Here is a 57130-nt window from a genome sequence, read left to right on the forward strand (position 1 = left end):
AACACCTCGTGGACGGGTCAATGCCGGATCCATACGTGTGGGGAAATAGAGTGGCGAGGTGGCTACCTGCGGGTAGCGCTGACGATAGTACGCCAGATCACCCAGAGTGGCGAAGAGATGCCCCACCCGTCCCTGCGCCAGGCGACGCATGCGATAGAATAGACGATACTTCCAACCGGCGGCATCTTCATACAGATCGGCGCCCCACACATGCCACAACACCTGCTGTGCCTGCAGTCCCCCGGTCAATAACGCCAGCCACAACCAAGGATTGAACTGGCCATGCAAGAAGAAACGCTGCATACGATCAGCGCGCGCGCACGCCACCAGCGCCCGCGCCAACGCGCGCTTATCAGGCCAGACCTCAATCGACAGATGCGTCAACCCCGCGAACGGCGTGGCATCGCGGGCCACCACCATAAAGTGTCGGCGAGGGGCATCCCCCGCTGTTGTGGCCAACACCTCGTCAAAGAAACGCAACAGCGTCAGGTTATGGTGGGGAATATCCGCACCCAATACGTGAATCAATGTCGTCATGCGCGCTTACGATAAATCCAGAATACGCTGCCACACAGCAGGAAATAAATAATATAGGTCGCCATATACGCCTGTGCGGCGCCCTGCGCCCCATGTAGCGGGATCAGCAGACGCGAGAATAGCGTCAACAACAGGAACTGACTGAGCTCACACAGTAGGTAAAAGCGTAGCGAAGCCTTGGCGATCACCAGATAGCCGAAGACATAAGCACCGACCTTAAACACGTCACCGACTAGCTGCCAGGCGAACAAATCGCGCATTGCGCTGAACTGGCCGGATAACAACAGCCAGATCACCAGATCACGCAGCAACCAGACGGTAAAGCTGACCGCGGCGACGGCCGGCAAGACGAAGCGTAGCGCGCGCCCGATCTCGCGTCCGATGGCCTGGCGGCTGTGTAGGCCGGCCAAGGTCGGCAACAGATAGACGCTAAACGACGCGGTGATGAACTGGAGGTAAGCATCGGAGATCCCGCTCACGCCCTGCCACAACCCAACCGCTTGCCAGCCATACAGCGTCGCCAGCTGGTTACGCATCATGACATAGGCCACCGGCATGGTCACCGCCGTCATTAACGCCATCAGGGTAAACTTACCCAGACTCGTCGCCAACGCACGATCCCAAGCAGGACGGAAATAGTGCCAGGGGATATGGCGTCGTCGCCACAGCACCCATAGGGCTGGCAGCATGGCGACGGCAGGGACCAAGGCTAACCCGGCCAGCGCTCCACGATACCCCCCCAGCAGGTAGCTCAGCGCGTAAGCGGCGACGCCGAGTAGGCTGCCGCCCGCCACCGCCAGGGCATTACCACGCGCATCGCGATACCCTTTGATCACCGCCAAGCCGTAGTTACTGCAAGCGATACCCATCTGTAGCAGAGCCAGCAGACGGATCACCGCCTGATAACGTCCATCGCCGAACAGCGCCTCGCTGATCGGCCGGGCTGCCGCCACGAAGATCAAGGCCAGCAGCAAGGAGAACGCGAGGATCATCGTCGAGGCCGTACCCAGCAGCGGCTGGAGCTTCTCGGGCTGCTGACGATACTCCGCCACATACTTGGTGATACCGTTGAAGATACCGGCGCCGGACAAGACCCCCAGTACGGTGATCACTTGACGAAAGTTCGCCGCCTGCCCGACCCCAACCGGACCGAAGGCCACGGCCAACAGCTTCACCACCACCAGCCCGGCACCGATCTTGATCAGCGTCGAACCGGCAGTCCACAACGATGCGCGTGCCAGAGACATCAGCGGAAGAAGCTCAAAATACTGTTGATCACGGTACGCTGGTTAACCTCCGGCAGGTTATAAAACAGCGGCAGACGCACCAGGCGCTCGCTCTCACGCGTAGTGTAACGATCCTCACCGGTGAAACGGCCAAAGCGCGCCCCACCAGGGCTGCTATGCAAGGGGATATAGTGGAATACCGCCATGATCTCCGCCTCTTTCAGGAAGTCGATCAGTGCGCCACGTTGCGCCTCGTCGCGCAGCTTGAGATAGAACATATGGGCGTTATGCTGACACTCCGCCGGGATGGTCGGCAGGGTTAAGCGCCCCGCGGCAGCCAACGGCGCCAAGGCATCATGATAGTTCTGCCAGAGTTGCAAGCGCCGCTGATTAATACGCTCGGCGACCTCCAGTTGCGCCCACAGATAGGCGGCCTGTAAATCGGACATCAGGTAACTGGAACCGATATCGCGCCAAGTGTACTTATCGACCTGACCACGAAAGAACTGACTACGGTTGGTGCCCTTCTCACGAATGATCTCCGCCCGCTCGATCAGCGTCGCATCGTTGATCAGCGTCGCCCCACCTTCGCCGCCAGCGGTGTAGTTCTTGGTCTCGTGGAAACTATAACAGCCGATATGGCCGATGGTACCCAACGCCCGGCCCTTATAGGTCGCCATCACCCCTTGCGCCGCATCCTCGACCACATACAGGCCGTACTGCTGCGCCAGCGCCATGATGGTATCCATCTCGCAAGCGACGCCGGCGTAATGTACCGGCACGATGGCACGGGTTTTCTCCGTGATCGCCGCCTCGATCAGCGTCTCATCGATGTTCATCGTATCGGGGCGTATGTCGACGAAGACGATACGCGCGCCACGCAATACGAAGGCATTCGCCGTCGAGACGAAGGTGAAGCTCGGCATGATCACCTCATCGCCGGGTTGGATATCCAACAGCAGCGCCGCCATCTCCAATGACGCGGTGCAGGAGGGCGTCAACAACACCTTAGCGCTCGCGAAGCGCTGTTCCATCCACTGCTGGCAACGCCGCGTAAAACCACCGTCGCCGCACAACTTGCCGCTGGCCATCGCCGCCTGCATATAATCGGACTCGCTACCGGTGACCGGAGGCGCATTAAATGGGATCATTGTGTTCACCTAGAGAAAGTTATCGGTACAACCAATAGGCGGTCGCGTCCACGCGCGCACCGCAACCAAGGTAGAGACGTTGCGCCGCGAGGTTGCCGACCTGGGTGGCAACAGACAACCGCGACAACTGCTGTGCATGGCACCAAGCCTGCGCCTGCGCCACCAGGCGTCGCCCAACGCCACGCCGTGATGCCGCGCGATCGACCGCCAGTAAACCGATGCGAGCCTCGCCCGCGTCCAGTGCCCGTAACGTCACGAAACCCTGCGGGGCACCCGTATCATCTAATGCCAATAGGCATGCGTGGTCAAAGGTGCCATACACCGCCTTCTCCACCCATTCGGCATAGAAGCGGCCGCTATCCTGTGGTTGATACCAAGGGGTGCGAAAGCGGCTCAAGGCAAAGGCCTCGCGCGCCAAGGCGCGCAGCCACAGGCAATCGTCGGCTTGCGCCGGACGCTGCCGGCCGGACGGTGCTGCCGCCTGCGGCGACAACACAAAATCCACCTCGCCCTCCGCGAGGCGAAACCCCAGGGCATACAGTGCATCGCAACACGCCAGATCGTCGGCAGGCACCTTAGCCTGTACCAACTGGTAGGCATCGCACGCCGCCGCCTGTAACGGGGGCGCCTGATCACAGAAACTCAGCCGCCCGGTGTGTAGGGCGAAGAAGGCGCTTTCCCACGCCAACGGCTCAATATTGGCGTGGACGGACATGCAACAACTCCCGTAGATAGGTGCCATAGGCGGTCTTAGCCAAGGCGTCGGCGGCGCGCGCCACCCCCTGATCATCCAGCCAACCGTTACGCCAGGCGATCTCCTCGAGGCAGGCAATCTTGAACCCCTGACGCTTCTCTACCGTCTGGACGAAGGCGCTGGCCTCCAGCAAGCTATCGTGAGTCCCCGTATCCAGCCAGGCGAAGCCTCGCCCTAACAACTCGACGCTGAGCGCATCGCGTTGCAGATACATCTGGTTAATGCTGGTGATCTCCAGCTCGCCACGCGGTGATGGCGTCACCTGACGCGCGAACTCCACCACCTGAGCATCGTAGAAATACAGCCCGGTCACGGCCCAGTTAGAGCGTGGCTGAACCGGCTTCTCCTCGATGGAGCGCGCACGGAAATCCTCGTCAAACTCGACCACACCGAAACGCTCTGGATCCATCACCTGGTAACCGAATACCGTCGCTCCCTGTTGACGCTGCGCCACCTGGCGCAGCTTGGGGCTGAAGCCCTGCCCAAAGAAGATATTGTCTCCCAACACCAGGCAACAGCTGTCTCCGGCCAGAAACGACTCACCGATTAAGAAGGCCTGAGCCAACCCTTCGGGGCGTGGCTGCTCGGCATACTGCAAGTGAATACCGAAATCGCGACCGTCCCCCAACAAACGTTGAAATGCCGGCAGATCCTGAGGGGTACTGATCAGCAGGATCTCCCGGATCCCCGCCAACATCAGCACCGACAGCGGATAATAGATCATCGGTTTATCGTAGATCGGCAGCAGCTGCTTAGAGACGCCGCGCGTTATGGGATAGAGGCGGGTACCCGATCCTCCCGCCAGAATAATGCCTTTCATGCCTGATCCTTCTCTTCGCGTGCGACCGCGCGCCATCACGGCGACGACGCGCGGGAGTCTTAGAGCCTATCCCAGTAGGCGTATAGTGTTGCCGCCAGTTTAGACACGGACAGCGCGCAACAACCGGAGCGTACACGCAGTACGTGAGGATTATTCGCTTCGCTCACCCATCACGCCGCCCTGAAGGGCGTTCAACACGTTGTTACGTTTTAGGTGAGCACGGCCCAAGACCAAAATGGCAAATAAAATAGCCTAATGGCACAGGCTATTAGACCAGCCCCAGCCGCTCTCCGGCATAGGAGCCATCCATCACCGCGCGCCACCAGGGGACGTTCGCCAGATACCAGGCCACCGTCTTGCGAATGCCGCTCTCAAAGGTCTCCTCGGGGCGCCAGCCTAACTCGCGCTCGATCTTACTGGCATCGATCGCATAACGCAGATCATGCCCGGGACGATCCGTCACATAGGTGATCAGATCGGCGTAACGCGCCACACCGGCAGGCGTCTGCGGCACCATCTCTTGTAATAACGCGCATAACGTCGTCACCACATCAATATTGCGTCGCTCGTTATGCCCACCGATGTTGTAAGTCTCGCCCACCTTGCCTGCCGTCACCACACGGTAGAGGGCGCGAGCGTGATCCTCGACATACAGCCAGTCGCGCACCTGTAACCCATTGCCATATACCGGCAGAGGCTTACCCGCCAAGGCGTTGATAATGGTCAATGGGATCAGCTTCTCGGGGAAATGGTAGGGACCGTAATTGTTGGAGCAGTTGGTGACCAGCACCGGTAACCCATAGGTACGCAGCCAGGCTCGCACCAGATGATCGCTGGATGCCTTCGAGGCAGAGTAGGGACTGCTCGGCGCATAAGGGGTATCCTCACGAAACAGATCCTGCGGCCCCTGCAGATCGCCGTACACCTCGTCGGTCGAGATATGGTGAAAGCGGAAAGCTGCGCGCCGTGTCGCCGGCAGGGTGATCCAGTAGGCCCGTGCCGCCTCCAATAGGGTATAAGTACCCACGATATTGGTCTGGATGAACGCGGCCGGCCCATCGATTGAACGATCGACATGGCTCTCCGCGGCCAGGTGCATGATCGCGTCCGGCTGATACTGCGCCAAGATCCGATCCATCGCCGCGCGATCGCCAATGTCGGCCCGCTCGAATGCATAACGATCGCTCTGTGCCACCGGTGCCAACGAGGCCAGATTACCGGCGTAGGTCAGCTTATCGACCACCACCACGCTGTCGCTCGTCTGCGCGATGATATGACGAACCACGGCAGAGCCGATGAAACCGGCACCACCGGTAACCAGAATGCGTCTCACCGCCATACCCCCTTGGTATCGACCACGAAGCGTTGGCTCGCCGCCTGCGGCGCCAACGCACGGAACGGCTGATGATCTACCAACAACACCACGACGTCCGCCTGGGCTAACGCCGTGCTGCCATCGACTAACTGCGCCAGACCGGCCAGACGCGCCGGTAACTGCTGAATGTTAGGCTCGACCACCAGGGTGCGGCCGCTGTGCCATTGCGCCACCATCTCGGCGATCTCCATCGCCGGACTCTCTCGCAGATCATCGATGTCGGGCTTGAAGGCCAGACCGAAGCAGGCGATGGTCACCTCCGAGGCTCGCTTGTCCTCGGTCGCCAGGCAATCGGCCAACGCCGCCTTGACCCGATCGACCACCCACAGGGGTTTACCGTCATTCACCAGACGCGCCGTATGGATTAGCCGCGCCAACTGCGGATTTTGCGCCACGATAAACCACGGGTCGACGGCGATACAGTGGCCACCGACGCCCGGCCCCGGTTGCAGAATGTTGACGCGCGGATGGCGGTTCGCCAAGGCAATCAATTGCCAGACATCGATCCCTTGGGCATCACAGATCAGGGACAGTTCATTAGCGAAGGCGATATTGACGTCGCGAAAGCTGTTTTCGGTCAGTTTGCACATCTCGGCGGTACGGGCATTCGTCTCCACGCATTCGCCTTCGAGAAACAGCTTATATAGCTCGCTGGCCTGTGTCGAACAGGCGGGCGTCATGCCACCGATCACCCGATCATTACGCAGCAACTCCAGCATGATCTTCCCCGGCAGCACACGCTCGGGGCAGTAGGCAACACGGATATCCGCCTGTTCACCCGCCTGATGAGGAAAGCGCAGATCTGGTCGGCATTCGGCCAACCACGTACACATTTGCTCGGTGGTACCTACCGGTGACGTCGACTCGAGGATCACCAGATCGCCAGGCTTCAATACCGGTGCAATCGAGCGCACCGCCGCCTCGACATAACACAGATCCGGCTCATGCTCGCCCTTAAACGGCGTCGGGACAGCAATCAGAAAGGCATCGGCGGGCTCGGGACGCAGCACTGCGCGCAGGAAGCCTCCCTCCACCGCCCGTTTCACCGCCCGATCCAGATCGGGCTCGACGATATGGATCTCGCCGCGATTGATGGTCTCGACCGCGTGCTGATTGACGTCGACGCCGATAACCTGCTTTTGGCAGCCGGCGAATGCCACCGCCGTCGGTAAACCGATATAACCCAGGCCAATAACGGAGATAGTATTAAAACTCATAATGTTGCCCGATAATTTTTCAATACGTCCAAAATACGCTGGCAGGCGTGTCCATCGCCGTAAGGATTGGTGGCATGGCTCATCGCCCGATATTGCTGCTCATCATTCAGCAGTTGACCCACCTGTGTGACGATCGTTGCCGCATCCGTCCCTACCAGGCGTACCGTTCCCGCCTCCACTGCCTCCGGCCGTTCGGTGGTATCGCGCATCACCAGCACCGGCTTACCTAGCGAAGGCGCCTCCTCCTGAATGCCACCCGAGTCCGTGAGGATCAGCCGGGCACGCTCCATCAGATAGACAAACGGCAGATAATCTTGCGGCGGAATCAAGAAGACGTTCGCGATATCACGCAGAATGCGATTAACCGGCTCGCTGACATTGGGATTCAGGTGCACGGGATAGACCACCTGTAACTGCGGGTGACGATGCGCAATCTGCGCTAAGGCCGTACAGATACGTTCAAATCCCCCACCGAAACTCTCCCGACGATGGCCAGTCACTAATAGCAAGGGACGATCCGCCTGCAGAAAGGGGTAATTCGCCGCCAGGCGCGCCTGTAAGACGGCATCGCTTTGGATCTTGTCGCGCACCCATAGCAAGGCGTCTACCACACTGTTTCCCGTCAGATAGATATGCTGTGCATCGACCCCTTCACGCAATAGGTTCGCGCGAGCCGTCGAGGTCGGTGCAAAATGAAACCGAGCTAAATGGCCGGTCAGCGTGCGATTAGCCTCCTCAGGCCAGGGAGAATAGAGGTTACCCGTACGTAATCCTGCCTCCACATGGGCGACAGGGATACGTTGGTAAAAGGCGGCCAAGCTGGCCGCCAGAGTCGTAGTGGTATCACCATGGACCATCACCAGGTCAGGGCGAAAATCGGCCAGTACCGGCTTAAGGCCACTGAGAATACGGCAGGTAATATCGCTCAAATCCTGCCCCGGCTGCATGATATTCAGATCATAGTCGGGGGTAATGTGGAACAAGCCAAGCACCTGATCCAGCATTTCCCGATGCTGGGCGGTGACACAGACGCGCGCCTCGAACGCCGCATCGGCGGCAAGGGCTTGCACCAACGGCGCCATTTTGATGGCCTCGGGGCGCGTGCCAAAAACAGTTAACACTTTCACTGTATCATTCTTCTTTCGTTACCGCCGCGCCCCACACGCAGCATGGAGGCGGCGCATTCCCTGTTAAGCGCTAACATCGATCATCCGTGACGCGGACGACGAACCAACGCAACGCCAGCACCGACCAACGCCCCGATGACACCCCACATCACCAGAATAAAGATCCGCCGTGGGCTATCACGCTTCACCGGCTCCTCCGGCGTGCGCAGATAACGGTAAGGTTGGAAGGCCGCATCGACAACCGGCCCGACATTCAACGTATTGAGCATCGCACGATTACGATCATAGTCGATATCATAAGAGGGACCGACGGCGCGCAATGCCGTAAGCCGAGCGCGTAGCATCGGCTCACCCAGCATAAACAGTTCGGAGTCAGGCAAGTCAGCCTGCGTAGCCTGGCGCTGATTCCGGGTGATCCCCTGCTGGGCCGCGATCTTCAATCCCTGCTCCAGGCCAGCCAACTCGCGTTGATAGATCGCCTGCGCTACCTCTTCCTGGCGCTTCACTTGTGCCTTCATGGAGACGGTACGCGCCGCCCAAGCCCCTTGTAACCCGGCATCCAAATTGGCGCGGGCACGCTTGGCGGCAAACGCCACATATTGGCGTAACAACTGGTTAGCCTGCGCGGCGCTATCGGCGGTGAGGCGAATACTATCCGAGGTTTTCTTCGCCGCCTCACCCGGTAGAAAAACAATCTGATTAATCAGTTCATCTAGGAGAGCCGCATCGGCACGCGCACTCCCCTCTTTATTGTCCTGATAATATGAGCTGCGTAGCCAGAACTCACGCCGGGTATCGTAGGATGCCAGTTGAGTAATAAACTCCGCATAGGCCTCGTCGGCGATACTCCCCTCGGCCAGCGTGCCATTCGGCGCGCTCAGTTGAGCCAGATTACGTAAAAACTGCTGCTGCGAATAGTATCCGCCCAGCGTATTGATCGTCGGACTCGCAGTAATCGCCGTCGCACTCCACTTCTGCGGCATCAATAACGATACCCCAAAGGCTAACGCGGCGCATAACACCGCCATCCCCACGATCCATGACTTACCGCGCCATAACACGCGACACAATCCCCGAATATCCAGTTCGTTCTCTACGGGCATCGGACTTTGACTCACCATCGATTTTCCCTTTATAACCAGCGCGGGCCGTTACACATGCAGACTTGCCGACTTACGGCGCCAGCGACGCTTTATTCGTTTCACCAGTCGTGCCACACGCCAGGCGCGTTTGATACAGTAGCCGTACAGGAAAAAAGCAAGCAAGAAGAGTGCCATCATGACATATTCCGGCAACCAATATTCCCCCATCACCCCGATGGCTGCCAATAGGGCAGCCGCCAGGGTGATTAAGACGAATGCCTGACGCGAGGTGAATCCCGCCCGCATGATCAGATGGTGGATATGTTGCCGATCCGGTGCGAAGGGACTCATGCCCTTACGTAAACGCCGATACATGATGGCGATCATATCCATCAAGGGAATAGCGATCACCCACAACGCCGTTACCGGATTCATCGGATGACTGTGCTCCTGGGTGCTCTGCAATAAGATCCAGATCACCGTAAAACCGATCAAGGTACTCCCCGCATCCCCCATAAACACTTTGAAACGTCGCCCAAAAGCGCCTAAATTCAAGAGGATATAGGGTAATATCGCCGCGATGATAGCGAAACACCACAGCGCTAAATCACGCTGCCCATCCCACAGTAACAGGATACCCATGGCTGCAAAGGTCACGCAGGAGAGGCCGCCGAGCAGGCCATCAATACCATCCACCATATTGAAGGCGTTGATCGCCGCCCACACCGCGAATAGCGTCACCAGGTAGCCGAATGGCCCGAGAATTAACTCCCACGGTCCTAGTACCCCACCCAGGCTACGTAGATAGAGCCCCGCGCCAACTATCATGGCGATAGCGATCAACGCCTGTACCGTGGCGCGAAACTTCACGCTGATATCGAAACGATCATCCAACGCGCCGACAAATACCAATATCCCGGCACAGATCAGATAGAGATTGGCATGGGGAATATAGGGCCGGAAGACCAAGAAGGTAAAACAGATCCCGGCATACACCGAGATTCCCCCAACCAACGGGATCAACCCTTGATGTCGCTTACGGTAATTGGGTTTATCCACCAGACCTATCCGCTTCGCCACCTTGCGAGCAAGGAATAAAAAAACCATGGAGAAGAGGAAGATAAGAAAAAGTTTACTACTCAGAGTGAGTAAATTCACGGTTAACTGCTCTCTGTCTGATCACCACAACAACGCCCCGCGGTGATATCCCTGTAACAACACCAGTAACTCAACACCCACTGTGATCAACGTCATCACCAAGACGCGACCATGCCACCGAGCTGAACATTATCGGTACTCTATCGGTATAGCCTCACCGCACGCATCATTTTCACACATTTTGTGCCACAACCTATTTGACTAATCCTATCCGCTCAATGAAAAAAACGCCACGTTATTACTAACGTGGCGTCTGCTTCCCGCGCTGATGGCGCAATAATTAAGAGCGTTTCATCATATCGAAGAATTCATCGTTGGTTTTCGTCATTGCCAACTTATTAATGAGAAACTCCATCGCATCGATTTCCCCCATCGGGTGAATAATCTTGCGCAGGATCCACATTTTCTGCAGTTCTTCTGGTGTGGTCAGCAGCTCTTCCTTACGGGTACCGGAGCGGTTGTAATCGATCGCCGGGAAGACACGTTTTTCCGCGATCTTACGGGACAGATGTAACTCCATGTTACCGGTGCCCTTAAACTCTTCGTAGATCACTTCGTCCATCTTAGAACCGGTATCGATCAGCGCCGTAGCGATAATGGTCAGGCTCCCGCCCTCTTCCACGTTACGAGCCGCGCCAAAGAAACGCTTCGGACGATGCAACGCATTGGCATCCACACCACCGGTCAAGACCTTACCTGAGGCCGGAACCACGGTGTTATAGGCACGCGCCAGACGGGTGATGGAGTCCAATAGAATGATAACGTCTTTCTTGTGCTCGACTAAGCGCTTCGCCTTTTCGATCACCATCTCGGCAACCTGCACGTGACGCGAAGCCGGCTCATCGAAGGTAGAGGCGACCACTTCGCCCTTCACCAGACGCTGCATCTCCGTCACCTCTTCCGGGCGTTCGTCGATCAACAGCACCATCAGCACGCAGTCTGGATGGTTGTAAGCGATGCTCTGGGCGATGTTTTGCAGCAACATGGTCTTACCGGCTTTCGGCGGCGCCACGATCAAGCCACGCTGACCACGACCGATCGGCGAGGCCAGATCCAGCACGCGTGCGGTCAAGTCTTCGGTAGAGCCGTTACCACGCTCCATGCGCAGACGAGAGTTGGCATGCAACGGAGTCAAGTTTTCAAACAGGATCTTGCTGCGAGCATTCTCCGGCTTATCGTAGTTAACTTCGTTAACCTTCAACAACGCAAAATAACGCTCACCCTCTTTCGGCGGACGAATTTTACCGGAAATGGTATCGCCTGTACGGAGGTTAAAACGACGGATTTGGCTAGGAGAAACGTAGATATCATCGGGACCGGCGAGGTAGGAACTGTCTGCGGAGCGGAGGAAACCAAATCCATCCTGGAGGATCTCCAGCACACCATCGCCAAAAATATCTTCGCCACTTTTGGCATGCTGCTTAAGGATGGCAAAGATAATATCCTGCTTCCGCATGCGCGCCAGGTTTTCCAGCCCCATGCTCTCGCCAAGCGTAATCAACTCAGAAACTGGCGTATTCTTTAATTCGGTAAGATTCATAGTGGTGGGTTCTTTAAACTCGGGGTATATCTCGAACTGTATAGTGAATGGTGTGACGGGGTCACCCATGCCTGTTTGCGAACTTTCCCTCCCCTGCCCCATGACGACTAACGGTGCAATAGATCCAGCGGACGATTCTCGCTGATGGGACGAAAAGAGGCGTTAACGATTTAAAACCTATGTTTTAACTTGCTGATTTACGTGTTTATCCCGCTAGAGCAGTCTCACCAACAGGAAAAACGCTTGTGATACAGAGGTTTCAAACAGAGTAAAACTTAGATTCTAACTTTTGGTTCAAACCAGATGATTCAAACTACAGGTAAGCACTGACTGGCAGCGTGGTTAAACTTAACACGCTTATGGGCAGACGTCTAGCGGTCAACAGCAAGAATCCATTAACCGCCGGACGCCATCACAAATGACGGCCAACCTTACAGGTTAGCGTCCAGGAACTCTTTCAGTTGAGTCTTGGACAGGGCGCCCACTTTAGTGGCGGCAACCGCTCCATCTTTGAACAACAGCAGGGTCGGAATACCGCGAATGCCATACTTCGGCGCAGTCGCCGGGTTCTCATCGATATTCAGCTTAGCAATGGTCAACTTGCCCGCGTACTCGGCGGCGATTTCATCCAGGATCGGAGCAATCATCTTGCACGGACCGCACCATTCAGCCCAAAAATCAACCAGAATCGGACCTTCTGCCTTCAGTACATCAGCTTCGAAGCCACTGTCGCTCAGGTGAACAATTTTATCGCTCATGTTCTACTCCACAGGATTAAGTCTGCCTTGTTGGTTTATAGTAATAGCCTACTTCCCCCAACAAAGGGTTGACTTTATTTCAACGGATACGCTTTCGTAAAGCAATACTTTCGTGAAGATGAGGTTAACTGTTATCCTACGCCATTATGAGCAAAACACACTTGACTGAACAGAAGTTTGCCGACTTCGCCCTGCACCCGATGGTGATTAAAGCCCTTGAATCTAAAGGCTTTCACAGCTGCACGCCCATTCAAGCACTGGCATTGCCCCTGGCGATCGCCGGGCGTGATGTCGCGGGACAGGCGCAAACCGGCACCGGCAAGACGCTAGCATTTTTAGCGTCTACTTTTCATTATCTCCTAACACATCCAGCCATTGCCGAGCGCAAAACCAATCAGCCACGCGCGCTGATCATGGCACCGACACGTGAGTTGGCCGTCCAGATCCACTCCGATGCCGAGCCGTTAGCCCGCGAGACCGGCCTCCGTCTGGGGCTAGCCTACGGTGGTGATGGTTATGACAAGCAGCTAAAGGTGCTCGAGCAGGGTGTCGATATCCTGATCGGAACGACGGGGCGTCTGATCGACTATGCCAAACAGGGTCATGTCGATCTCGGAGCCATTCAGGTTGTGGTGCTTGATGAGGCCGACCGGATGTTCGATCTGGGCTTCATTAAAGATATTCGTTGGCTGTTCCGCCGCATGCCACCGGTCGCCCAGCGTCTGAATATGCTGTTCTCGGCAACGCTCTCTTACCGAGTTCGTGAGCTGGCGTTCGAGCACATGAATAATGCCGAATACGTCGAGGTCGAACCGGAGCAGAAGACCGGCCATCGTATTAAAGAAGAGCTGTTCTACCCCTCCAACGAAGAGAAGATGCGTCTGCTGCAAACGCTGTTGGAGGAGGAGTGGCCGGATCGTTGCATCATTTTCGCCAACACCAAACACCGTTGTGAAGATATTTGGGGCCATCTGGCCGCCGACGGTCACCGTGTCGGCCTGTTGACCGGCGATGTGCCACAGAAGAAGCGCCTGCGTATTCTGGATGACTTCACCAAAGGGCACATCGATATTCTGGTCGCAACCGATGTCGCCGCGCGTGGTCTCCATATTCCAGCCGTGACTCATGTGTTTAACTACGATCTACCGGACGATTGCGAGGACTATGTACATCGCATTGGCCGTACGGGTCGCGCAGGCGCCAGCGGTAACTCCATCAGCCTGGCCTGCGAAGAGTATGTTTTGAATCTGCCGGCTATCGAGAACTATATCGGTCACTCGATCCCCGTCAGCAAATACAACAGCGAAGCCCTGCTCACGGATCTGCCAGCGCCGAAACGCCTGAGCCGTAGCCGTAACGCTGGCGGCGCTCGTCGCCCTGGTGCGCCGCGTCGTGGCAATGGCGCTCCGCGCCCTAACCGTAAACGCACGGGTTAATCCAGATGGGCAACTGCGCCTCGTTGTACGCCGCCATCGACTTAGGATCCAACAGCTTCCACATGCTGGTGGTACGGGAGATGGCGGGCGGTATCCAGACACTGGCACGCATCAAGCGTAAGGTACGTCTGGCCGCCGGGTTAAACGCCGACAATGATCTATCGCTCGAGGCCATGCAGCGGGGCTGGCAATGCCTCCGTCTGTTCGCCGAACGCCTACAGGATATTCCGGTCGACCATATTCGTGTGGTCGCGACGGCCACGCTACGCATCGCACGCAATGCCGACGTCTTCGTCGAACAGGCGCAGGCAATCCTCGGCAGGCCGGTGCGCATCATCAGTGGTGAGGAAGAGGCCCGACTGATCTATCAGGGGGTCGCTCATACCACCGGTGGGGCTCGGCAACGTCTGGTAGTCGATATCGGTGGCGGTAGCACCGAGCTGGCTTGTGGCGAAGGCGCCAAGGCCGATGTGCTATTCAGCCTACCGATGGGCTGTGTTACCTGGCTGGAACGTTACTTTAGCGATCGCCATCTGACGCGGGAGAACTTCGCCCGTGCCGGCGAGGCGGCACACGCCATGATCGCCCCGGTACGCGATACGCTATTGCGCCATGGCTGGCAGGCGTGTGTCGGGGCCTCCGGTACGGTACAGGCATTGCAAGAGATCATGGTCGCTCAGGGAATGGATGAGCGCATTACCCTAAGCAAACTGTGCCAACTGCGTGATCGCGCCATTGAGTGCGGCAAGCTGGAGGAGCTGGAGATCGAGGGGCTAACCTTAGAGCGTGCCCTGGTTTTCCCCAGCGGGCTCGCTATCTTGATTGCCCTATTCGAGGCGCTGAACATCGACAGCATGACCCTCTCCGGTGGCGCGCTGCGCGAAGGGTTGGTCTATGGCATGCTGGCCCTGCCGGTCGACAGTGATGTGCGCACCCGGACGCTGCATAACATCCAACGCCGCTTTCAGGTCGACGAGCGCCAAGCCGATCGGGTCTGGCAGTTAGCCGAGCGCCTGGCTCAACCGCTGAGTCAGGCATGGCCTCTGGATAGCTGCGCCAAGACGCTGCTACACGCGGCCTGTCTGCTACATGAGTTAGGACTTAGCGTCGATGTGCGTCAGGCGGCACAGCATGCCGCCTACCTGGTGCGTCATCTGGATCTCCCCGGTTTCACGCCGGCGCAGAAGAAGCTCCTGTCTACGCTGCTGGCTAACCAAAGCGGCCCGCTCAACCTGGCCCTATTCGGCCAGCAGAATGCCGTCCCCCTCCCCACCGCCCAGCGACTGTGCCGCCTGTTACGTCTAGCGATTATCTTCGCCAGTCAGCGTAACGATGGCACACTCCCCTCTCCCCAGATCGATCTGGAGGCGGATGAGGCGTTACGACTCACTCTGCCCGTAGGCTGGCTGGCCGAGCATCCGCTACGCGCCGAGAGCTTACAGCAGGAGAGTCTGTGGCAGGGGTATGTCCACTGGTCGCTAACGATCGCGGAAGCACCACACCACTAAGCCATGGGCGCCCGATGGGCGCCCTGATTCTTTGCAGCTTAGGATGACTTCGCTCGCGCCAACTGCGCTTTCAGATTGGCTAAATGCGACTTCCCTCGCTGCATTCGCTCCTCGGGGCTCACCACCTTACGTGCGCTCTCCCACAGCAGATCATCCTGCGGCAGCTCCAGTAGGAAGCGGCTCGGCTCTGGACGCACCAACTCGCCATACTGGCGCCGTTCGCGACACAACGTGAATACCAGCTCCCTCTGCGCCCGAGTGATGCCGACGTAGGCCAGACGCCGCTCTTCATCGACATTCTCCTCATCGATGCTACTCTGATGCGGTAGTATCCCTTCCTCCATGCCAACCAGGTAGACGTAGGGAAACTCCAATCCCTTAGAGGCGTGCAGTGTCATCAATTGCACCTGATCGGCCTCCTCTTCAGACTCCCCCCGCTCCATCATGTCACGCAAGGTAAAGCGGTTGACGACTTGCGTCAGGGTCATCGGCTCATCCAGATCGTTGCCTTGCAACATCTCGGTCATCCAACTGAATAACTGATTGACGTTCTTCATCCGCATCTCGGCCGCCCGCGGGCTAGCCGAGGTCTCAAACAGCCAGCTTTCGTAGTCAATGCCATGGATCAGATCGCGTACCGCCGCCGTCGCGTCGCGTTCGCACAACGTGGCAATCTCCGCCAACCAATGGGTGAAGTGTTGCAACGATGCCAACCGCGGCCCCTTCAACGTCTGCTCCAGCCCGACATCGAAGCTGGCACGAAACAAGCTGATACCACGCTGATTCGCCCACTCGCCCAGCTTTTGTAGGGTTGCCGGACCGATCTCACGCCGAGGCGTATTGACGATGCGCAGGAAGGCGCTGTCATCGTCTGGGTTGGTGAGCACCCGCAGATAGGAGAGCAGATCCTTAATCTCTGCCCGGGAGAAGAAGGAGGTACCGCCGGAAATCTTGTAAGGGATGCGGTTTTGCATCAGCATCTTTTCAAACACCCGCGACTGATGGTTACCACGGTAAAGGATGGCGTAGTCGCTATAGGCGGTCTTATTAATAAAGTGGTGAGCGATCAGCTCGCCGACGACCCGCTCCGCCTCGTGCTCCTCGTTGTTGGCCGTGATCACCTTAAGCGGTTCCCCATAACCAAGCTCGGAAAAAAGCCTTTTCTCAAACACATGCGGGTTATTGGCGATCAAAATATTGGCCGCCTTGAGGATGCGTTGCGAGGAGCGATAGTTCTGCTCCAGCTTGACCACCCGCAACGCCGGGAAGTCCTCCTTCAGCAACACCAGATTCTGTGGCCGGGCGCCGCGCCAGGAGTAGATAGATTGGTCGTCGTCACCGACCACAGTAAAGCGGGCGCGGCTGCCGACCAACAGCTTGACCAACTCATATTGACTGGTGTTCGTATCCTGATATTCATCAACCAGCAGGTAGCGGATACGCTGCTGCCAACGCTCCCGCACCGTCTGGTCACGCCGTAATAGCAGCGTCGGCAACAGGATCAGGTCATCGAAGTCGAGCACATTGCAAGACTTCAGTTGCGCGTCATACAACGCATAGCAGTCGGCGAATAGGCGATCTCGCGGTGAACGCGCCAGTGCGGCCGCCTGACTCGGGTCGATCAGATCATTCTTCCAGTTGGAGATCGTGGCGATCAGTTGTTGTAGCTGGGTCTTATCCTTCTCCAGCCAACGCTCGGTCAAATCGGTCAACAGCGCCAGTTGGTCCTGATCGTCGAAGAGCGAGAAGTTGGGCTTCATCGCCAGCGCCTTATATTCACGCTTGATGATCTCCAGCCCCAGGGTATGGAAGGTCGAGATCATCAGACCGCGCGCCTCTTTGCGCCCCAGAGTCTGCGCCACACGCTCCTTCATCTCGCGCGCCGCCTTATTGGTAAAGGTAACGGCGGCGATCTGGCGGGCGGGATAGCCACACACCCGGATCAGATGAGCGATCTTATTGGTGATCACTCGCGTCTTACCGGATCCGGCACCGGCGAGGACCAGACAGGGGCCTGTAACATATTCGACGGCCTGCTGCTGACCGGGATTTAAACGCATGACGGTATACCTGCTAATGATGACATCGAGGAGCGGGGCGATTGTAGCAGAAAGCGACTGGGGAAAAAAAACGCGGCTCATCGCGGGAGGGGGCACATTGCCTGATGACGCACGCCACCGTACACTAGCGCTTCCATCGCCCGGCACACACACGGCCAGGCGCATCGCCAAGCATAGAGTAAAGAGTAAGGAGTTACCATGGCCCGAAGCGCCGCCGCCCTGCACATCCTGGTCGATAGCCAGACCGAGGCCGAGGCCCTGCTGCAAAAATTACGGCGAGGAGCGAACTTCCAGGCGCTGGCACGCCGTCATTCGCGCTGCCCCTCGAAGCGCCAGGGGGCGATCTCGGTGAATTTCGTCGGGGGAGCATGGTGCCCGAGTTTGACCGCGCCGTCTTCAGCAGCCCACTGCTGACGCCAGTCGGCCCGGTCAAGACCCGTTTCGGCTACCACATCATCAAGGTGCTGTATCGCAACTAAACAGCGCGCTACAGACTACGCTAATGCCTCACTCCGCCACGGCAATGCGCTTCATTGCCGTCATATAACCGCGCAGACGCTCTCCGACGATCTCGATGGGATGTTGACGGATGGCCTGATTAACGTCACGCAGGGTGGCGTTATCCACCGCGCTGACGGGTAGCGCCTGACCCAGATCACCCGCCTGCAGCGTCGTCATAACATGCTGGCGCAGCAGCGGAACCGCCGCGTTAGCGAACAGGTAATTGCCATACTCGGCGGTATCGGAAATCACCACATTCATTTCATACAGACGCTTACGCGCGATGGTGTTGGCGATCAGCGGCAGCTCATGCAGTGATTCATAATAAGCCGACTCGGCGACGATCCCGGAGGCCACCATGGTCTCAAAGGCCAGTTCGACACCTGCCTTCACCATCGCCACCAGCAACACCCCGTGATCAAAATAGCTCTGCTCATCAATCTTGCCGCTGAACGGCGGGGCGTTCTCGAAGGCACTCTTGCCGGTCTGTGCCCGCCAGGTCAGCAGATGTCGGTCATCCTCGGCCCAATCGGCCATCATTCCTCGGGAGAACTCACCGGAGATAATGTCATCCATATGCTTGGCGAACAGGGGCGCCAGCAGAACCTTGAGTTGTTCGGCCAACTCATGGGCACGCAGCTTCGCCGGATTGGAGAGGCGATCCATCATCAGGGTGATCCCCCCCTGCTTCAGGGCCTCGGTAATGGTCTCCCAGCCAAACTGGATCAGCTTACCCGCCCAGGCCGGATCGGCTCCATCCGCCACCAGACGCTCATAGCACAACAGCGAACCGGTTTGCAGCATGCCACACAGGATGGTCTGCTCCCCCATCAGATCGGACTTCACCTCCGCCACGAATGACGACTCCAGTACCCCGGCGCGATCACCACCGGTCGCCACCGCCCACGCCTTGGCGATCGCCATCCCCTCCCCGCGCGGATCGTTCTCTGGATGCACCGCGATCAGGGTCGGTACCCCGAAGCCGCGCTTATACTCCTCACGCACCTCGGTGCCTGGACATTTAGGCGCCACCATCACCACGGTGATATCCGGGCGGATCTGCTCGCCCACCTCGACGATATTGAAGCCATGCGAATACCCCAATGCCGCTCCCTGCTTCATCAACGGTTGTACCGCTCGCACCACGGCAGAGTGCTGCTTATCCGGCGTCAGGTTAATCACCAAGTCGGCCTGCGGGATCAGTGTCTGATAGTCACCGACGACAAAGCCATGCTCGCTGGCGCGGCGATAAGAGTCACGCCGCTCGGCGATCGCCTCATTACGTAAGGCATAGGCGACATCCAGCCCCGAATCGCGCATGTTTAGGCCCTGATTCAACCCCTGCGCGCCGCAACCGACGATCACCACCTTCTTACCACGCAGTGCCGCGACACCATCGGCGAACTCCTCTCGCGCCATGAAACGACATTTACCCAGTTGCGCCAGCTGTTGGCGCAGATTCAGCGTATTGAAATAGTTCGTCATGCTGCACTCCGTCCTGTTCGGTGATGGGGTATGCATCCGGCGATCCGCCGCCGCTACCCTAATGGTGATGTCCCTGCCCGTCCGCCTGCTGCTCGACGGCGATAAGACCATCATAGGCCAGGACGAGCGTTGCTTAAATTGATATATTGAGAAGATGTTATTGCATTTTTTGCAATGAAATCGCCGAGGACAACCATGGATATCCGCGATCTCAAATTATTTCTGCAACTGGCCGATAGCCGTCACTTCGCCCGTACCGCCGCGACGATGCACGTCAGTCCCTCGACGCTGTCACGCCAGATACAACGTCTGGAGGAAGAACTGGGACAACCGCTGTTGTTGCGCGATAACCGTGATGTCCGCCTGACGGCGGCCGGGGAGCAACTGCAAGACTTTGCCCGTCAGACCCTGCTGCACTACCGCCAGCTACGCAGCGGACTCGATCGTCACGGTCTCGCCTTGAGTGGCGAGCTGCATCTGTTCTGCTCGGTCACCGCCGCCTACAGCCATTTTCCACCGATCCTCGACCGTTTTCGCGCCCATCACCCTCAGGTCGATATCCGCCTGACTACCGGTGATGCCGCCGACGCCGTCGATAAGGTGCAAGGCGGCGCGGCAGATCTGGCTATTGCCGGGCGGCCACAAACGCTACCCAATAGCCTGGCGTTCTACCCCATCGGCGAGATCCCACTGCGTCTTATCGCACCCGCGTTGCCCTGCCCGGTACGCGACGATGTACAATGCACGCAGCCCGACTGGGCGCAGATTCCGTTTATCCTGCCGCAACATGGCCCGGCGCGGCAGCGCATCGATCAATGGTTTCGCCGCCGACGCATCCATACCCCGCGCATCTACGCTACGGTGGCCGGTCACGAGGCCATCGTCTCCATGGTCGCCCTGGGCTGCGGCATCGCCCTGCTACCCGAGGTGGTGATCGCTAACAGCCCGGAGAGCATGCGTGCGCGCATCATCACGCTAGAGAATCGCGTCGCCATCGATCCCTTCGAGCTGGGCGTCTGTGTGCAACACAAACGCCTACGCGAACCGCCGATCGCCGCCTTCTGGTCATTGCTGGCCGAGACGGCGAGCCGCTGAACGCCACCGAGACACTAGACTGGAACGCCACCTAGCCTTGCAAGAAGAAACGAAAGGCCGGATTAGCGCTCTCGTCGTGGCACTCGTAGCCTAATTCCATGAGACGCGCCGCGAAGCTGGCGTCACGGTCCGAGCACTCGAAGGCCGCCAATACCCGGCCGAAGTCGGTGCCGTGGCTACGATAGTGAAACAGCGAGATATTCCAGTGGGTGCCCAGAGTTTGCAGAAACTTGAGCAACGCACCCGGTGCCTCGGGGAACTCGAAGCTGTAGAGCCGCTCCTGCAACGGTTTACTCGGCCGGCCGCCAACCATATAGCGCACATGCAGCTTGGCCATCTCATCATCGGAGAGATCCACCACCTGGTAACCGCCGCCACGCAGTGAAGCCACGATCTCCTCGCGCTCGCGTTGGCCGTTGGTCAATCGCACCCCGACAAAGATGCAGGCCTGATCGGCATCGGCATAGCGGTAGTTGAACTCGGTCACCGCGCGCCCGCCCAATAACTGGCAGAAGGCCAAGAAGCTCCCCTTGCGCTCGGGGATGGTCACCGCCAGCAAGGCCTCACGCTGCTCGCCTAACTCACAGCGCTCGGAGACATAGCGCAGGCCGTGAAAGTTCAGATTGGCGCCAGACAGCACATGAGCCAGGTGCTCGCCACGAATAGCGTGACGCTGGACATACTGCTTCAGGCCAGCCAACGCCAACGCACCGGAGGGTTCCGCTACCGCCCTGACATCCTCAAACAGATCCTTCACCGCGGCACAAATCGCGTCGCTATCCACCGTGATCACGTCATCCAAGTAGCGCTGACACAGGCGGAATGTCTCATCACCGATACGCTTCACCGCCACGCCTTCGGCGAATAGGCCAACCCGTTCCAGCTCGACCGGTCGACCCGCATCCAATGCCGCTCGTAGGCAAGCAGAATCACGCGCCTCCACACCGATCACCTGCACTTGCGGCATCAGCTGTTTAATCAGCACCGCCACCCCGGCAGCCAGTCCCCCGCCGCCCACCGGAACGAAGATGCGGTCAAGGTGGGCATCCTGCTGCAGTAGCTCAAGCGCCAGCGTGCCCTGGCCAGCGATCACCGCCGGATGGTCGAAGGGGGGAATAAAGGTCAGTCCACTCTCCTGCGCTAACTGCAGCGCATGCGCCTTAGCCTCGTCAAAGTTGGCACCGTGTAACACCACTCGGCCACCAAAACCACGCACCGCATCCACCTTGATATCCGCCGTCGCCCGCGGCATGACGATGGTAGCCGCCATGCCCAATTTGGCCGCCGACAGCGCCACCCCCTGGGCATGATTCCCGGCCGATGCGGTGATCACCCCGCGTTCACGCTGCGCCGCGCTCAACCCGGCGATCATCGCGTAGGCACCACGTAACTTGAAGCTATGCACCGGCTGGCGATCTTCGCGCTTCACGAGAATGTGGTTATCCAGGCGGGCAGAGAGTTTTTCCATCGCCTGCAGTGGTGTCACCTGTGCCACCTCATACACCGGGGCGCGCAGCACCGCACGGAGATACTCGGCGCCATCCGGTGCCGAGGATAGCGGTTGTGTCTCACTCATCAGTACTCTCCCAGTTTGCTTCGATCACGTACTGCGCCGCGATCGGCGCTCGTCGCTAGGCTGGCATAAGCGCGTAAGGCCAGAGAGACAGGACGCTGGCGGCTACGCGGCGTCCAGGCTCGATCACCACGCGCCAGCTCCTGCTGACGCCGCTGCGCCAGCTCGCTTTCGGGGATCGCGAGGCGAATATGACGCGCCGGAATATCGATCTCGATCAGATCACCGTCGCAGACTAAGGCGATGGCACCGCCGCTGGCCGCCTCTGGTGAGACATGGCCGATCGACAATCCCGAGGTTCCGCCGGAGAAACGCCCGTCGGTGATCAGGGCACACTGTTTACCCAATCCCATCGACTTCAGATAAGAGGTGGGATAGAGCATCTCCTGCATCCCCGGCCCCCCCTTCGGGCCCTCATAGCGGATCACCACCACATCACCGGCCTGGATCTGACTACCGAGGATTGCCTCAACCGCCGCCTCTTGGCTTTCGAAGACCCGTGCCGGGCCACGGAAGAGCAGACTGTCATCGTCGACCCCGGCGGTCTTAACGATGCAACCATCCGGCGCCAGATTACCCGCCAAGACTGCCAACCCACCATCCTGGCTATAGGCAAACTCCCGAGTCCGAATACACCCCGTCTGGCGATCACGGTCCAGCGTCTCCCAACAGCATGACTGGCCGAAGGGTTCAGTCGTCCGCAGTCCGGCGGGACCGGCGCGATACAAGCGTTGTACCGCCTCATCCTCACTGCGCATGATGTCATAACGCGCCAGCGTCTCTGTCAGATCCAATCCCAACACGTTGACGACACCGCGATTCAAGAGCCCTGCCCGCTCCAACTCACCGAGGATCCCCATCACCCCGCCGGCGCGGTGAACATCCTCCATGTGGTAACGCTGGGTGCTGGGCGCGACCTTGCACAGATGGGGAACCTGACGCGACAGACGATCGATATCCGCCAGGGTGAAGTCGGCCTCGGCCTCTTGAGCCGCCGCCAGCAAATGCAGCACTGTATTGGTCGATCCGCCCATGGCGATATCCAGCGTCATGGCATTCTCGAAGGCTGCCTTGTTGGCGATACTACGCGGCAATACCGAGGCATCATCGTGCTCATAATAACGCCGCGTTAATGCGACGATTCGCTGCCCGGCCTCCTCAAACAATGTCCGGCGATCGGCATGGGTTGCCAGCAGGGAACCATTGCCCGGTAGCGCTAATCCTAAGGCCTCCATCAGGCAGTTCATCGAGTTGGCGGTAAACATCCCGGAACAGGATCCGCACGTCGGACAGGCGGCACGTTCAATCTGCGCGCTCTCCTCATCGCTCACCTGGGGATTCGCGCCCTGGATCATGGCATCGACCAAATCTAACTTGATCAGTTGATCCGAGAGACGCGTCTTACCCGCCTCCATCGGCCCACCAGAGACGAAGATCACCGGAATATTCAGGCGCAACGCCGCCATCATCATCCCCGGCGTGATCTTGTCGCAGTTTGAGATACAGACCATGGCGTCAGCGCAGTGGGCGTTGACCATATACTCCACCGAATCGGCGATCAGCTCGCGCGAGGGGAGTGAATAGAGCATGCCACCATGCCCCATGGCGATACCATCATCCACCGCGATGGTATTAAACTCCTTGGCCACGCCACCAGCCGCCTCGATCTGTGTGGCCACCAGCCGCCCGAGATCGCGCAGATGCACATGACCCGGCACAAACTGGGTGAACGAGTTCACCACCGCGATAATCGGCTTACCAAAATCCGCATCGGTCATCCCGGTCGCGCGCCACAACGCGCGGGCACCGGCCATATTGCGGCCATGGGTGGTAGTCGCTGAACGATACTTAGCCATGCACAATTCACTCCCAGTGTTGCCCGCATCCGGCGGGCAAAGATCAATCCATGGGCGCGCACTCACTCGGCGCCCTACCTGTCTATCGGGTTTACCTCATCCGGCCTCACGCCGGGTTTAGGAGTTGACCGCGTCCAACCAGCCGAAACGATCCTCGGTTTGGCCGTTGAACAGGCCGAAGAAAGCTTGCTGTACCCGCTTGGTAATCGGGCCACAACGTCCGATCCCCACCTGAATGCCATCGACACTACGCACCGGGGTGATCTCTGCCGCCGTTCCCGACATAAAGATCTCATCGGCCAGGTATAGCGCCTCGCGCGACAGCACCTGCTCACGAACCTCCAGCCCCTGCGCCTTGGCCAGGGTGATGATGGCGTCACGGGTGATCCCCGGTAAGGCCGCCGACGTAAACGGCGGGGTAAAAATCACGCCGTTTTTGACCACAAACAGATTTTCGCCCGCCCCTTCGGAAACGTAACCGTGAACATCCAGCGCGATCCCCTCCTGATAACCATGACGACGCGCCTCTGAGCCTACCAACAATGAAGAGAGGTAGTTGCCACCCGCCTTGGCGGCGGTCGGAATGGTATTCGGTGCCGCACGATGCCAAGAGGAGACCATCGCATCGATACCCTGATCTAACGCCTCCTCACCCAGATAAGCCCCCCAAGGGAAGGCGGCGATGATGACATCCGTCTGATAGCCATCCGGGGGATTCACTCCCATGCCCACATCGCCGATAAAGACCAACGGGCGAATATAGGCGCTGGTCAGTTGATTACGGCGTAAGGTCTCTCGGCAGGCAGCCATCAACTCATCGACACTGTAGGCGAGCGGCATACGATAGATGCGTGCCGAGTCGTGTAAACGCTGCATATGTTCCCGATGGCGGAAGACGGCTGGACCGCGATGCGTGTCATAACAACGTACCCCCTCAAAGACCGAAGTACCGTAATGCAACGCGTGAGACATCACATGAACCCGGGCCTCGCCCCAGGGCACCATTTCGCCGTTAAACCAGATGTAATCCGCTTTCTTGGTGGTCATTGTGCTATTCCTTGTGGCGACCTGCGCCTGATGTAATAAGGGGGATAACTCAGCCTAACGCCTGACGACAAGGCATCATGGGCCGGGGAGCGAGGGCGCGCACCTCAACTTGTGCCACATCCAGCAATTTGCTCAACTGAGACGACAGCAGGCTGACGGGACGAGCGCTGGCAACGGTCAGCTCAATATTGACGCTGTCGCACTCGCCATCTTGGGCCATATGCATGGCACAGATCTCAAAACCGCGGTGGCGAACCACACGCAGCACGCGTTCTAAGATCTCCGGACGACGACGCGCCTGGATCGCCAGATAGTGTTGGGATGAAGGGTTCTGCATCATGATACGCTCTCCAGCATGGATTCATTGCCAGCGCCCGGCGGCACCAGCGGCCAGACATTTTCGAATTCATCGATAGTGACCTGTAACAGGTACGGACCCGGTGTCGTCAACAAGGCCTCCAGCGCATCCGCGACCTGCGCCTTACGGCTGATACGTTGCCCGGGAATGCCAAACGCCTGTGCCAGGGTGAGAAAATCGGGGTTATCAGAGAGATCGGTTTCGCTGTAGCGCGCATCGAAGAACAGTTGCTGCCACTGGCGCACCATTCCCAGCCGCTGGTTATCCAGCAAGACGATCTTCAGCGGCAACTGTGCCCGCTTGATGGTGCCCAACTCCTGCACATTCATCATGAATGAACCATCGCCAGAAACGCAGATCACACAATCGTCAGGACGAGCCATCTGCGCACCGACGGCGGCAGGAATACCGAATCCCATCGTGCCCAGTCCGCTGGAGGTGATGAAGTCGTGCGGCTGAGCGAAACGCATATGTTGAGCGCTCCACATCTGGTGTTGGCCCACATCGGTGGTCACCACCGCCTGTGCTGGCTTACGCTCGGAGAGCTGGCGTAAAAACAAGGGGGCATAAATGGCCTCGCCTGGGTGATCGTAACGCCAGACGTGTTGCGCCTTTAATTGTGCGACGTGTTGCAGCCAGGGGGCGATGGAAAGCGGCATCGTCAATGCCGACAGGAGCGGCGTCAACTCGCCACACAGGGTTACGTGCGCCTGACGCAGCTTATTCAACTCTGCCGGATCGATGTCCAGGTGGATCACACGGGCCTGTGGCGCAAAGGCATTCAAGCGTCCAGTGACGCGATCGTCGAAGCGGGCTCCGACGGCCAACAACAGATCGCACTGCTGCACCGCTAAATTAGCCGCCTTACTACCGTGCATGCCCAGCATCCCCAGATAGCCGGGATGCGCATCGTCTGCCGCGCCCAATCCCTTCAGCGTCGCCGCCACGGGCAAGCCACTACATGCGACCAATGCCCGTAACGCAGGGACCGCATTGGCCATCCCCACACCGCCTCCCACATATAACACCGGGCGCTGGGCGGCGGCCAATAGCGCGCGCGCTTGTGCGACCTCTTCCGACAGACACGTATCCGGTGTCACATCGACGCTGCGTAATGACGCAGCAGGCTCGCCCTGCGCCAGTTGAATATCCTTGGGAATATCGATTAACACCGGGCCCGGGCGCCCCTGGGTGGCGATGGCAAACGCCTGCTCCATGATCTCGGGTAACTCAACCAGTGACGTCACCATAAAGCTATGTTTGGTACATGCCAACGATAACCCCAGGACATCCATCTCCTGAAAAGCATCGGTACCGATCAAGCTCGAAGCAACCTGACCGGTAATCGCAACCAGCGGAACCGAATCCATCATGGCATCGGCCAAGCCAGTGATCAGATTGGTAGCACCGGGGCCAGAGGTCGCGATACAAACACCGACACGGCCACTGGCTCGGGCATAACCGATCGCGGCCATCACCGCTCCTTGTTCATGTCGACACAGTAAGTGCGCCACGCCGCCATCGTACAGCGCATCGTATAACGGCATGATGGCACCACCGGGATAGCCAAATACCTGACTCACCCCTTGAGCACGCAACGCTTGTACTACCCACTGCGCTCCATTCATGATTAACTCTCCGATATAACCCTAAATCACAGAATTTTATTCTGAATCCTGACATCCCTGCCCGACCGGTTACAGCGTAAAAAAAAGAGCCCCCGAACCGGATGGTGCGGGGGCTCTTTTTTGACTCAGGCCTGATTACTAAGCCTTTATTCGTCCAAGTGCAGCCCCGCACGGTGGGATAATAATCACCACCACGCTAATCACGACTAGGCTAATCACTTGGACAAGTAGGCTCATAAATAGTGAAATCTGTTGTTTCGTTACTCAGTGTTTAAACAGTTATCATAGAAGTTCACGCACTGACAACCTTTTTTTGTACACCGATTACGCCACTTCTGGCACAATTTTGAACAAACCGTTGAGTTATCAGTAGGTTCAAGATTAATTTTACTCGGAGCTTTTCTCCGCCATCGATACCCCACGGGTATCTCGCCCGAAGGAGATCAGAATAGCGATAATCACGGCGACACTCCCCGCCGTAATCGCCATCGCCAACGCATAATTTTGCCCATGATGGGCGGCAATCGAAGCTTGAAGGGTCGCATTCACTGAGGCCAGAAGATTGCCCAATTGGTAGACAAAACCCGGTAAAACCGCTCGCGCACTCGCTGGCACCAGTTCATTCAGGTAGGTTGGGATAACGCCCCACGCACCCTGTACCATAAACTGCATCAGAAAGGCACCGATCCCCAACATCAGTGAACCGCCAGAGAAAGCCCACAACGGGATCACCGGCAATGCCAGTAAGGCAGCCAACATGATGGCACGCTTACGGCCGATACGCTCCGAGAGCGTACCGAAGAAAATCCCACCGGCGATAGAGGCGATATTGTAGCTAACCGCGATGATACTGATGACATTAGCCGAGAAACCATGCTGAACTTTGAGGAAAGTCGGATAGAGATCCTGCGTGCCGTGACTGAAGAAATTGAAGGCTGCCATCAACACGACCAGGTAAATACACAGCTTCCAGTTGTGTCGCAACACCGGCCATAACGGCATGCCACTCTGACGGTGCGCCTTCGCCGCTAGCCAGACCGGCGATTCCGGCACATAGAAGTAAATATAGGGCAACAACACGATCGGAATCGCGCCAATCACAAACATGCCGCGCCATCCTAACCACTGAGCGAATAACCCATAGATCACCGCCGCTAATAAATATCCAAAGGGATAACCCGCCTGAAAAATACCCGACATCAAGCCACGCGAGCGATCGGGTATCGTCTCCATGGTCAATGACGAGGCAACCCCCCAGATCCCCCCCATCGCCACGCCATACAGTACCCGCAACAACAGGAAAATCATCAGCGATGGTGCCGCCGCCGACAACAATTCAAAGACTGAAAAACAGATGATATTCAACATCAGGATAGGACGACGCCCATACTTCTCAGCGGCTCGACCAAAGATCAACGCCCCAATTGGCCGCACGGCCAGCGTCAACAAGATGGCCAGCGTCACCTGCTCTACGTCGACATGGAAGGCGCTAGCGATGTCGCTTAATAGAAAAACCAAGATAAAAAAATCGAATGCATCCAGTGTCCAGCTTAAAAAACTGGCGATAGCAACGTGCCGTTGCTGGGGAGACCAAGCAAACATAATGTGTTTCCTTTCAGTAGGGTAGTGAGGTGATATCTGCTGTTGTCACACCCTGCGCCATGAATCATTGTCTATATTGTTGGCCGAGTGTCAGCTTTTTGTATTACTTTTGTTAAAGTAAGCGAGAGGGAGTGCCGAGTAAATCAGCAATGGGTTATTTTTGGTGTTGAAGTGTGAAAACTTGTTACGTTTACGTAACTCTTTTTGCGTAACGGTGCACAGCCTCACTGGATAGTCACACACAGCCGATCCCCTTGCGCCATGATAGGAGCGATAAGGAGAGTCACCATGACACTGGCCAGCGTATACACCCGTGCCGCCCTCGGCATGCAAGCACCCGAAGTCAGGATCGAGGCACATATCGGCAATGGATTACCGAGTTTTACTCTGGTTGGCCTCCCAGAGACGGCGGTGCGTGAGGCAAAAGATCGTGTGCGTTGTGCCATCCTAAACAGCGGATTCCAGTTTCCGGCTAAGCGCATCACCCTCAACCTGGCTCCCGCCGACCTACCGAAGGAGGGAGGCCGCTACGATCTTCCCATGGCACTGGCCCTATTGCTCGCTGCAGGGCAACTCTCCAGCGTACACGCCGAGCATCAATATGAGTTTATGGGTGAGCTCGCCCTCTCCGGTGAACTCCGTCCAGTACCCGGTATTCTACCGGCCGCACTGAGTGCCACACAGGCGGGGCGAACCTTAATCGCCCCCAGAGGCAACGCCGGTGAGCTCGGGCTGTTGCCTGCACCGCGTCCCTTCATCGCCCCATCCCTACTTGCCGTCTGCGCCTTCCTCAGTGAAAACGCCACATTGGAAAGACCAGCGCGCTGTCTACCCAGTAACGACTATGCACAGCAGGGGGACATGGCTGATATCATCGGTCAAGCGCAGGCGCGGCGCGCCCTGGAGATCGCCGCCGCCGGAGGGCATAATCTGCTACTGCTTGGACCACCGGGTACCGGTAAAACGATGCTGGCCTATCGCCTACCGGGGATCCTGCCACCGATGACCAGCGATGAGGCGTTAGCGCAGGCCGCCATCAGCAGCCTGGCATATCCAGGTTCGACGCAGACACGCTATGGCGTACGCCCCTTTCGCGCACCGCACCATAGCGCCTCGATGGCAGCGCTGATCGGCGGCGGATCCTTGCCGCGTCCTGGAGAGATCTCTCTGGCGCATCACGGCGTACTCTTCCTTGATGAATTAGCCGAGTTCGATCGACGTACCTTAGATGCACTGCGCGAGCCGTTAGAGTCAGGTGTTGTCCACCTCTCCCGTGCCCAGATCAAAGTCAGCTTTCCCGCCCGCGTACAATTGGTTGCGGCGATGAATCCCAGCAATGCGGGATTTGGGAGCAGTGCGGGAGGACGCACCACACCGAATCAGGTACTGCGCTACCTCTCTCGCCTTTCTGGGCCGCTGCTCGACCGCTTCGATCTCTCGATTGATGTCCCCCTATTACCCGCGGGAGTATTGGCCAGCCAACGAGCGACGGGCGAAGACAGTGCCACACTACGCCAACGCGTTACCGCTGTCCGTGATCGGCAGTATGCTCGCAGTGGTCAGTTGAATGCTCATCTCGAGGGCGCAGAGCGCGATCGTGTCTGCCGCCTGAGTACACACGATGCACAATTTCTAGAACAGGCCCTGACACGCCTCGGTTTATCGGTACGCGCTTGGCACCGGCTGCTCAAGGTCGCTCGTACACTCGCGGACATGGAGGGCGTCGAGACTATCGCCCAACGCCATCTGGCTGAAGCGCTGAGCTATCGCGCCGTCGATCGGCTCTTACAGACATTGCAACGGGGGTAATGGCCCACCGCCGCAAGTCGCAGACGGTGGGGAATACATGATGAAAAGGAGAAACTACACGGGACTCATGCCCAGTCGAGGATCACCTTGCCAGAGTGACCCGAGCGCATCGCGGCAAACCCTTGCTGAAAGTCGTCGATCGCGTAACGATGAGTAATGATCGGGGCCAGATCGAGACCCGATTGTAGCAACGCCGCCATCTTGTACCACGTTTCAAACATTTCCCGTCCATAGATCCCTTTGATCACCAGTCCCTTAAAGATCACCTGGTTCCAATCGATGGCCATATTGCCCGGTGGGATACCTAACATGGCGATCTTACCGCCATGGTTCATGGTCTCCAACATGGTACGGAAAGCCGCCGGCGCACCGGACATTTCCAACCCCACATCGAAGCCCTCCGTCATACCCAACTCCTGCATCACGTCCGCTAAGGCGTCGCGACTGACGTTAACTGCCCGCGTGACCCCCATTTTACGCGCCAAATCGAGGCGATAGTCATTCACGTCGGTGATCACCACATGACGCGCCCCCACATGACGGCACACCGCCGCCGCCATGATGCCGATCGGCCCCGCACCGGAGACCAAGACATCCTCGCCAACCAGGTCGAAAGAGAGCGCCGTATGCACCGCATTGCCGAAAGGATCGAAAATCGCCGCCAACTCGTCAGAGATATTGTCTGGAATTTTGAAAGCATTGAAGGCCGGGATCACCAGATACTCGGCGAATGCGCCCTGGCGATTGACACCGACCCCAATGGTATTACGGCACAGATGGGTGCGACCGGCACGGCAATTGCGACAGTGCCCACAGGTGATATGCCCCTCGCCAGAGACGCGATCGCCGATGCGAAAACCGCTAACCTCTTGGCCAACAGCGACCACTTCACCCACATACTCATGACCAACTACCATCGGTACCGGGATCGTCTTCTGCGACCAGTCATCCCAGTTATAGATATGCACATCGGTGCCACAGATCGCCGTCTTACGGATCTTGATCATGATGTCGTTATGCCCCAATTGCGGCAATGGGACATCGGTCATCCAGATACCTTCTTCCGCATATAATTTGGATAAAGCTTTCATCATGCCTCCTTAGGCGATCACGCCAAGTTGTTTACCGACACGAATAAAGGCGTCTACGGCCTGCTCGATCTGTGCTGGCGTATGCGCCGCCGACATTTGGGTACGGATACGCGCCTGCCCCTGCGGTACCACCGGATAGAAGAAACCCGTCACATAAATCCCTTCTTGTAATAGCAGGTCGGCGAAACGCTGTGCCAACTTAGCGTCCCCCAGCATCACCGGAATAATGGCATGATCGGCACCCGCTAAGGTAAAACCGGCTGCGGTCATCTTCTCACGGAACAGGCGGGCGTTATCCCACAGCCGAGCACGCAGCGCATCTCCCTGAGCTAAGAGGGTCAGCACCTGCATCGAGGCGGCAACGATCGAGGGAGCCAGTGAGTTAGAAAACAGATAGGGGCGTGAGCGTTGACGCAGCCATTCGACCACCTCTTTACGCGCGGCGGTGTAGCCACCAGAGGCTCCCCCCAGCGCTTTACCCAAAGTGCCAGTGATAATATCGACTCGCCCCATCACTCCGCAGTATTCATGAGTACCGCGCCCGTGGGAGCCGACGAATCCAACCGCATGCGAGTCATCCACCATCACCAAGGCACCATACTCATCTGCCAGATCACAAATCGACTTCAGATCGGCGATCACGCCATCCATGGAGAACACCCCATCGGTGGCGATCAGGATATGGCGGGCGCCCTCGGCGCGAGCCTGCGTCAACCGCGATTTCAGTTCGGCCATATCGTTGTTTGCATAGCGATAGCGTCGTGCCTTACACAGACGCACGCCATCGATAATGGAGGCATGATTCAACGCATCGGAGATAATCGCATCCTCCGGCCCTAACAGGGTCTCAAATAAACCACCGTTAGCATCGAAGCAAGAGGAATAAAGGATGGCGTCTTCCATGCCTAAGAAGGTGGCAATTTGCTGCTCCAACGCCTTATGACTATCCTGAGTGCCACAGATAAAACGCACCGACGCCATACCGAAGCCATGACTGTCCATGCCCGCCTTAGCGGCAGCGATCAGCGCAGGGTGATTCGCTAACCCTAGGTAGTTATTGGCACAGAGGTTTAAGACATGGCTACCATCAGCCACGGCAATCTCCGCCTGTTGGGCAGAGGTAATGATGCGCTCATTCTTGTACAACCCGTCAGCTCGTGTCGTCTCGAGCTGCTGTGTGAGTTGCTGGTAAAAATCCGCAGACATAGGGTCTCTCCTGGGTTCGATATGCTAGATTCCGCGTACGTAGCAGCATCTTACTGCTGAAACAGTATTGAAACGAGTTCGTAACTTCTATAATGGTAAAAATGCAGCATCTATCACGTCACGTGACGGGGCAAGCGAGAATAGGTCACAAAGTGATTCCACTGACGGGACGTAATCCGTCTCCTTAACACGCTTTTTGCTTAACAAGCGTGCCCTCGGCGCTGATTGCCAAGCCATGAAATGTTATGATGGCGCCATCTATCAGCGCTGCGCGCGCTCTCGTTAGCTCATTGAAAGGTAAACCTCATGATTATTGTCACTGGCGGCGCCGGCATGATCGGCAGCAACATCGTTAAGGCATTGAACGATAAAGGCTATACCGATATTCTGGTGGTGGATAACCTCAAGGATGGTACCAAGTTTGTTAACCTGGTCGACCTGGATATCACCGACTATATGGACAAAGAGGATTTCATTGCCGGGATCGTTGCGGGTGATGATTTCGGTGATATCGAAGCGGTATTCCATGAAGGCGCCTGCTCCTCCACCACCGAGTGGGATGGCAAGTATGTGATGGACAATAACTACCAGTACTCGAAAGAGCTGTTGCACTACTGCCTAGAGCGCCAGATCCCCTTCCTGTATGCCTCCTCTGCCGCCACCTACGGCATGACCGATAAGTTCGTGGAGGATCGCCGCTACGAGGGGCCGTTGAACGTCTACGGCTATTCTAAGTTTCTCTTCGACCAGTATGTGCGCCGCATCCTACCGCACGTCGAATCGCAGATCTGTGGCTTTCGCTATTTCAACGTTTATGGGCCGCGTGAGGGCCACAAGGGCGGCATGGCGAGCGTCGCTTTCCATCTGAATACTCAGATCAATAATGGTGAAGAGCCGAAGCTATTCGAAGGCAGTGAAAACTTCCGCCGTGACTTCATCTATGTCGGCGACGTCGCAGACGTTAACCTGTGGTTCTGGGAGAACGGCGTCTCTGGGATCTTCAACTGTGGTACCGGCAACGCCGAATCCTTCCAGGCCGTCGCCGATGCCGTCGTTGATTATCACCAGAAGGGGAATGTGGTCTATATCCCCTTCCCAGATAAACTAAAGGGACGTTATCAGGCCTTTACTCAGGCGGATACTACTCAGTTGCGCGCGGCCGGTTATACTCAACCGTTTAAAACCGTCGCCCAGGGTGTACGCGAATACATGGAATGGCTAAACCGTAAGCCCTAATAGCGTAAGGAATTTCTAACAGTATGAAAATACTGGTGATCGGACCGTCTTGGGTCGGTGATATGATGATGTCGCAGAGTCTATACCGTACCCTGAAGGCGGAGTACCCCGAGGCAGAAATCGATGTGATGGCACCCAACTGGTGCCGTCCGCTCCTTGAGCGCATGCCTGAGGTGCATGACGCGATCCCCATGCCTCTGGGGCATGGTAGCCTAGGGCTCGCTGAGCGCTACCGTCTGGGGCACCAACTGCGTGAGCGAGAATATGATCGCGCTTATGTGCTACCCAACTCATTCAAATCGGCATTGATTCCCTTCTTCGCTCGTATTCCTTTGCGTATCGGTTGGAAGGGAGAGATGCGTTATGGCCTCTTGAATGATCTGCGTCCACTCGATAAGTCGGCCTTTCCACGGATGGTCGAACGTTATGTAGCGCTGGCCTACCCCGCCACACGCGTACGACGCGCCAGCGATCTACCCCAGCCCCTGCGCTATCCTGCTCTCCAGGTACGCGATGAAGAGATCGCCGAAACCGCCGCCGCCTTCAATCTGACCGATCATCGTCCGGTGATCGGCTTCTGCCCAGGCGCCGAGTTTGGGCCAGCAAAACGCTGGCCTCACTATCACTATGCCGTACTCGCACAACGACTTATCACCCAGGGCTATCAGATCGCTCTGTTTGGCTCCGCCAAGGATCACTCGGCTGGCGAGGACATTCGCCAAGCGTTGGCGGAGGAGAGTCGCGAGTACTGTTTAAATCTGGCGGGACATACTACGCTAGACCAGGCCGTGACGCTGATCGCCGCCTGCCAAGCCATCGTCAGCAATGACTCTGGATTGATGCATGTTGCCGCGGCCCTTGATAAACCGCTAGTGGCACTCTATGGGCCCAGTAGCCCAGATTTCACGCCACCGTTGAGCCCACATGCCCAAGTGATCCGGCTGATCTCCGGCTATCATAAAGTCCGACGCGGGAAGGGCGAAACCGGCTACCACCAGAGCCTGATCGATATCACACCAGATCGCGTCGAACAAACGCTGCTCGCTTTGCTACGCGACGCCGCACAGGCAAATAGTGGGGAAGTCCAGTGCGCATCCTGATGGTAAAAACCTCCTCGATGGGAGATGTCATTCACACCTTGCCTGCGCTGACTGACGCTCAACGGGCGATCCCCGACTTACAGGTCGACTGGGTGGTCGAAGAGGGGTTTGCCCAAATTCCTAGCTGGCATGCGGCGGTCGAACGCGTGATCCCGGTCGCCATTCGACGCTGGCGCAAGGCGCCGTTCAGCGCCCAGACTCGTCATGAGTGGCGGACATTTAAGCACCTACTGCGTCAGGAACGCTACGATGCGATCATCGACGCCCAAGGCTTGCTAAAAAGCGCGCTGCTGGTCACGCGCCAAGCATACGGCATCAAACACGGCTTCGATCGCGCCAGTGCTCGCGAGCCACTGGCGAGCCTGTTTTATGATCGCCGTCATGCCGTTCCTCGTCAGCAACATGCCGTCGAGCGTACCCGCCAGCTCGTGGCACAAAGCCTAGGTTACTCGTTGCCGTCACCGCATGGTGACTATGCCATAGCCCAGCACTTTACTCAGCAACTACCCGGCGATGCCGGCCAGTATATGGTGTTTCTGCACGCCACGACCCGCGATGAAAAACATTGGCCGGAGACACACTGGCGAGCGCTGATCGCCTGGGTTGGTCAGCATACTTCGCAACGGATTAAGCTGCCATGGGGAGCAGAGCATGAGCGTCAGCGCGCCCTACGTCTGGCCGCCGGGTTTGCGCATGTCGAGGTACTGCCGAAGATGACTCTGGCCGAGGTAGCCAGCGTACTGGCCGGTGCCAGCCAAGTAGTCTCCGTCGATACCGGCCTCAGTCATCTGGCCGCCGCGCTGGATCGACCGAATATCACGCTGTATGGCCCTACCGATCCGGGGCTGATCGGGGGTTATGGGATGGAGCAGGTATCGCTTATCTCGCCCAGCGGGCGCCTACAGGATTTAACCGCTGTGCGCGTGAGTCAACAAATCAAAATAAATTGAGAAAAACGTGATAGCTAACCCGATATTATCCATCATTATTGCCGTACATAACTCGGCCGACTATATATTGACCTGTTTACAAAGCCTCGAACAGGCATTAGATAAAGATTGTCGCCCTGAGTGCGTCGAGGCGATCATTGTTAATGATGGTTCCACCGATAACTCTTTAGACATCATTAATAATTTCCCAGCGAAAAACTTTACCAAGAAAGTATTCTCGGTTAATTTTCATAATGTTGGTAAAGTAAAGAAATTTGCTTTCACCCATTGTCAGGGCGAATATATCACGATCCTTGACAGTGATGATGCACTGAAGCAAAACGCTTTGACATGGCTACTCGAAAAAGTAACAGAAATTAACTTTGATTTGCTTATCACGCCGATCGAGGAAGTCAGAGGCGAGCTCAACCTAAAAAATGTAGAAATAAACAATAACGAAAAGCATATTGATAAGTCTTCAGCCAAAGAACTCTACCTTAATCATAAGATTATCGAAGGACATATTGCTGGCAAATTTATTCGCCGGTCATTATTAGATAATGATATGTTTCCTGATTTAGTCTGCTATGAAGATATCGTCACCGTTGCTTACGCTATTCATAATGCCAAGAAGATCATCTATAGTGACACTATTTGCTATCAATATAGAAAAAGAGAGAATAGTTTATCTGATGATAAGTATGGAGAGAAAATTCTCCTAATATTTAACGCATTCGATAGAATAGAACCTTTTTTTATCGAAAACTCGACACAACGTTATCTATTCGAAGCACTCCTAGTTAAATCAATTTCAGACTTTATCTCCAGGACAAGAAGTCATAAAATACCACCTTACCTTACGGAAAAGTTAGTTAAAATCAATGGTATTAATTATTTACTATGTCCTAAGGTAAGATTTAGCAGAAAAAAAATGTACCTTGCTTTAAAATTGAGATCATTCTTATGATAACGAAAAATAAATATATCTCTGCTACTATTTTTTTTATGTTAATACTTGGGTTTTGTCTCGCCTCGTTCTCTAGCCCTTGGACAAGAGATATTTTCTATATCTGTGGTTATCTATGTATAATCTATATCATATTAAACCTATTTAATAATAAAGGAAATAGCAACAGCTATATTAACCTTCTCATTCCTGGTAGCCTGCTCGTATTTGGTATCGCGCGTCTCCTCTGGGCCTGCTATTTTCAGCATCATGATCATACGTTGGATGGTATCTATTATGCCTACAAATCAACAAGTAAGAGATTGATTATCGGCGCTTTTATTATATATGCGGTATTCTTGCTACGTGAACCGTTAAAAATACTTTCACAATCACGATTCATCCTGACTCTACTTAAAGTATTACCGATCATAATACTCGGCTATGCCCTTTATCAATTTTCTATTCTTGGCATGGGACGGATTGAGCTATCAACGAATAGGGCGACCGCTACCGCATATATCATCACTCCTATTTTCTTAATTAGCCTTTACTTATGTCTGGAGCAGGTAAGTCGGTCAACAGGTCTATTATTAGCATTATTTAATCTATGTGCTTCAGCCATAACCATTCTATTAACACAAACACGCGCTGCTATCTTAGTCTACTTAGTCTTAGCGTTAACCACGACATTTTGGATGTTACGTAAGCGAGTTAGCTGGAAAGCTATCACCCTCATCCTTGGTGTCCTGATAGGGATTATGGCACTAAGTTATCGACCGATAATCGAGCCGCGTATGGCCTCCGCAATCCAAGAGGCGAAAAGCTATAACATTACCACCGCCTCTGGCTCGTTTAGCTCCCGCTTCGCCATGTGGCATGCTGGGATCTATGTATTTAAACACCACCCCCTAGGACAATCAGCGGAAAGCCGCTATACACTTGTTCAAAACGCTGTCGAGCACAAACAGATAAGCTCATTTATCATGCAATTCCTGGGCGTACATCTCCATAATGAGATCATTGAGACTCTCTCATTACAGGGGCTATGGGGTACTCTACTGCTAATGATAGTCTATCTATCACTCCTTCTAACCAGCCTGATACAACGAAACCCATTGCTATTTTTATGTACCGTCAGCCTCATCGGATTTGGTCTCAGCGATGTCCTATTTTTTAGTCAAGAGGCAACGACACTATATTTAATCTGCATCGCACTATCATTAGTACTAGGAAGCCAGAGAGCTGAATATGAATATCGCCCACTTTGAAACCTCGATGGATTGGGGAGGCCAGGAGTTACGCATCGTTGAGCAAGCCGAATGGCTCAACCAGCATGGCTACCCGACCTGGATTATTGCTCGACCTGGCTCGGCAATCCTCGCCAAGGCTCAGGAGAAAAACTTACCGACCTTCGCTATTCGCGTGCGCGGGTCGATACACCCAAAGACCCTTGCACCGCTACTGAGGTTTATCCGTACACAACGGATTGCTATCTTGGATTGTCATGGCAGTCGTGATGCGGTCTATGGTGCGTTGGTCAAGCTGTTGACAGGGGTCAAGGTGATCCGTTCACGCCATGTGACCGATCCGATAAAAATCAGCGGGCTGCATGGACTGGTATGGAAACATGGCAACCACGGCATCATCACGACCGCCAAGAAGATTCAGGATATGCTGGAGACGCTAGGCATCCCTAACCAAGATAAGACACTGGTCGCTCCCGCTGGCGTCGATCCGCTCCGCTTCTCACCATCTCATGACGTACAGACGCTACGCCAACAGCTGGGGATCGCCACGGATGATATCGTCGTGGCCAACATCGGGATGATCCGCCCAGATAAAGGGCAAAATTATTATATCGAAGCCTGCAAAAAACTGCTGGATCAAGGCTTACCACTTACTTGTATCCAAGTAGGAGAGTCAACCAGTCAAACGGTAGAGTTCAAACAGCATGTGCTTAATCTCGCTCAACCCTACCTCGGTCAACAGATCCGCTTTCTCGGCTACCACAACGATATCGAAAACTATCTGGCTATCGCTGACATTGTCGTTATTGCCTCCGTCGCAACAGAGGCCCAGACACGTTTAGTCTCTCAGGCCTTCCTGATGAAGAAAAATATTGTCGCCACCACCACGGGCGGATTACCGGAAATGATTAGCAATGAGCACACTGGCCTCCTCTGCCCGGCTCATGATGCTCAGGCATTAGCTAACGCCATCCGTCGTTTGATCGAACAGCCCCAATTACGCGCGACTCTACGCGAAAATGCCTATGAGTATGCGCAGAAATATATGACCTTTGACCACATGATGAAGGAAATGATCACGTTCTACCAAGCGATATTAGCGAAATAATCTGCCCCCCTCAGGCTAATACTGAGGGGGAATAATACGATAAAATAAGAGGATGAATAGATAAATAGTATCTAAGCAGATCTACTGCTAAGATTTATACGGTAATTTATTATCATAGTTTATTTTTATAAAAAAATTATTATATGAATAATGACTCGAATATGACCTACCATCTCATTCATCTGATCGATCTGCGCAATGTCGGTGGTGTCGAAACAATGTTTTGCGATTTTCTACACTACGCTGTGCAAGCCTACCCGCACATGCAGCACACACTGGTGATGGAGCACCAAGGCATTGCCTCAGCATTACGTCCTCGATTACAGGGCCTATCCCAGGTACATCTGCGCCCGATCAAGCGCTATGGTCAGCTCAGTCTACCGAACCGCCCCAAAATTTTTCGCGCCTGGAACCGCCTACGTATCATTCGCCAGATCCATCCTGACGTCATCATAATCTGGAATCAGTTTACTGAGTGGCATCTTTCTAACGCGCGTACCGCGCGCTATCTTGCCAACGTCCCAATCGTCTATTATGAGCATGGAATGTCATGGTATCAGCACACGCCTTCACTACCGACACGCTTCTTTGCTCACGTCACCCACTGCCTAGCCGTCTCCCATGCCTGTAAACGGATGCTAGAGCTGAAACATCACATTACTCAACCGATCACGATCGAACCCAATGCGCCACGCCGCTTAGCGCACACTCACACCATCAAACCACCACGGGTAACCGGTCAACCCATCATCTTCGGCAGCGCCGGACGTCTGGTGCCGCTGAAATGCCTTGGACTCCTATTACTGGCCTCCCAAGAGCTAGCGCGACGTAATATTCCGCACCACTGTTATATCGCCGGTGTCGGTAATGAAGCCGACTACCTCTCTCGTCTGAGAGAAACACTACACGTTGAACAAAATACGACCCTAATGGGGTTTGTCAGTGATATGGGAGCATTTTATGAACGACTCGATCTCTATCTCTGCCCATCCATGCATGAGACCGCATCGTTAGCCGCGCTCGAGGCAGGAACCTATGGTGTCCCGACGATCACCAGCAATATCGATGGATTACCAGAGACGGTACGCCACCAGCATACTGGGCTGTGTCTAACCCCCGAACTCTCGGTACAACAGTATGCTGATCTTTGTGGTGCCTCAACCCACTTTGCTCCCTTAGTATACGACCCACAACACGATCGGTTGACGCCACCACTCATGCTATCGCCCGTACAACTCGCCGACAGCATCGAATATCTCTATCACCATCCTGAAGTCTACCAGCGCCTTAGCCAAGGTGCCCAAGAGCATGCCGCAGCCAGTAGAGACTTCAACGCACTGGCCGAAGCCCTCTGCCAACATCTGATGACATGGGCACAAGAGGCTACGGATCCTACCCGTCGCTAAACGACTAAGGGAGGCTTTCGCCTCCCTTGTCATACGTGATGAGCGACCTACGTGAATATGACTACGCAGGCGCTCGCTGTGCGCATTTCATCTGATAATACTCAGCTAAGGTCGCCCCTTGTACGCGTGGCGCCAACCAAGTAAACAAGGCCTCGAGATCGTGATACAGCTGTTCAATATCCTGCGCATTGCGGAAGGTCGGACTTCCTCCCGGCATAAACTCCGATGAATGCAGCATAAATTCGACATAGTCCCGACCTTGCTCGAGATGGTAATCCACCACGCGCTGCATCTCTGGCAGGTTCCCGCCTCGAGGACGTACCCACTGAACCGACGGCGGACGACGCTTGCCACGCAGGCGATCATAACTTGTACGCAATTGATTAAAGAATGGCGAGTGCTTGAGACGCGTACTCATCGGTACTTCAAGTAATGAAGAGTCACCCTCTAGGCGCAAATCACGGGTATCGACAAAATAGGCTTTATCTGGATAGTGCCGATAGTCACTCCCACCATCCCCTTGCGGTGCGCCTTTAGCACCACGCCAGTCGACGCGTGGCGTAACCGAACAATCCACCCGATAGCCATACTCCAGCAGCAACTGTAGATAGAAGGCATTCATCGCCCAACGTCCCGCACGATGACTGACCATTTTCGTTTGGAACGTCTCCTCCAATAAATGGGTCATATAATCGACTTTTTGCCGCATTACATCATCAGGATATTCAATTAGATAGGGTTTATTAGCCCAATCGTTATCGGTAAGTGGAATTTCTGGAGGGCTATTCCAGGCGTGTAAATGCATACCCACCTCGCCGCACCCGCGTGCAATCACATCACGGGCAAACGCAACATAGGTAGGATCGCTGGCCATTTCATAATTGGTCAGATAAACCGGCTTAAAGCCATATTTTTCGCATAGCTGCTGAAAGCGAGGTAAATAACGGGCATTCTCTGTCGTGATCCGATCGTGGTTCTGCCACAGATTATCACCCTCAGTATCGATGGTAATGATAAATGCAGGCTGGCTCATATTAATACGTCTTCCTCAAGCCTAATCTTTCGCCCATGGTAGAACAATTGCTTTAAAACCGCCACAACACTTCTCCCCACCGACCTTATCCACTAAAATCAAAGGTCAAACCGCAGGAAAAGGCAAAAGCATGGCATCGAACCCGACGCTTCCCGTCGCATTTTCTCCTCAGCGTATTCTGGTTATCAAGCTGCGTCATCATGGCGATATGCTATTGATTACACCTGTCATTAATACGCTAAAGCAGCACTATCCAGCCGCCGAGATAGATGTTTTACTGTATGCAGAAACACGGGAAATGCTCTCTGCCAACCCCGACATCCACCAGATCTATTGCATCGATCGCCAGTGGAAAAGACAGGGGATACGTTATCAACTCGGCCAAGAGTGGCGATTACTGCGCACACTGCGTGCACAGCAGTATGATCTGGTGGTCAACCTGGCCGATCAATGGCGCAGCGCCATCGTCACCAGGCTTAGCGCGGCACCCGTGCGTCTCGGCTTCGATTTTACCAAGCGCCGCCATCCACTATGGCGACGTAGCCATACCCACCTGATCAGTACAGCAGATCATGGGCGGTTGCATACCGTCGAGCAGAATCTGACGATCCTCGCGCCTCTAGCACTACCTGACATCGATCCGCGCGTCACCATGGGCTATACGCAACAGGACTGGCAACAGGTGCAAGCGCTTCTTCCCAAGGAGTGGCCCACAAGTTACATCGTCATCCAACCGACCTCTCGCTGGTTCTTTAAATGCTGGCAAGAGTCGCGGATGAGTGAGGTCATTAACGCGCTATCACAGTCCGGACAACACATTCTACTCACCTCGGGCCCCGATGAACGCGAATTAGCAATGATTGCGCGGATCATACAGGGCTGTCCCGGCGCCAATATCACGAGCCTAGCGGGGCGACTCACACTACGTCAATTAGCGGCGGCTATCGACCACGCCCGCTTGTTTATCGGCGTCGATTCAGTTCCTATGCATATGGCAGCGGCGTTGCAAACACCACTAGTCGCTTTGTTCGGCCCCTCGAAACTTACCTTCTGGCGACCTTGGCAAGCTCAAGGTGAGGTCATCTGGGCCGGTGATTTTGGCGGATTGCCCGACCCGGATGCCATCGATACTCAAACCGAGGAGCGCTATTTGGACTTAATCCCCAGCGATGCCGTCATTAGCGCGGCCAAGAGATTACTCGCATGACCCAATTTCGACTGGCCCTCGTACGGCAGAAGTATCGTCCAGATGGCGGTGCTGAACGTTTTGTCTCTCGCGCGCTTGAGGCATTGGATAGTCATGACATCGAGCTAAATGTTATCACTCGTCAATGGCAAGGCCCGATCAAACCTGATTGGCATATTCATCTCTGCGATCCGAGGAAATGGGGACGAATCAGTCGGGAGCGTGGTTTCGCCCATGCCGCTCGCGCCCTCTGGCAACACCAGCGCTTCGATCTGGTACAAAGCCATGAGCGTATTCCCGGCTGTGACCTCTATCGTGCCGGGGATGGCGTCCACCAACGCTGGTTAATGCAGCGAGCGCGGATCCTACCGGGATGGAAGGCCCGCCTCCTGTGGCATGATCGCTACCACCGTTATGTGATGGAGGCAGAGCGCGCCATGTATCAGGCACCGGAACTGCGCGCCGTCATCTGTAACGCCGCGATGATTAAGCGGGAGATTATGGAGGATTTCGGCCTCCCGGATGAAAAGATCCATGTCATCTATAATGCTATCGATCATCAGCGTTTTCTGCCGCCTGATGAGACGCTACGGGCAACACTGCGTCGCCAGTGGCAGATCCCACAGGAAGCCACTTGTCTGATCTATGTCGGTTCCGGTTTTGAACGCAAGGGGCTACGGGCGGCAATTGAGGCACTCGCTCCCACGCCACGTTACTTACTGGTGGTCGGCAAGGATAAAGAAGAGGCGCGTTATCAAGCACTGGCGCGTACCTTAGGCTGCGCCGAACGTGTACGCTTCTTAGGGGTACAAACAGAAACGCTGCCCTTCTACCAAATGGCCGATGGTTTATTGTTGCCTACACTCTACGACCCGTTTCCTAACGTCATTTTAGAAGCAATGGCTTGCGGTCTACCCGTGATCACTAGCACAGGCTGTGGCGGCGCTGAGTTTATCCGTAATGGTGAGAATGGCTATGTCTGCGATGCCTTGGACATTGTCGCGCTACGTGAAGCGATCATGGCGTTACCCACACAAGCGCTAGGCTCTCACGCAAGCAAACAGGCTCGCTCACAGATTATGTCTTGTAGCGCCGAACATCTCTCTGCCCAACTGATTACGCTGTATCAACAGCTGGTGAAGTAAATGCGTATTTTATTTATTATCGACGGCCTACCCGGTGGCGGCGCGGAAAAGGTAGTACTCACCTTAGCCCAGCAGTTTCTTACCCAAGGTGATAAGGTCTCCCTGTTTTCCCTACGCGACATTTGTCAGTATTCACTGCCTGCCAATATCGATTACCGAGTGATCCATGATCATTGCCGCTTCCCTTGGCGAAAATTGACGGAGCTATCGCGTCGCGCACGCCAACTAGATGCGGAGATCTACCGAGCCGAGCAAGATGGCCATTACGATTTAGTCTTATCTAATCTGCATAAAACCGATCGTATCGTCGCACGGAGTGAGGCGCTACGAAACCATAACCTATGGTTTTGTCTGCATGGTGTTTTCTCCACCTCCTATCTTGGCCACCGTCATGGTTTTGACCGTTGGCTAAAGCAGAAAAAGATCCGCCAAGTTTACCAAAATCGTCGTATCGTCGCCGTATCACAAGCCGTTGGGCATGACCTATGCGCACAATTCAACATTACGCCTGCGCAACTACAAGTCATCCCCAACCCATTCGATCTCGCGGCTATTCGCCAAGCCAGTGAAGCGCCTTGCCCTCTTTTGGGACAAGATTACCTGATCCATGTCGGACGATTCCATCAGGCTAAACGTCACGATCGGCTGTTAGAAGCCTATGCAGAAAGTGGCATCACCGATCCACTCGTTTTACTCGGGCAGGGGACTCACGAACAAGAGTCTCGGCTCCGCGCTCTGGTTAAAAAATTAGGATTAGAGCAGCGCGTATTATTTCAAGGCTTTCAGGCGAATCCTTATCCCTGGATCCGTCACGCAAGATTACTGGTCGTCAGTTCTGATAGTGAGGGATTCGGTAATGTACTTGTTGAGGCACTCGCGCTAGGCACCGCCGTTGTCAGTACTCGGTGTCCTGGTGGGCCGGCCGAAATTCTAACAGGTGAACTAGCTCGAGGGCTCTGCTCCCCTGATGTTCATGCTTTAGCCAAGACTTTATTGGATATTTATTACCACCCTCAAACTATCGATAACAATGCACTACTGAAATACGATGTTGACAGTGTCTGTATGCATTACCGCCGCCTCGGTGCACCATGAAAAACAAGCCGTGTCTTATACGGTATGATCTCGCACACCGTATACATGTGATCGTGTCTCTTCCCCCATTGCTCGCAATATGGAAATCCGGGGAAAATCGGTAAAATAATGGCATTAAAGTAGGTAAATGCTTAGAATTTGCCCGCCAATACTATAAAGATAACGGATACAAGCTTGGAATCGTTATATACCGTACTGCTCTATCTCATTCAGCCTCTAATCTGGCTTAGACTCCTGCTGCGTAGCCGAAAATCACCGGCTTACCGCAAACGCTGGGGCGAACGCTATGGCTTCTGCCGTAACAAGGTTGTACCGGGCGGGATCTTGCTGCATTCGGTCTCGGTCGGGGAAACGCTGGCCGCGATTCCATTGGTGCGCGCGCTGCGCCACCGTTATCCAACCCTACCGATCACCGTCACGACCATGACCCCGACAGGCTCGGAGCGAGTGATGTCGGCCTTTGGCAAGGATGTCCATCACGTCTATCTTCCCTATGATCTGCCGGGTGCCATGCGACGTTTCTTAAATACCGTGCGTCCCAAGCTGGTCATCGTGATGGAAACCGAGCTATGGCCCAACATGATCGCCGCGCTGCATCAACGCCAGATTCCGCTCGTCATCGCCAATGCTCGTCTTTCCGCACGCTCGGCTCAGGGGTATAGCAAACTGGGTGGCTTCATGCGTCGTCTGCTGGGGAAAATCACCCTGATCGCGGCACAGAACCAAGAGGATGGCGAGCGCTTTATCGATCTCGGACTCAAGCGAAGTCAACTGGCGGTAACAGGCAGCATCAAATTCGATATTTCCGTTACCCCCGAACTGGCAGCCCGAGCCGTTACCCTACGCCGCCAATGGGCTCCGCACCGTAAAGTCTGGATCGCCGCTAGTACGCATCAAGGGGAAGAGGCCATCATGCTGCAAGCACACCGCCGCTTGCTCGCCCAGTTCCCCGACTTACTGTTGATCCTCGTACCACGTCACCCTGAACGTTTTAAAGAGACAGAGCAGCTGACCCAAAAAGGGGGCTTCAACTACCTAATGCGCAGTAGCGGTCAGATCCCCACGCCCCAGACGCAGGTGGTCATCGGCGATAGTATGGGGGAGCTGATGTTACTGTATGGCATCGCCGATTTAGCCTTCGTTGGTGGGAGTCTGGTCGAGCGGGGTGGGCACAATCCCCTCGAGCCGGCAGCACACGCTATTCCAGTACTGATGGGACCCCATACCTTTAACTTCAAGGATATTTGCGCCAAACTACAGCAGGCCGATGGCTTGATCTCTGTCGCTGATGGCGAGGCGTTAGTTGGAGAGATCACCACCCTGCTGACGGATGAAGATTACCGTTTGTGGTATGGCCGCCACGCCGTCGAAGTCTTGCACCAGAATCAGGGCGCGCTGCAGCGATTGTTACAGCTGCTATTACCCTATCTGCCGTTACGGAGTCACTAAACCATGTCACCACGTCTCTCCGTCGTCCTCATTTGCAAAAATGCTGCCGAGTTATTACCCGACTGCCTGGCGTCCATCGACTGGGCAGACGAGATCGTCGTTCTGGATGCGGGCAGTAGCGATGAAACGCAGGCAATCGCACGCGCGGCCGGCGCCAAGGTCTATGAGAATCGTGACTGGCAAGGATTCGGTATTCAGCGCCAACGGGCTCAAGATTATGCTAACGGCGACTATATCCTGATGCTCGACAGTGATGAGCGCGTCAGCGCGGAACTGCGTGACGCTATCCAGCAAGTCCTCGCCCAACCAGCAAGTGAACGGGTATACAGCATCGCCCGGCGCAATCTCTTCCTTGGACGCTTTATGCGTCATAGTGGCTGGTACCCCGATCGCGTGATCCGTCTCTATCCCCGCCAGCACTACCGGTATAACGCCAATCAGGTCCATGAGTCTTTAGATTGCAACGGCGCCCAGATCCATCCTTTGCCGGGCGATCTATTGCATTTAACCTGCCGCGACTTCGCCAGCTTTCAACAGAAACAGCTACACTATGCCACCACCTGGGCACATGAACGGTATGCCCAGGGCAAGATCACCTCGCTCTGGGGGATCTTCAGCCATACGCTCGGAGCCCTACTGAAGACATTGCTACTGCGTGGTGGGGTTCTGGATGGCAAGCAAGGTTGGCTGTTAGCCATGGTGAATGCACAATACACGTTCAACAAATACACCGAGCTGTGGGCACTACAGCACGGCTATACAGAAAAGAGGTTGCCATGAGCCGCACCGCAATCTACCCGGGTACTTTCGACCCACTCACCAATGGTCATCTCGATATCGTCACACGCGCCGCACATATGTTTGAGCGCGTAATCCTAGCTATCGCCGCCAGCCCGAGCAAGCACCCACTGTTCACCTTAGAGGAACGAGTGGCGATGGCGCGCGACGTCACGGCACATCTCCCTAACGTCGAAGTTCAAGGCTTCAGCGAATTGATGGCGCACTTTGCTCAGCGCCAACAGGCCGACATTTTGGTACGCGGCCTACGCGCTGTCTCTGACTTTGAGTATGAATTACAATTGGCTAACATGAATCGCCATCTGATGCCCTCTCTTGAGAGCGTCTTCCTGATGCCGGCGGAGGCGTGGTCCTTCATCTCCTCTTCCCTGGTGAAGGAGGTCGCACGTCACGGTGGTGACGTTGACGCCTTCCTGCCTCCACCTGTCGCACAAGCACTCCTCGCGCGTCTGCACGACGCCTAACGCTGGCAATGCGGGCAGTAATAGGTAGTACGCTGCCCGTGTTTACTGCTCTTAATCGTCGTGCCGCAAGTCAAACAAGCCTCTCCGGCGCGGCCATAGACCTGTAACTGCTGAGCAAAATAACCTGGCTTACCATCCGCCTGTAAGAAATCACGTAGCGTGGTTCCACCCTGATCGATAGAACGCTGTAACACCGCTTTGATCGTCTGAACTAAGAGCGCAATCTCGTCGCGACTCAATGAGCCCGCGAGACGATCCGGGTGGATCTGCGCGCTGAACAAGGATTCGCTGGCATAGATATTGCCCACGCCAACCACCAGCTTATTGTCCATCAGCCAAGGTTTAACCGCGGTACGACGCCCTCGTGCCTTCTCCAACAAATACGCGGCATTGAACGCATCGCTTAGCGGCTCGGGCCCCAAGTGTGCTAATACACTCGCTGTTGCTAAATCTTCATACCAGAGCCAGGCACCGAAACGACGGGGATCGGTATAACGCAAGCACATACCGTCCGTGAGTCGGAGATCAATATGGTCATGCTTCTGTGCCGGCGTCGAGGCAGACAATATGCGTACGCTGCCAGACATGCCTAAATGGATGACGATCCAGCCCTCAGGCAGCTCGAGTAACAAGTATTTTGCACGTCGCTGGACGCTGAGTATCGGACGATCATGCAGTGCCAACAATGCCTCAGGAACCGGCCAACGTAGACGCGACTGGCGTACCACCAGGCGATCGATCATTTTACCTGTCAGGTGTGGTGCAATACCACGGCGACTGGTTTCAACTTCGGGTAATTCCGGCATGACCCCTCACTCAATACATTGACAGCATGCCATTATAGATAGGGGCAAATAGGCAAAAAAAAACCCGGCAGAGCCGGGTTTTTCCAATTCCACTAAAATTATTTAATCTTAGCTTCTTTGTAGATCACGTGCTGGCGTACAACCGGATCGAACTTTTTCAGTTCCAATTTTTCCGGCTTAGTACGTTTGTTCTTGGTAGTGGTGTAGTAGTGACCAGTACCAGCAGACGAAACCAGCTTGATCTTCTCGCGAATACCTTTAGCCATGATTCAGATCCTTAATACTTCTCACCACGGGCACGCAGATCGGCCAGAACCGCTTCGATACCCTTCTTATCAATGATACGCATACCTTTAGCAGATACACGCAGAGTTACAAAGCGCTTCTCACCTTCAACCCAAAAACGGTGTGAGTGCAGGTTCGGCAGAAAACGGCGTTTGGTCGCATTCAGCGCATGGGAACGGTTGTTACCGGTCACCGGACGCTTGCCAGTAACTTGGCAGACTCGGGACATGTCTATTCTCCAAAAATCAAATCAGCTCGAGCTTCGTATAGGTAGTGGCCGCCTCGTCAGGCTTTAGAGCCCATCCCGGCAAACTCCGCCGAGTAGACTCTGAGTCAGGTCGAAACCTGCTGAGATAGGCTCTTAACGCCACAACCTAGATTCTCAAAGGTGGCGTAGTATACGCTCTAGAGCGCATGTGCTCAAGACCCGAACAGCTAAAGATCCCTCAGGATCGCGAAAAAATATGATTAAATCCACCCACGTTCAGCAAAAGAAACCCGCTGACCGCAGCCGATGACCATATGATCGAGAACCTGAATATCCACCAGTGCACAGGCCTTAGCCACGCGGGCTGTTAGCAAACGGTCCGCCACACTGGGCTCGGGATTACCGGACGGGTGGTTATGCGCCAGGATAAGCGCCACAGCATTTAGCTTGAGCGCCTCCCGGACGATTTCCCGTGGATATACATCCACACAGTTTATAGTACCCGAAAACATCTGCTCAGATCGAATAACACGATGCTGATTGTCCAAAAACAACACGACGAAAGCCTCACGCTCTAGCGCAGCAAACAGATTTTGGAGAAAAAGTGCGGTCAAATCGGGGCTCGTCATCGCGCTGACCTCACTCATTCGATGCTGCAACACCCGCCGCGACAACTCCAGCACCGCCTGCAATTGAGCAAACTTCGCCACACCGAGGCCTGGTGTAGCACAGAAGGTATCGACATCCGCCTGCAAGATCCCCTGGAGCGAACCAAAGCGTATCAGTAGCTGTTGCGCTAGCTGAAACACATGCATGCCTGGCACGCCAGTACGCAAAAATAGCGCTAATAACTCCTGATCGCTGAGCGAGGCCGCACCTAATAGCAACAGCTTCTCTCTGGGTGGCAATCCCTGTGGCCAAACAAATGGCTTATCTTCTTGCATCGAGCTCTCCTCCCGACAGCGCCAACGGACGCAAGAAAAATAACTGTATAAAAAAACAGCATCAATAAATATATCTAAAAACCGCGCAACTGTGCGCATGGCTTCAAAGATGGTTGCAGGATCGGCGAGAAAAGATGAGATATGGTAAGATCTTGCCACTTTGGGCTTCACACGGAACCAACACCATGACGGGACTTCACGGTAAACGTATCCTATTAGGCATCAGCGGCGGGATCGCCGCCTATAAGTGCCCGGAAATCGTGCGCCGCTTGCGTGAACGGGGCGCAGAAGTGCGCGTAGTCATGACTCAAGGGGCACAGGCTTTTATTACGCCTCTGACCCTACAGGCGGTCTCTGGACACCCTGTCGCGGACGATCTCTTCGATCCTGCGGCCGAGGCCTCCATGGGGCATATCGAGTTGGCAAAGTGGGCCGATCTGATCCTGCTGGCTCCCGCTACCGCCGATCTGATCGCGCGCCTGGCTGCGGGAATGGCCAACGATCTGCTGGCCACCCTATGCTTAGCCAGTGCCGCCCCCATCGCGCTTGCCCCCGCCATGAATCAACAGATGTACCGCGCCGCCGCTACCCAAGATAATCTCGCGATCTTAGCCCGACGTGGCATCGCGATCTGGGGACCAGATAGTGGAGAGCAAGCATGTGGCGATGTCGGCCCAGGACGGATGCTCGATCCATTAGCATTGGTCGAGCGTACCGAGGCTCACTTCCATCCAACCCACGATCTGGCGGCTTACCGTGTACTGATCACCGCCGGACCGACGCGTGAGGCGCTGGATCCGGTGCGCTTCATTAGCAACCACAGCTCTGGCAAGATGGGGTTCGCCATCGCCGAGGCCGCGGCACGGCGCGGTGCACAGGTCACGCTAGTCAGTGGACCGGTCACTCTACCAACCCCCGCGGGCGTAATACGTATCGATGTACAGAGCGCCCTGGAAATGCAGGCCGCCGTCACGCAGCATGCCGCTGAAAGTGATATCTTCATCGCCTGTGCCGCCGTCGCCGATTACCGAGCTCAGCAGGTCGCTCCAGAGAAAATGAAAAAGCAGCAAGGCGATACATTAACGCTGACCTTGGTGAAAAATCCGGATATCGTCGCCGGCGTTGCAGCCATGACCACCGCTCGTCCATTTGTGGTAGGATTTGCCGCCGAAACACAGAATGTGGAAGAATACGCCAAACAAAAACTGGCGCGTAAAGGACTAGACCTGATCTGTGCCAACGATGTTTCACAAGATGGCCAAGGTTTCAATAGTGATACCAATGCCTTACATCTTTTTTGGCCCCAGGGTGACAAACGGTTACCGCTCAGCAGCAAATCCCTTCTGGGTAGCGCCTTAATCAATGAGATTGTCAGACACTATGAAGAAAAAAATCGACGTTAAGATCCTCGACGCGCGCATCGGACAACAGTTCCCCCTGCCAACCTATGCCACTCCCGGCTCTGCAGGTCTGGATCTCCGCGCCTGCCTGGATAGCGCCGTGGTGCTGGCGCCAGGCGAAACCACCCTGTTACCGACCGGGTTAGCCATCCATATCGCCGACCCGTCTCTGGCCGCGCTGATCCTGCCACGCTCCGGTTTAGGCCATAAGCATGGCATCGTGTTGGGCAATCTGGTCGGCTTGATCGACTCCGACTACCAGGGGCAGTTGATGATCTCCGTCTGGAACCGTGGGCAAACCACCTTCACCATCGAGCCTGGCGAGCGCGTCGCGCAGCTGGTACTGGTACCGGTGGTGCAGGCTGACTTTAACCTGGTAGAGTCGTTCGAAGATAGCTCGCGCGGTGCAGGGGGATTCGGTCACTCTGGCCGCCAGTAATCCAATCCGCCGCACGCAACGCTATCAAGCCAAATAACACCGTCGCACTCCGTTGCGGCGGTGTCTGTTGTGGGGAATCCGTTTTCGCCGTTTAGCAAGGGTCTTGTCAGGCATGGCAGAAAAAGAAAATACGAAAAGGAACCGTCGTGAAGAGATTTTGCAGGCGCTCGCGCAAATGCTCGAATCTAGCGATGGCAGCCAACGCATCACCACGGCAAAGCTGGCGGCTAACGTCGGCGTATCAGAGGCCGCGCTTTATCGCCATTTTCCCAGTAAAACACGGATGTTCGATAGTCTCATTGAGTTTATTGAAGACTCACTCATCTCACGGATTAACCTGATATTGCAGGATGAGAAAGATACGCTCAATCGGCTTCGTCTTATTCTGCTGCTGATCCTGGGCTTCGCAGAGCGTAACCCTGGGCTGACCCGCATCATGACCGGTCATGCCCTCATGTTCGAGCAAGATCGTCTACAGGGTCGTATCAATCAGTTATTTGAGCGTATCGAGGCACAGTTACGCCAAGTACTGAAGGAGCGACGCCTGCGTGAAGGCAACGCTTTCGCTCACGATGAGACGTTGTTGGCCAGCCAATTACTGGCCTTCTGCGAAGGGATGCTATCGCGTTTCGTCCGCTCCGAGTTTCGCTACCGCCCAACGCAGGAGTTTGATACCCGTTGGCCATTGCTGGCGAGCCAGTTGCAATGATCGCGCAGCAGGCCGCGCTGAGGCGGCCTGCACGCAACTCACACGCCGTATTGCGTACGATACGCCTTAACCGCCGCCAGATGCTGCGCCATCCCTGGTTGCTCTTCCAGATAATGGATCAGATCGCTTAGGGTAATGATGGAGATCACCCGACAACCATAGTCGCGTTCAACTTCTTGGATCGCGGACAACGCTTCGCGGCCACGCTCCTGACGATCGAGGGAGATTAGCACCCCGGCCAAGGCCGCGCCGTTCGCCTGGATCAGCGTCATCGACTCACGGATAGCGGTACCAGCAGTGATCACATCATCCACTAACATCACTCGTCCCTGCAGAGGGCTGCCAACCAGGGTCCCCCCCTCACCATGATCCTTGGCCTCCTTACGGTTGAAGCAGTAAGGCACGTCCATATCGTGATGCTCGGCCAGCGCTACCGCCGTCGTGGTCGCAATCGGTATCCCTTTATACGCCGGCCCGAACAACACATCGAATGCGATACCACTGTCCGCCAACGCCTCGGCGTAGAAGCGTCCCAACAGCGCCAGATCTCGCCCGGTATTAAATAGCCCTGCGTTAAAGAAATAAGGGCTAGTACGCCCAGATTTCAACGTAAACTCGCCGAACTTGAGAACCTGCTTGCTGAGTGCAAATTCAATAAAGCGGCGCTGATAGGCCTTCATACTTTTCTCCTTCAAAGTCTGTTAATACCCGGAATGCCCATCTTACGGGCAAAAAAAAGGCGACTGATAGAGTCGCCTAAAATCATTATGCTAACGCAGCCTTCTGCGCCTGGATGATCTGACCTATGCCATCTTTGGCCAATGCCAAGAGTGTTAATAGCTCCTCATGGCTGAATGGCTCTCCTTCAGCTGTGCCTTGCACTTCGATCATCCGGCCATCCTCCATCATGACCACATTCATGTCGGTTTCGGCGGCAGAGTCCTCTACATACTCCAGATCGCATAGCGCCTCGCCGGCAACAATACCGACAGAGACGGCGGCAACCATCCCCTTCAGCGGGCTCGCCTTCAACTTGCCGGACGCGACCAGGGCATTCAAGGCATCGGCTAATGCCACGCAGGCACCGGTGATAGAGGCGGTACGCGTGCCGCCATCCGCCTGGATCACATCGCAATCCAGGGTGATCGTGAACTCACCCAACTTCTTCAGGTCTACCGCGGCGCGCAGCGAACGCGCGATCAGACGCTGGATCTCCATGGTACGGCCGCCCTGCTTGCCCTTGGCCGCCTCACGCGCCATACGGCTGTGGGTGGAACGGGGCAGCATGCCATATTCTGCGGTAACCCAGCCTTGGCCCTGGCCCTTTAAAAAGCGCGGCACCCCTTCGTCAACACTGGCGGTACACAACACCTTGGTATCGCCAAACTCCACCAGTACGGAGCCTTCCGCATGCTTGGTATAATGGCGAGTCAAACGCAGTGGACGGATCTGTCCGGCTGCTCGGCCTTCAGGACGCATAAGCTCATCTCCGCAGGTAATTCAGTAATCGGCTGCGCATTATACGGCCTTCATCCGCTTATGCCTATCACGCAGGACGTCGCGGGGCTATAATCCCGACAACACACACCGTTTTAGTAATAGGCAGGCACTATGATCCGTAGCATGACCGCTTACGCCCGACGCGAAGTCAAGGGTAACTGGGGCAGCGCAGCCTGGGAGCTGCGCTCAGTCAACCAACGCTATCTGGAAACCTACATCCGTCTTCCTGAACAGTTTCGTAGCCTGGAGCCGGTGATCCGTGAGCGCCTGCGCACTCGTCTGACCCGAGGTAAGGTTGAGTGCAACCTGCGTTTCGAACTCGATCCCAGCGCACAGAGTGCGCTAATCCTCAACGAGAATCTGGCTAAACAGCTAGTGGAAGCCGCTAACTGGGTCAAACTTCAGAGTGATGAAGGCGAGATCAATCCGCTGGATGTGCTGCGCTGGCCAGGCGTGATGGCCGCCGCCGAACAAGACCTGGATGCCATCAGCAGTGACCTGTTGAGCGCCCTGGATAGCACCATTGATGACTTCATCGACGCGCGTGAGCGTGAGGGTGGCGCGCTTAAGGCATTAATCGAGCAGCGCCTCGAGGCTGTCTCCGCCGAGGTCGCCAAGGTACGTAGCCGGATGCCGGAGATCCTCCAATGGCAGCGCGAGCGTTTAGTCAATAAACTCGAAGAGGCTCAGGTCCAACTCGAGAATAACCGTCTGGAGCAAGAGTTGGTACTCATGGCCCAGCGCATCGATGTGGCGGAAGAGTTAGACCGTTTAGACGCACACGTAAAAGAGACTTACGCTATCCTGAAGAAAAAAGAGGCCGTTGGACGCCGCCTGGACTTCATGATGCAGGAGTTCAACCGCGAGTCAAACACGCTGGCCTCTAAGTCAATCAACGCAGATATCACCGCTTCAGCGATTGAGCTTAAAGTCTTGATCGAACAGATGCGTGAGCAGATCCAGAATATCGAATAAACCCGCCTAGTTGTGTCATCGCACACGGCTCCGCCAGGCCCTGATACTCAGGGCCTTTTTCTTACCACAACATCATACAATGGGTATCTAACGCTGACCCTTCATACCGATCGACTTACAATAAAAAACACCCTGCCAGCATACCGCTCACAGGGTGTTGTTACGCCTCTAACTCAGAAGGCCGAGTGTCGTCCAACCACCATTAATCGTCAGACTCAGTGTAATCCTCAGCCCCTTCCATCTGTGGCTTGCCGCCAGAGAGCGTATGGAAACGCTTCGGACGGCGGATACGGGTCACATACTTCGCCCAGACTTTCTCCGCCTCGGTTGCTGGCTGACGCTCACCACGACATACAGCAACAAACAGCAGCTCTTCATCCGTTTGAGCCTCGCGAGTTCCGAGATCTAATTCATTAAATGCATACCCAAAGCGCTCAAGTAACTGAGCCTCTTTGATGGTGAAATCACCATGACGTGAAAAACCACGTGGATAGTGTTTGTTATCAAAGAAACGATGAGTGGTATGGAAGCTTTCCGGCATCTGACACGCTCCTAATTCTCTATGGCCGTGCTATTTATGGCGCGGAGTATTAGATAGGCTTGACAAGCTGTAAAACAAAACATTTAAATCATGATGATAAAATTTTTTGCAGGTGAATCGTGGATACCGAATTACTCAAAACCTTTTTGGAAGTCAGTCGTACACGTCACTTCGGCAAAGCTGCCGAAACCCTCTACCTGACACAATCTGCCGTCAGCTTCCGTATCCGTCAGTTGGAAAATCAAGTCGGTACCGAGCTATTCACTCGACACCGGAATAATATCCAGCTTACCCCTGCTGGCCAGAAGCTCGTACCCTATGCCGAAAGTCTGATGAATACCTGGCAGCTGGCCAAACAGGAGATGATTCATGCGGGCCAAGCTAAGACGTTCTCTATCGGCGCTCCGACGCTGCTCTGGGAATCTGTGCTCGCAGAGTGGCTACCGCAACTCTACCGAGATAACCCGAGTCTACAGCTAGAAATACGTAGCGGTCAGCGCCATACACATATCCGTCAGTTACATGAGCGCCAGCTGGATCTACTGATCGCCACAGAAATTCCCAAGGCCGATGAATTTAGTAATACACAAGTTGGTGAATTCCATCTTGCGCTGTACGTTAGTAAGGATAGTACGCCGAAAAAAACGCAGCCTTTCATCCAGCTCGATTGGGGCGCCGACTTCCTACCCCATCCATCATCCATCAATCATAGTATGCCGCCATTGTTGGATAGCAGCTCGCTATTGATCGCCGAGCGAATCTTGCGTCAAACGCATGCTAGCGCATTTTTCCCTGAAACTTGGGCTAGTAGAGCAGAAAAGGAATTAAAACGCGTAGAGCAGGTCGAGAAGCTCATCCGACCGGTCTATGCCATTTGGCTGCATAATAGCGATCGTCAGGAGGAGATCGCGCAAATGGTGGACTCACTCTCTCCCTTGTTCATCAACCATGCTTGATAACAGAACATATCAGCAAGCGATAAATGCTACCGCGCTGCCCTCGACATAGCAGGGCGAAATAAACAGAACCCAGCGCCCTACACCGTAGGGCTAGTATGCTCAGCAAGCAAACGAGCACGACAGCGAACTTTGGCGGAAATAAAAGTAAAAATCCACCTCTTGAAGAGGTGGCTTTAAATGGGGCCCCCTAAAAGGGGGCCTTGTTCGTTTTAATCCTGT

54 protein-coding genes and 1 pseudogene (1 of these 55 running past the window's edge) are annotated in these 57130 nt (G+C 55.5%); 24 read left to right on the forward strand and 31 right to left on the reverse strand.

The window, feature by feature from the left end:
* From ACEQFP_RS12540 to trxA, 12 genes are all read right to left on the reverse strand, one after another.
* A protein-coding gene (locus ACEQFP_RS12540) for a TDP-N-acetylfucosamine:lipid II N-acetylfucosaminyltransferase (protein WP_005290175.1) crosses the window boundary here: on the reverse strand, window positions 1-537 show its 5' portion. The gene continues 543 nt to the left of window position 1, outside the view; only the first 537 of its 1080 coding nucleotides appear in the window; the start codon lies at window positions 535-537; the stop codon falls past the left edge of the window.
* Window positions 534-1784, reverse strand: a complete 1251-nt coding sequence (gene wzxE, locus ACEQFP_RS12545; protein ID WP_005290173.1) for a lipid III flippase WzxE — start codon at window positions 1782-1784, stop codon at window positions 534-536. Before wzxE ends, ACEQFP_RS12540 begins: the two co-directional genes overlap by 4 nt.
* Window positions 1784-2914, reverse strand: a complete 1131-nt coding sequence (rffA, locus tag ACEQFP_RS12550) for a dTDP-4-amino-4,6-dideoxygalactose transaminase (RefSeq protein WP_035600427.1) — start codon at window positions 2912-2914, stop codon at window positions 1784-1786. The genes wzxE and rffA overlap by 1 nt, the downstream gene beginning before the upstream one ends.
* Before the next feature lie 19 nt (window positions 2915-2933).
* Window positions 2934-3629 (reverse strand): dTDP-4-amino-4,6-dideoxy-D-galactose acyltransferase, encoded by a 696-nt coding sequence (rffC, locus tag ACEQFP_RS12555; RefSeq protein ID WP_005290169.1) that lies wholly within the window; start codon window positions 3627-3629, stop codon window positions 2934-2936.
* A complete protein-coding gene (rfbA, locus tag ACEQFP_RS12560; RefSeq protein WP_035600429.1) occupies window positions 3607-4488 on the reverse strand; it encodes a glucose-1-phosphate thymidylyltransferase RfbA in 882 nt (293 codons plus the stop codon). Before rfbA ends, rffC begins: the two co-directional genes overlap by 23 nt.
* Window positions 4489-4756: 268 nt before the next feature.
* Window positions 4757-5821: a dTDP-glucose 4,6-dehydratase gene (gene rffG / locus ACEQFP_RS12565; RefSeq protein ID WP_035595384.1), complete on the reverse strand. Its 1065-nt coding sequence runs from the start codon at window positions 5819-5821 to the stop codon at window positions 4757-4759.
* Window positions 5818-7080, reverse strand: a complete 1263-nt coding sequence (gene wecC / locus ACEQFP_RS12570; protein WP_005297118.1) for a UDP-N-acetyl-D-mannosamine dehydrogenase — start codon at window positions 7078-7080, stop codon at window positions 5818-5820. The genes rffG and wecC overlap by 4 nt, the downstream gene beginning before the upstream one ends.
* Window positions 7077-8207: a non-hydrolyzing UDP-N-acetylglucosamine 2-epimerase gene (gene wecB / locus ACEQFP_RS12575; RefSeq protein ID WP_097364230.1), complete on the reverse strand. Its 1131-nt coding sequence runs from the start codon at window positions 8205-8207 to the stop codon at window positions 7077-7079. The genes wecC and wecB overlap by 4 nt, the downstream gene beginning before the upstream one ends.
* Window positions 8208-8287: 80 nt before the next feature.
* The gene (wzzE, locus tag ACEQFP_RS12580; RefSeq protein WP_005297114.1) at window positions 8288-9328 is read right to left on the reverse strand and encodes an ECA polysaccharide chain length modulation protein; all 1041 of its coding nucleotides are present in this window, start codon (window positions 9326-9328) and stop codon (window positions 8288-8290) included.
* A gap of 30 nt (window positions 9329-9358) precedes the next feature.
* Entirely contained in the window at window positions 9359-10447 is a 1089-nt protein-coding gene (gene wecA, locus ACEQFP_RS12585) for a UDP-N-acetylglucosamine--undecaprenyl-phosphate N-acetylglucosaminephosphotransferase (RefSeq protein ID WP_035597564.1), read from the reverse strand.
* Between the two features lie 280 nt (window positions 10448-10727).
* Window positions 10728-11987, reverse strand: a complete 1260-nt coding sequence (rho, locus tag ACEQFP_RS12590; protein WP_005297111.1) for a transcription termination factor Rho — start codon at window positions 11985-11987, stop codon at window positions 10728-10730.
* Window positions 11988-12418: 431 nt separating this feature from the next.
* Window positions 12419-12745 (reverse strand): thioredoxin TrxA, encoded by a 327-nt coding sequence (gene trxA / locus ACEQFP_RS12595; protein ID WP_005290144.1) that lies wholly within the window; start codon window positions 12743-12745, stop codon window positions 12419-12421.
* Between the two features lie 146 nt (window positions 12746-12891).
* On the opposite strand from trxA, the gene rhlB reads away from it, so the two are divergent.
* A complete protein-coding gene (gene rhlB / locus ACEQFP_RS12600) occupies window positions 12892-14181 on the forward strand; it encodes an ATP-dependent RNA helicase RhlB (RefSeq protein ID WP_005290142.1) in 1290 nt (429 codons plus the stop codon).
* A gap of 5 nt (window positions 14182-14186) precedes the next feature.
* A complete protein-coding gene (gene gppA / locus ACEQFP_RS12605) occupies window positions 14187-15689 on the forward strand; it encodes a guanosine-5'-triphosphate,3'-diphosphate diphosphatase (RefSeq protein ID WP_005290140.1) in 1503 nt (500 codons plus the stop codon).
* Window positions 15690-15727: 38 nt separating this feature from the next.
* On the opposite strand, the gene rep is transcribed toward gppA, so the two are convergent.
* Window positions 15728-17749, reverse strand: a complete 2022-nt coding sequence (gene rep / locus ACEQFP_RS12610) for a DNA helicase Rep (protein ID WP_047060657.1) — start codon at window positions 17747-17749, stop codon at window positions 15728-15730.
* Between the two features lie 198 nt (window positions 17750-17947).
* Here rep and ppiC point away from each other — a divergent pair.
* Window positions 17948-18228, forward strand: a pseudogene (ppiC, locus tag ACEQFP_RS12615) (peptidylprolyl isomerase PpiC).
* Window positions 18229-18256: 28 nt separating this feature from the next.
* On the opposite strand, the gene ilvC reads toward ppiC, so the two are convergent.
* The gene (ilvC, locus tag ACEQFP_RS12620; RefSeq protein WP_035597571.1) at window positions 18257-19735 is read right to left on the reverse strand and encodes a ketol-acid reductoisomerase; all 1479 of its coding nucleotides are present in this window, start codon (window positions 19733-19735) and stop codon (window positions 18257-18259) included.
* On the opposite strand from ilvC, the gene ACEQFP_RS12625 reads away from it, so the two are divergent.
* Together ACEQFP_RS12625 and ilvY are read left to right on the forward strand one after the other, a co-directional pair.
* Window positions 19734-19877, forward strand: coding sequence for a hypothetical protein (locus ACEQFP_RS12625; RefSeq protein ID WP_005290131.1), 144 nt, complete (start codon window positions 19734-19736; stop codon window positions 19875-19877). The genes ilvC and ACEQFP_RS12625 overlap by 2 nt on opposite strands.
* 53 nt (window positions 19878-19930) lie before the next feature.
* Window positions 19931-20830 carry an HTH-type transcriptional activator IlvY gene (gene ilvY, locus ACEQFP_RS12630; protein WP_005290129.1) on the forward strand — a complete coding sequence of 300 codons (900 nt, stop codon included), beginning with the start codon at window positions 19931-19933 and terminating at the stop codon, window positions 20828-20830.
* A gap of 31 nt (window positions 20831-20861) precedes the next feature.
* On the opposite strand, the gene ilvA is transcribed toward ilvY, so the two are convergent.
* The 7 genes from ilvA to ACEQFP_RS12665 all read right to left on the reverse strand — a co-directional run bounded on the left by ilvA (window position 20862) and on the right by ACEQFP_RS12665 (window position 28894).
* On the reverse strand, window positions 20862-22406 hold the full coding sequence (gene ilvA / locus ACEQFP_RS12635; RefSeq protein WP_005290124.1) for a threonine ammonia-lyase, biosynthetic: 1545 nt from the start codon (window positions 22404-22406) through the stop codon (window positions 20862-20864).
* The gene (ilvD, locus tag ACEQFP_RS12640) at window positions 22406-24259 is read right to left on the reverse strand and encodes a dihydroxy-acid dehydratase (RefSeq protein WP_370558318.1); all 1854 of its coding nucleotides are present in this window, start codon (window positions 24257-24259) and stop codon (window positions 22406-22408) included. The genes ilvA and ilvD overlap by 1 nt, the downstream gene beginning before the upstream one ends.
* A 117-nt stretch (window positions 24260-24376) precedes the next feature.
* Window positions 24377-25306, reverse strand: coding sequence for a branched-chain amino acid transaminase (locus ACEQFP_RS12645; RefSeq protein ID WP_005290114.1), 930 nt, complete (start codon window positions 25304-25306; stop codon window positions 24377-24379).
* 49 nt (window positions 25307-25355) lie between these two features.
* Window positions 25356-25646 carry an acetolactate synthase 2 small subunit gene (gene ilvM / locus ACEQFP_RS12650; RefSeq protein WP_005290111.1) on the reverse strand — a complete coding sequence of 97 codons (291 nt, stop codon included), beginning with the start codon at window positions 25644-25646 and terminating at the stop codon, window positions 25356-25358.
* Window positions 25643-27292: an acetolactate synthase 2 catalytic subunit gene (ilvG, locus tag ACEQFP_RS12655; protein ID WP_370558319.1), complete on the reverse strand. Its 1650-nt coding sequence runs from the start codon at window positions 27290-27292 to the stop codon at window positions 25643-25645. Before ilvG ends, ilvM begins: the two co-directional genes overlap by 4 nt.
* 138 nt (window positions 27293-27430) lie before the next feature.
* Window positions 27431-27529 (reverse strand): ilv operon leader peptide, encoded by a 99-nt coding sequence (gene ilvL, locus ACEQFP_RS12660; protein ID WP_071526333.1) that lies wholly within the window; start codon window positions 27527-27529, stop codon window positions 27431-27433.
* Window positions 27530-27679: 150 nt separating this feature from the next.
* Window positions 27680-28894 (reverse strand): MFS transporter, encoded by a 1215-nt coding sequence (locus ACEQFP_RS12665; RefSeq protein WP_109611142.1) that lies wholly within the window; start codon window positions 28892-28894, stop codon window positions 27680-27682.
* Between the two features lie 288 nt (window positions 28895-29182).
* On the opposite strand from ACEQFP_RS12665, the gene ACEQFP_RS12670 reads away from it, so the two are divergent.
* The gene (locus ACEQFP_RS12670) at window positions 29183-30703 is read left to right on the forward strand and encodes a YifB family Mg chelatase-like AAA ATPase (protein ID WP_369115288.1); all 1521 of its coding nucleotides are present in this window, start codon (window positions 29183-29185) and stop codon (window positions 30701-30703) included.
* Window positions 30704-30768: 65 nt separating this feature from the next.
* On the opposite strand, the gene tdh is transcribed toward ACEQFP_RS12670, so the two are convergent.
* On the reverse strand, window positions 30769-31794 hold the full coding sequence (gene tdh, locus ACEQFP_RS12675; protein WP_005297094.1) for an L-threonine 3-dehydrogenase: 1026 nt from the start codon (window positions 31792-31794) through the stop codon (window positions 30769-30771).
* Between the two features lie 9 nt (window positions 31795-31803).
* On the reverse strand, window positions 31804-33000 hold the full coding sequence (locus tag ACEQFP_RS12680) for a glycine C-acetyltransferase (RefSeq protein WP_370558320.1): 1197 nt from the start codon (window positions 32998-33000) through the stop codon (window positions 31804-31806).
* 306 nt (window positions 33001-33306) lie between these two features.
* On the opposite strand from ACEQFP_RS12680, the gene rfaD reads away from it, so the two are divergent.
* The 7 genes from rfaD (at window position 33307) to ACEQFP_RS12715 (ending at window position 40975) form a co-directional block, all read left to right on the forward strand.
* Complete coding sequence (gene rfaD / locus ACEQFP_RS12685; RefSeq protein ID WP_005290097.1) at window positions 33307-34236, forward strand: ADP-glyceromanno-heptose 6-epimerase; 930 nt, start codon at window positions 33307-33309, stop codon at window positions 34234-34236.
* A 23-nt stretch (window positions 34237-34259) separates the two neighbouring features.
* Entirely contained in the window at window positions 34260-35336 is a 1077-nt protein-coding gene (gene rfaF / locus ACEQFP_RS12690; RefSeq protein ID WP_035597595.1) for an ADP-heptose--LPS heptosyltransferase RfaF, read from the forward strand.
* Window positions 35324-36286 (forward strand): lipopolysaccharide heptosyltransferase RfaC, encoded by a 963-nt coding sequence (gene rfaC / locus ACEQFP_RS12695; RefSeq protein WP_005297088.1) that lies wholly within the window; start codon window positions 35324-35326, stop codon window positions 36284-36286. Before rfaF ends, rfaC begins: the two co-directional genes overlap by 13 nt.
* A 7-nt stretch (window positions 36287-36293) precedes the next feature.
* Entirely contained in the window at window positions 36294-37232 is a 939-nt protein-coding gene (locus tag ACEQFP_RS12700) for a glycosyltransferase family 2 protein (RefSeq protein ID WP_035597598.1), read from the forward strand.
* Window positions 37229-38482 carry an O-antigen ligase family protein gene (locus ACEQFP_RS12705; protein ID WP_370558321.1) on the forward strand — a complete coding sequence of 418 codons (1254 nt, stop codon included), beginning with the start codon at window positions 37229-37231 and terminating at the stop codon, window positions 38480-38482. Before ACEQFP_RS12700 ends, ACEQFP_RS12705 begins: the two co-directional genes overlap by 4 nt.
* Window positions 38463-39569 (forward strand): glycosyltransferase family 4 protein, encoded by a 1107-nt coding sequence (locus ACEQFP_RS12710; RefSeq protein WP_005290087.1) that lies wholly within the window; start codon window positions 38463-38465, stop codon window positions 39567-39569. Before ACEQFP_RS12705 ends, ACEQFP_RS12710 begins: the two co-directional genes overlap by 20 nt.
* 161 nt (window positions 39570-39730) lie before the next feature.
* A complete protein-coding gene (locus tag ACEQFP_RS12715; protein ID WP_223931165.1) occupies window positions 39731-40975 on the forward strand; it encodes a glycosyltransferase in 1245 nt (414 codons plus the stop codon).
* 61 nt (window positions 40976-41036) lie between these two features.
* Here the strand turns inward: ACEQFP_RS12715 and ACEQFP_RS12720 are convergent, their stop codons facing one another.
* Entirely contained in the window at window positions 41037-42008 is a 972-nt protein-coding gene (locus ACEQFP_RS12720; RefSeq protein ID WP_005290082.1) for a hypothetical protein, read from the reverse strand.
* Window positions 42009-42138: 130 nt separating this feature from the next.
* Here ACEQFP_RS12720 and rfaQ point away from each other — a divergent pair, with 130 nt between their 5' ends.
* The 6 genes from rfaQ (at window position 42139) to coaD (ending at window position 48145) form a co-directional block, all read left to right on the forward strand.
* Complete coding sequence (gene rfaQ / locus ACEQFP_RS12725) at window positions 42139-43215, forward strand: putative lipopolysaccharide heptosyltransferase III (RefSeq protein WP_097364234.1); 1077 nt, start codon at window positions 42139-42141, stop codon at window positions 43213-43215.
* A complete protein-coding gene (locus ACEQFP_RS12730) occupies window positions 43212-44339 on the forward strand; it encodes a glycosyltransferase family 4 protein (protein ID WP_047060678.1) in 1128 nt (375 codons plus the stop codon). The genes rfaQ and ACEQFP_RS12730 overlap by 4 nt, the downstream gene beginning before the upstream one ends.
* Window positions 44340-45434, forward strand: coding sequence for a glycosyltransferase (locus ACEQFP_RS12735; RefSeq protein ID WP_035597607.1), 1095 nt, complete (start codon window positions 44340-44342; stop codon window positions 45432-45434).
* Window positions 45435-45608: 174 nt separating this feature from the next.
* A complete protein-coding gene (gene waaA / locus ACEQFP_RS12740) occupies window positions 45609-46883 on the forward strand; it encodes a lipid IV(A) 3-deoxy-D-manno-octulosonic acid transferase (protein WP_035597610.1) in 1275 nt (424 codons plus the stop codon).
* Window positions 46884-46886: 3 nt separating this feature from the next.
* The gene (locus ACEQFP_RS12745; RefSeq protein WP_005290072.1) at window positions 46887-47663 is read left to right on the forward strand and encodes a glycosyltransferase family 2 protein; all 777 of its coding nucleotides are present in this window, start codon (window positions 46887-46889) and stop codon (window positions 47661-47663) included.
* Window positions 47660-48145: a pantetheine-phosphate adenylyltransferase gene (gene coaD / locus ACEQFP_RS12750; RefSeq protein ID WP_005290070.1), complete on the forward strand. Its 486-nt coding sequence runs from the start codon at window positions 47660-47662 to the stop codon at window positions 48143-48145. Before ACEQFP_RS12745 ends, coaD begins: the two co-directional genes overlap by 4 nt.
* Here coaD and mutM read toward each other — a convergent pair.
* The 4 genes from mutM to radC form a co-directional block, all read right to left on the reverse strand.
* A complete protein-coding gene (mutM, locus tag ACEQFP_RS12755; RefSeq protein WP_005297075.1) occupies window positions 48142-48951 on the reverse strand; it encodes a bifunctional DNA-formamidopyrimidine glycosylase/DNA-(apurinic or apyrimidinic site) lyase in 810 nt (269 codons plus the stop codon). The genes coaD and mutM overlap by 4 nt on opposite strands.
* A 98-nt stretch (window positions 48952-49049) precedes the next feature.
* Window positions 49050-49217, reverse strand: coding sequence for a 50S ribosomal protein L33 (rpmG, locus tag ACEQFP_RS12760; RefSeq protein ID WP_005290066.1), 168 nt, complete (start codon window positions 49215-49217; stop codon window positions 49050-49052).
* A gap of 11 nt (window positions 49218-49228) precedes the next feature.
* Window positions 49229-49465 (reverse strand): 50S ribosomal protein L28, encoded by a 237-nt coding sequence (rpmB, locus tag ACEQFP_RS12765; protein WP_005290060.1) that lies wholly within the window; start codon window positions 49463-49465, stop codon window positions 49229-49231.
* 239 nt (window positions 49466-49704) lie between these two features.
* Window positions 49705-50388 carry a DNA repair protein RadC gene (radC, locus tag ACEQFP_RS12770; RefSeq protein WP_005290057.1) on the reverse strand — a complete coding sequence of 228 codons (684 nt, stop codon included), beginning with the start codon at window positions 50386-50388 and terminating at the stop codon, window positions 49705-49707.
* 185 nt (window positions 50389-50573) lie between these two features.
* Between radC and coaBC the strand changes: the two genes are divergently transcribed.
* From coaBC to slmA, 3 genes are all read left to right on the forward strand, one after another.
* Window positions 50574-51791, forward strand: a complete 1218-nt coding sequence (coaBC, locus tag ACEQFP_RS12775) for a bifunctional phosphopantothenoylcysteine decarboxylase/phosphopantothenate--cysteine ligase CoaBC (RefSeq protein WP_035597614.1) — start codon at window positions 50574-50576, stop codon at window positions 51789-51791.
* The gene (dut, locus tag ACEQFP_RS12780; RefSeq protein WP_005290054.1) at window positions 51769-52227 is read left to right on the forward strand and encodes a dUTP diphosphatase; all 459 of its coding nucleotides are present in this window, start codon (window positions 51769-51771) and stop codon (window positions 52225-52227) included. Before coaBC ends, dut begins: the two co-directional genes overlap by 23 nt.
* Window positions 52228-52339: 112 nt before the next feature.
* Complete coding sequence (gene slmA / locus ACEQFP_RS12785) at window positions 52340-52936, forward strand: nucleoid occlusion factor SlmA (protein WP_005290050.1); 597 nt, start codon at window positions 52340-52342, stop codon at window positions 52934-52936.
* A 38-nt stretch (window positions 52937-52974) separates the two neighbouring features.
* On the opposite strand, the gene pyrE is transcribed toward slmA, so the two are convergent.
* The gene (gene pyrE / locus ACEQFP_RS12790; protein ID WP_005290048.1) at window positions 52975-53616 is read right to left on the reverse strand and encodes an orotate phosphoribosyltransferase; all 642 of its coding nucleotides are present in this window, start codon (window positions 53614-53616) and stop codon (window positions 52975-52977) included.
* Window positions 53617-53701: 85 nt separating this feature from the next.
* Window positions 53702-54415, reverse strand: coding sequence for a ribonuclease PH (gene rph, locus ACEQFP_RS12795; RefSeq protein WP_005290046.1), 714 nt, complete (start codon window positions 54413-54415; stop codon window positions 53702-53704).
* A 132-nt stretch (window positions 54416-54547) separates the two neighbouring features.
* Here rph and ACEQFP_RS12800 point away from each other — a divergent pair, with 132 nt between their 5' ends.
* The gene (locus ACEQFP_RS12800; RefSeq protein WP_005290044.1) at window positions 54548-55411 is read left to right on the forward strand and encodes a YicC/YloC family endoribonuclease; all 864 of its coding nucleotides are present in this window, start codon (window positions 54548-54550) and stop codon (window positions 55409-55411) included.
* Between the two features lie 202 nt (window positions 55412-55613).
* Here the strand turns inward: ACEQFP_RS12800 and ACEQFP_RS12805 are convergent, their stop codons facing one another.
* Window positions 55614-55952 carry a DUF413 domain-containing protein gene (locus ACEQFP_RS12805; RefSeq protein ID WP_005290042.1) on the reverse strand — a complete coding sequence of 113 codons (339 nt, stop codon included), beginning with the start codon at window positions 55950-55952 and terminating at the stop codon, window positions 55614-55616.
* A 119-nt stretch (window positions 55953-56071) separates the two neighbouring features.
* Between ACEQFP_RS12805 and hdfR the strand changes: the two genes are divergently transcribed.
* Window positions 56072-56908, forward strand: a complete 837-nt coding sequence (gene hdfR, locus ACEQFP_RS12810; RefSeq protein ID WP_109579558.1) for an HTH-type transcriptional regulator HdfR — start codon at window positions 56072-56074, stop codon at window positions 56906-56908.
* The last annotated feature ends 222 nt before the right edge of the window (window positions 56909-57130 follow it).

Origin of the sequence: Edwardsiella sp. A.80236, assembly GCF_044540725.1 — a bacterium.
Taxonomy (GTDB): domain Bacteria; phylum Pseudomonadota; class Gammaproteobacteria; order Enterobacterales; family Enterobacteriaceae; genus Edwardsiella; species Edwardsiella tarda.

Bases quoted from the DNA above. Each gene is read 5' to 3' on its own strand.
- dut (WP_005290054.1), top strand. From the start codon at position 51,769: ATGAAGAAAAAAATCGACGTTAAGATCCTCGACGCGCGCATCGGACAA.
- rffC (WP_005290169.1), bottom strand. From the start codon at position 3,629: ATGTCCGTCCACGCCAATATTGAGCCGTTGGCGTGGGAAAGCGCCTTC.
- ACEQFP_RS12710 (WP_005290087.1), top strand. From the start codon at position 38,463: ATGAATATCGCCCACTTTGAAACCTCGATGGATTGGGGAGGCCAGGAG.
- rep (WP_047060657.1), bottom strand. From the start codon at position 17,749: ATGCGTTTAAATCCCGGTCAGCAGCAGGCCGTCGAATATGTTACAGGC.
- radC (WP_005290057.1), bottom strand. From the start codon at position 50,388: ATGCAAGAAGATAAGCCATTTGTTTGGCCACAGGGATTGCCACCCAGA.
- ilvM (WP_005290111.1), bottom strand. From the start codon at position 25,646: ATGATGCAGAACCCTTCATCCCAACACTATCTGGCGATCCAGGCGCGT.
- rfaQ (WP_097364234.1), top strand. From the start codon at position 42,139: ATGGCATCGAACCCGACGCTTCCCGTCGCATTTTCTCCTCAGCGTATT.
- gppA (WP_005290140.1), top strand. From the start codon at position 14,187: ATGGGCAACTGCGCCTCGTTGTACGCCGCCATCGACTTAGGATCCAAC.
- coaBC (WP_035597614.1), top strand. From the start codon at position 50,574: ATGACGGGACTTCACGGTAAACGTATCCTATTAGGCATCAGCGGCGGG.
- ACEQFP_RS12745 (WP_005290072.1), top strand. From the start codon at position 46,887: ATGTCACCACGTCTCTCCGTCGTCCTCATTTGCAAAAATGCTGCCGAG.
- mutM (WP_005297075.1), bottom strand. From the start codon at position 48,951: ATGCCGGAATTACCCGAAGTTGAAACCAGTCGCCGTGGTATTGCACCA.
- tdh (WP_005297094.1), bottom strand. From the start codon at position 31,794: ATGAAAGCTTTATCCAAATTATATGCGGAAGAAGGTATCTGGATGACC.
- rpmG (WP_005290066.1), bottom strand. From the start codon at position 49,217: ATGGCTAAAGGTATTCGCGAGAAGATCAAGCTGGTTTCGTCTGCTGGT.
- ilvA (WP_005290124.1), bottom strand. From the start codon at position 22,406: ATGAGTGAGACACAACCGCTATCCTCGGCACCGGATGGCGCCGAGTAT.
- rhlB (WP_005290142.1), top strand. From the start codon at position 12,892: ATGAGCAAAACACACTTGACTGAACAGAAGTTTGCCGACTTCGCCCTG.
- ACEQFP_RS12625 (WP_005290131.1), top strand. From the start codon at position 19,734: ATGCTGCACTCCGTCCTGTTCGGTGATGGGGTATGCATCCGGCGATCC.
- ACEQFP_RS12715 (WP_223931165.1), top strand. From the start codon at position 39,731: ATGACCTACCATCTCATTCATCTGATCGATCTGCGCAATGTCGGTGGT.
- ACEQFP_RS12805 (WP_005290042.1), bottom strand. From the start codon at position 55,952: ATGCCGGAAAGCTTCCATACCACTCATCGTTTCTTTGATAACAAACAC.
- ACEQFP_RS12665 (WP_109611142.1), bottom strand. From the start codon at position 28,894: ATGTTTGCTTGGTCTCCCCAGCAACGGCACGTTGCTATCGCCAGTTTT.
- ACEQFP_RS12670 (WP_369115288.1), top strand. From the start codon at position 29,183: ATGACACTGGCCAGCGTATACACCCGTGCCGCCCTCGGCATGCAAGCA.
- rph (WP_005290046.1), bottom strand. From the start codon at position 54,415: ATGCGTCCTGAAGGCCGAGCAGCCGGACAGATCCGTCCACTGCGTTTG.
- ACEQFP_RS12645 (WP_005290114.1), bottom strand. From the start codon at position 25,306: ATGACCACCAAGAAAGCGGATTACATCTGGTTTAACGGCGAAATGGTG.
- ilvD (WP_370558318.1), bottom strand. From the start codon at position 24,259: ATGGCTAAGTATCGTTCAGCGACTACCACCCATGGCCGCAATATGGCC.
- ilvY (WP_005290129.1), top strand. From the start codon at position 19,931: ATGGATATCCGCGATCTCAAATTATTTCTGCAACTGGCCGATAGCCGT.
- rfbA (WP_035600429.1), bottom strand. From the start codon at position 4,488: ATGAAAGGCATTATTCTGGCGGGAGGATCGGGTACCCGCCTCTATCCC.
- rpmB (WP_005290060.1), bottom strand. From the start codon at position 49,465: ATGTCCCGAGTCTGCCAAGTTACTGGCAAGCGTCCGGTGACCGGTAAC.
- rffA (WP_035600427.1), bottom strand. From the start codon at position 2,914: ATGATCCCATTTAATGCGCCTCCGGTCACCGGTAGCGAGTCCGATTAT.
- trxA (WP_005290144.1), bottom strand. From the start codon at position 12,745: ATGAGCGATAAAATTGTTCACCTGAGCGACAGTGGCTTCGAAGCTGAT.
- wecC (WP_005297118.1), bottom strand. From the start codon at position 7,080: ATGAGTTTTAATACTATCTCCGTTATTGGCCTGGGTTATATCGGTTTA.
- ACEQFP_RS12680 (WP_370558320.1), bottom strand. From the start codon at position 33,000: ATGTCTGCGGATTTTTACCAGCAACTCACACAGCAGCTCGAGACGACA.
- ACEQFP_RS12735 (WP_035597607.1), top strand. From the start codon at position 44,340: ATGCGTATTTTATTTATTATCGACGGCCTACCCGGTGGCGGCGCGGAA.
- wzzE (WP_005297114.1), bottom strand. From the start codon at position 9,328: ATGGTGAGTCAAAGTCCGATGCCCGTAGAGAACGAACTGGATATTCGG.
- ACEQFP_RS12800 (WP_005290044.1), top strand. From the start codon at position 54,548: ATGATCCGTAGCATGACCGCTTACGCCCGACGCGAAGTCAAGGGTAAC.
- ilvL (WP_071526333.1), bottom strand. From the start codon at position 27,529: ATGAGCCTACTTGTCCAAGTGATTAGCCTAGTCGTGATTAGCGTGGTG.
- rfaF (WP_035597595.1), top strand. From the start codon at position 34,260: ATGAAAATACTGGTGATCGGACCGTCTTGGGTCGGTGATATGATGATG.
- ilvC (WP_035597571.1), bottom strand. From the start codon at position 19,735: ATGACGAACTATTTCAATACGCTGAATCTGCGCCAACAGCTGGCGCAA.
- ACEQFP_RS12705 (WP_370558321.1), top strand. From the start codon at position 37,229: ATGATAACGAAAAATAAATATATCTCTGCTACTATTTTTTTTATGTTA.
- ACEQFP_RS12730 (WP_047060678.1), top strand. From the start codon at position 43,212: ATGACCCAATTTCGACTGGCCCTCGTACGGCAGAAGTATCGTCCAGAT.
- ACEQFP_RS12720 (WP_005290082.1), bottom strand. From the start codon at position 42,008: ATGAGCCAGCCTGCATTTATCATTACCATCGATACTGAGGGTGATAAT.
- pyrE (WP_005290048.1), bottom strand. From the start codon at position 53,616: ATGAAGGCCTATCAGCGCCGCTTTATTGAATTTGCACTCAGCAAGCAG.
- wzxE (WP_005290173.1), bottom strand. From the start codon at position 1,784: ATGTCTCTGGCACGCGCATCGTTGTGGACTGCCGGTTCGACGCTGATC.
- coaD (WP_005290070.1), top strand. From the start codon at position 47,660: ATGAGCCGCACCGCAATCTACCCGGGTACTTTCGACCCACTCACCAAT.
- ilvG (WP_370558319.1), bottom strand. From the start codon at position 27,292: ATGAATGGAGCGCAGTGGGTAGTACAAGCGTTGCGTGCTCAAGGGGTG.
- rho (WP_005297111.1), bottom strand. From the start codon at position 11,987: ATGAATCTTACCGAATTAAAGAATACGCCAGTTTCTGAGTTGATTACG.
- rfaD (WP_005290097.1), top strand. From the start codon at position 33,307: ATGATTATTGTCACTGGCGGCGCCGGCATGATCGGCAGCAACATCGTT.
- slmA (WP_005290050.1), top strand. From the start codon at position 52,340: ATGGCAGAAAAAGAAAATACGAAAAGGAACCGTCGTGAAGAGATTTTG.